Raw genomic sequence first — 56,255 nt, 5'->3', positions numbered from 1 at the left:
TAGCCAACGCGATCGACAAAAGGACGATCGTGCGGGAACGCGTGGCCGAGAATATAGCTGACCAGCACGCTTACCCCGAGCGCCATCGCGACTTTGATCACCAGCTGGCGCTGCGCCTTGACCTGGCTGCGGGGCCCCCACAGCCAGAGAATGGCTGCCAGCGCAGGCACGATGCTGATAAGGTCTTTCGCCAGAAAGGTGGCAAAATCAATCATCCACTCTGGCGAGGCCGGGGTGGCGTTGATCAGATAAAACAGCTGATAATTCAGATTCTCTAGCATAGCGTTATCACTCTTTTGCAAACCGGGTGGAAACCAGCCCGTAGACCGCCACCTGGGAAAACCAGACCCACCACCCGGCCCACAGGTTGTGAGAGAAAAAATGTGCCCCGCGCATCACCTGGCCGAAGCCCATCGCCAGGCCCAGAACCGCGCCAAGGACCACAAAGCTCCAGGCGAGACGCGGACGCTCGCGCCAGAAGGCAAAAAACAGCCCCATCACCATAAAGCCGCTGGAGGAATGACCTCCGGGGAAACAGCGCCCCGGGCCGCTGTCTGCCGGGACGGCGCTGAACAGGGGGTAAGACACGGCCTTACCGCCATATTCCACCAGATCCCACGGGCAGCTGTGGTGGCTGATGCTTTTCAGCACGCCGACCACCAGCGCGCCAAGCCCCATCAGCAGCGCAGCGGTGACCAGCCTTGCGTTACGTTTGTAAGCGCCGTAAAGCAGCGCCACGGCGCCTAAGGCGATCGCAATGTACTTCGCCAGACGATGGTTCAGCAGATCCAGCAGGTGGTCTTTCTGCAGCGGGAAAGTCTGCGTCGCCGCGTCATACCAAAAGCCGGTGATCCATCTGTCGAGCGCTTCATCGCGCGAAAGCCACGTAAACGCCACGGCAAGGGCTAACAGCGCTAAAAGCTGATAACCATAAAAGCGGGGCGGTAAGCGGTAAAGTCGTTTTGTCTTATTTGTCTGTAAGTTAGACAATTCTGAGCGGCGGGAGGTGAGTGCCATAATATGAGGTCGTTGACGAATAATCGGGCTATCATAAATCTGTCAACTTAAGGAAACCTTAAACGAAGACGATATGTGCTTTATTTCTGTTTATCCTCGATAAATCACTATCTCGGGCAGCGGCATTTCATTACACTCGTCGCGATTTTGTCATTATAAAGAGATTGCATGTTAAACCGTTCTACTTCTGGTTCACGTCTAGGTCGTCAGGCGTTGCTTTTCCCCCTGTGTCTGGTGCTCTACGAATTCTCTACCTATATCGGCAACGATATGATCCAGCCCGGTATGCTGGCCGTTGTGGAGCAGTACAACGCGGGAATTGAGTGGGTGCCGACCTCCATGACCGCCTACCTGGCCGGCGGCATGTTTTTACAGTGGCTGTTAGGCCCGCTGTCGGATCGTATTGGCCGCCGCCCGGTAATGCTGACGGGCGTGGTGTGGTTTATCGTCACCTGCCTCGCCACGCTGCTGGCGCAAAACATTGAACAATTTACCCTGCTGCGCTTCCTGCAGGGGGTGAGCCTGTGCTTTATCGGCGCCGTGGGGTATGCCGCCATTCAGGAGTCGTTTGAAGAGGCGGTGTGCATCAAAATTACCGCGCTGATGGCGAACGTGGCGCTGATCGCCCCCTTGCTCGGGCCGCTGGTGGGCGCCGCGTGGGTGCACGTTGCGCCGTGGGAAGGGATGTTTGTGCTGTTTGCCGTTCTCGCCGCCATCGCGTTCTTCGGCCTGCACCGGGCGATGCCGGAAACGGCTACCCGTCTGGGTGAAAAACTCTCGCTCAAAGAGCTGGGCCGGGATTACAAAGCAGTGCTGAAAAACGGCCGCTTTGTGGCGGGCGCGCTGGCGACCGGGTTCGTTAGCCTGCCGCTGCTGGCGTGGATCGCGCAGTCGCCGGTTATTATCATCAGCGGCGAACAGCTCAGCAGCTACGAGTACGGCCTGCTGCAGGTGCCGATCTTTGGCGCGCTGATAATCGGTAACCTGGTGCTGGCCCGTCTGACGTCTCGCCGCACCGTGCGTTCCCTGATTATCATGGGCGGCTGGCCGATTGCGGCAGGGCTGATTCTGGCGGCGGTAGCGACCGTCGCTTCATCCCACGCCTACCTGTGGATGACGGCGGGGCTGAGCATTTATGCCTTCGGGATTGGCGTGGCGAACGCGGGCCTGGTGCGCCTGACCCTGTTTGCGAGCGAGATGAGCAAAGGTACGGTCTCCGCGGCGATGGGCATGCTGCAGATGCTGATTTTTACCGTCGGTATCGAGGTGAGCAAGCACGCTTACGCGCTGGGCGGCAACGGTCTGTTCAGCCTGTTTAACCTCGCCAACGGCGCGCTGTGGGTTGGCCTGATGGTGGTGTTCCTGAAGGACAAACGCGTCGGAAACGCCCTGCAACCATAATCTTTTTTCCCTCTCCCCTTTGGGGAGAGGGTTAGGGTGAGGTCACCAGACGTTATCAATTAAACGGCGCCTCTCCCTCCAGCACCTTATCAATCACGTTTAAAACGCCTTCCTCGTTATTGTTCGGCGCTTCAAAGCGCGCCTCCGCCTTAATATGTGGCCTGGCATTCGCCATCGCAAAGCTGAACCCGGACTGACGCAGCATCTCCAGGTCGTTGCCGCTGTCGCCAAAGGCCACCACCTCGCTGTCTTCGATGCCCCAGCGCGCTTGCAGTATCCGCAGGCCGTTGGCTTTATGCACGCCGGGGATAATCAGGTCAATGCTGCCGTGACCGGTGGTGACGGGCACCATAATGTCACTCAGCTTTTCATGCAGCAGCGCCTGAATGCGCGGAATTTCGTCATCGGAAACGTTGAGTCCGAACTTGAAGAAGATGTCGTTCAGGCTGTCGAAATCCTGCACCCTTTCGAGGCGGTGGTAATATTTTGACGCGATATCAATGAAGGCATCGTCATAGGCCTTAAGCGTGTAGGCGCTGCCTTTCCCGCAGGCGATAATTTCAATGCCGGGAACATCGTTTAAGACGGTGGCCACGGTGGTGAAATGCGCTTTTGTCAGCTCGCCGTTGAACACGTCTTCCCCGGCATCGACCACCCAACCGCCGTTTTCGGCGACGAACGCAATTTCATGCGCAATTTCCGGGAAGAAGGAGATCAGCTGGTAATACTGGTTGCCGCTGGCGACCACGAAGCGAATGCCTTGCTCCTTCATGCGCGCATACTGCGCCAGAAAGCGCGGGCGGTTATAGGTTTTGGCATCATTCAGGAATGTGCCATCCATGTCGACGGCGATCAGTTTAACGCTCATATCCCTTCTCCATTGACGTTTGTTCCGTTTCCGGCTTTGCCACCGCGCGCGCCACCAGCGCCGCGATGATAACCAACCCTAACACCACCAGCATGGCGCTGCGCAGCCCGTAGTGCTCGCCGAGGAAGCCGAGCAGCGGCGGCCCGACCAGGAAGGCGAGGTAGCCCGTGGTTGCCACCACGCTGACGCGGGTCGGGGCATCCGGACCGGTGTCGCTGGCGGCTGAAATGGTCAGCGGGAAGCCGAGCGACGCGCCCAGTCCCCAGAGGATCACCGAGACCCCGGCAATCCAGTCCACGTCGACAAAGACGATCATCGCAATGCCCAGGCCGCCGAGCAGGGCGCTGGCGCGCACCACCGCCACGCGGCTGTAGCGGTCGATAAACCAGCCGCCGGTGAAGCGACCCACGGTCATCCCCAGCGTAAACCCGGCGTAAATCAGCGAGCCGGAGGTCGGGCTAAAGCCGTGACCGTCCACCATCAGCAGCGGCAGCCAGTCGTTGGCGGAACCTTCCGCGAAGGCCATCGCCAGCACCACCACGCCGATGAGCATCAGTTGGAAATCGCGGTAGAAGGGCAGCCCTTTTTCCGTCGAATGCTGTTCTTCAGCGGAATTCTTGCCGGTGCCGTTCGGGATCGCCCGGATGCCGGTCAGGATCGGAATGATGCACACCAGCGCCGCCAGCAGGATATGCAGGTTCGCGCTCACGCCAGTGGCCGTCAGCGCCATTCCCACGCCCGCGCCGGCGAGGGTGCCGAGGCTGTAAAAGCCGTGCATCATGGGCAGCACGGTTTTGTTCATCTCGCGCTCGACCGCTGCCCCTTCAACGTTAATTGCCACCTCTGCCGAGCCGAAGCTGCCGCCAAATACCGTCAGCCCCAGGGCAAACAGCACCGGCGAGGCAAACCACAGCGCCACGCTCAGCACCACCATTCCGAAGACCGCGAAGCACATGGTGGTGCGGATCACCGCCCGCGTGCCAAAGCGCTTCACCAGCCACGCGGAGCAGAGAATGCCGCTCATGGAGCCTATCGACAGGCCGAACAGCACGATGCCCATCTCCGCGGTGGAGACGGACAAAATATCGCGAATGGCGGGCGTACGCGTGGCCCAGGAGGCCATCAGCAGACCGGGAATAAAGAAGAACATAAACAGCGCCCACATGCGGAGCTGCAGGGCTTTACGGGGAGAGGTCAGCGTCATCGGGGTAGCACCAGAAGTACAACAGTAGCGACAACACTAGCAAGTTTGTGTACATTTGTACACAAACCACGTGAGGAATTTATGAGCAGACCACCGAACGATCCGCATCGCCGGGAGAAGATCCTGCAGGCAACGCTGGACACCATTGCCGAACACGGGATTCACGCCGTTACGCACCGTAAAATCGCCACCTGCGCGGGCGTGCCGCTGGGGTCGATGACCTACTATTTCGACGGCATGGAGCCGCTGCTGGAGGAGGCCTTCACGTGGTTTACCCGGCAGATGTCGCAGCAGTACCGGGATTTCTTCGCGGGCGTCACCGGCCCGGAAATGGCGTGTGAATCCATCACCACGCTGATCCACAGCTCGCAGGTGACCACGCCGCACAACATGGCGCTGATGTATCAGCTCTACGCCTTTATGCACCGCAGCGCGGCGCTTAAAACGGTGATGCAGGATTGGATGAAGATGAGCCAGACCACGCTGGAGCAGTGGTTCGACCCGGTCACCACCCGCGCGCTGGATGCGTTCATCGAAGGGATGACGCTGCACTATGTGACTGACCGGGCACCGTTAACCCGCAAAGAGATTCGGGCGATGGTGGGGAGAATTGCGGGCGAGGAAAACCCTTAGGCATCACTCGCCCTGCCTGTTTTACCTGCGTTCGATTTTTTTCCCGCTGGCGTCCACGACGGCTTCGCCATCCTCTTTCGTAAACGCTCCTTTCTGCGCGTCCGGCAGGATGTCGAGGACGACTTCAGACGGGCGGCACAGGCGGGTGCCCAGCGGCGTCACCACAATCGGACGGTTAATCAGGATCGGGTATTGGAGCATGAAGTCGATAAGCTGGTCGTCGGTGAAATTATCTTCGGCCAGACCGAGCTGTTCATACGGCTCCACGTTTTTGCGCAGCAGATCCCGCACCGAAATGCCCATATCGGCAATCAGGGTGGTCAGCCTATCGCGCGACGGCGGGGTTTCCAGATAGAGGATAATCTCCGGCTCCGCGCCGCTGTTGCGGATCATCTCCAGCGTATTGCGCGAGGTGCCGCATGCCGGGTTGTGATAAATGGTGATGTGGCTCATATCAGTGGCTCATTACAGTGTGAAGGAGAGACGTAGCGCCAGTGCGGCGAGCGTCACAAACAGGACCGGCAGCGTCATGATGATGCCCGTCCGGAAATAGTAGCCCCAGGTTATCGTCATATTTTTCTGCGCCAGCACGTGGAGCCAGAGCAGGGTGGCGAGGCTGCCGATAGGCGTGATTTTCGGCCCCAGATCGCAGCCAATCACGTTGGCGTAAATCATCGCGTCCTTGATCAATCCTGTTGCCGTGCTGCCCTCGATGGAGAGCGCGCCAATCAGCACCGTGGGCATATTGTTCATTATGGATGACAGGAACGCGGTGATGAACCCGGTCCCCAGCGTGGTGGCCCACAGCCCGTGTCCAGCCAGGCTATTCAGCACGCCTGTGAGAGAGTCCGTCAGCCCGGCATTACGCAGGCCATATACCACCAGATACATACCCAGCGAGAAGATAACAATTTGCCACGGTGCGCCGCGCAGCACTTTTCCGGTGTTTATTGCATGTCCCCGCTTTGCGACAGCAAATAAAATCAGCGCGCCGACGGTCGCGATGGCGCTGACCGGAATGCCGAGAGGTTCAAGCACAAAGAAGCCGACGAGCAGAAGCAGCAGCACGACCCAGCCCGTTCTGAACGTCGGGAGATCGTGAATGGCCCGCGCAGGCTCCTGAAGTTTCGCCAGATCATATTCCGGGGGAATTTCCTTGCGGAAGAAGAGGTGCAGCATCACCAGCGTTGCGGCAATCGCGGCGATATCAACGGGGACCATCACCGAGGCGTATTCGCTGAACCCCAGCTTAAAGAAGTCTGCCGACACGATGTTGACCAGGTTCGACACAATCAGCGGCAGGCTGGCGGTATCGGCGATAAAGCCTGCCGCCATCACAAACGCCAGCGTGGCCTGCTTGCTGAACCCCAGCGCCAGCAGCATGGCGATGACGATAGGCGTCAGGATTAGCGCCGCGCCGTCATTGGCAAACAGCGCCGCCACGGCTGCGCCCAGCAGCACGATATACGTAAACAGCAACCGCCCGCGACCGTTTCCCCAGCGGGCGACGTGCAGTGCCGCCCACTCGAAAAAGCCGGACTCATCCAGCAGCAGGCTGATGATGATGACGGCGATAAAGGTTGCCGTGGCGTTCCAGACGATATTCCAGACCACCGGAATATCGTTAATGTGAATCACGCCGCTGACCAGCGCCAGCGCGGCGCCGATGGTCGCGCTCCAGCCGATACTGAGCCCCTTGGGCTGCCAGATGACCAGTACCAGCGTAAACAGAAAAATTGCCCCTGCCAGAAACATCGCTTACTCCGTTATATCTGTTTTTGTGAATGTGTTTTGTTTAGCACGAACCCGGAAGCCGGTTTTTCAGCTTCATGCGCGTCTCTTCCCGCAGGCAGTTCCAGCTGGTGTCGATAACGGTTGCCGCCCAGGCCGGCATGTTGGGAGAGAGGCGGTAATGGACCCATTTCCCCTCGCGACGGTCAATAACCAGCCCGGACTCGCGCAGCAGAGCCATATGGCGTGAGACCTTCGGCTGTGGTTCGTTAGTGGCGGAGCAGAGATCGCAGACGCACAGCTCACCGGCTTCGCGGAGCAGCATGACGATGGCGAGCCGCGTTTCGTCGGAGAGGGTTTTGAAGAGCTGGAGCGGGTGGAGCATTTTGTTATCCTGAACGTCTTTTCTTATATTTGATAAATCATATATGTTTATGGCTGGAGAGAGAAGAGGGAAAAAGAAACTGCCCTCCTTGCACAGTTTCTTTTTATCTTCATACTTCCAGCGCTCTTCTTTGCTCAGGCACAGCAGCGATCATTCCATGTGTCACGGTAAATGATATTCCCCTCCGTGTACTTCCAGGAGATTGCTTCGTAACGCAATTCGAGCGTTTCAAGATGAGTGCTGCTTATCCCATTAGGGGTCAGGAAGGGGGCCACTGTCGTGAATTTAACGTTTTCCATCACAATATTGAAATATTCGGCCTCGATCCCGGACTCCAGAATGCGGTACATCTTAATGATTCCCTTCTTCATCACTCGTCCTTCGCACACGGCGCGGTAAAGAAGCGGGGTAGTCTGATCAAATTCTTTAACTATCGTAATAGGGCGATGGACGCGAGTGCCGGTGCGTTTGCCCCAGCTTGGATCAACAGGAATAGTTACACCGTGGGAGAACGATTTAAGCTCGATGGAACCGGGACGCGTGGGCATCGTGCAGCTACCAATAATCGGGGAGCCGTTCTCGTCTTCAAGCCATAGGTGTGCGGGGGTAGACATGTAATTTCCTATTAGTAAGCGTGAAGTATTGTTAGTCCTCAATGCCATATCCAGTAAGCCAGTCCCAGTATGACCAGGTAAAACAGGAGGATGAATCCCTGGCTAACCTCAGGGAAGTAAACGTCAAGGACATAGCCGAAAATGAACGTGAGGATAATGGGGACATAGGTCCAGAAGAAAAACTGAGCCTGAGATTTAAGCCAGCGTCTCAGAAAGCTCATCAGTGTCTACCCATTAGCTTCAGGATCGAGTCCGCAGCACCATAAGGGCTTTGGCTATCAGTCCATTGTTGGGTTAGCACGCCCGCTCGCATAAACGCAGGCTCCACCAGGAAATACATCATCTCCAGCTCCCGCAGATACAACGCTTGATAGTAGGCGGGATGCATCACCTGCAGGCGGCGAGCGCTGTCAGCGGCCTTTTGCACAACCCCGTATATCCCCAGCCCACCAATAGCCGCGCCCGTTAATCCTGAAACGACCTTTAACCCTGAAGGTGGAAGGGTCACATAGAGGCAAACAGTTGATGCGACGCCTGCAGAGAATGAATACGAGGTTAGCGTACTGGTAAATATGCAAACGTTAGCGCGCATTAGAGCGTGCTGTATAGCTGCTAATTCTGCCGGGGAATAGTCTTTAACCAGACCCTCAACGTACGTGTTGATTAGGTCAAAGATGATGTTCCAGCGAGAAACGAGGTGGAATATGCCCTTTCGGAAACGAGCATCCTCCAGTTTTTGTCTGGTGCATACATCATAATATTCATCGGTAAAGCAGGAGGTGTAGTACAGCAGGCGTTGGGCACCGGCACCTATATTACTCAGGTGGCTCTTTACCTCTTCACCTAAAGCGCGTACTGCCCGATCCAGCTTCATTGCCAGTATCTTTTGGCTCTGAAGCTGGCGGATGATCTCTTCAGAATGGTACATGCTTGCTGGCCTCGCACTTCAGCTCAATCGAGCGATCTTCTGCAGCAGCCTCTAAAACCGGCGTTGCCATTACTGAATTTGAAAACTGCATTCCTATCCCCTCCATAGTGTGTTTCTATCCACGCCAGATTATTCTCGACACTTGTATGGAAGTTCAAAGCAGATCATGTTTACGACAAGCAGGATCTTTTTCAGATTATGACTTGGTATTTTTTAACCAGAACAAAATCTTGCGTGAGCAAAAAGTGAAACAGATGAAGTCGATATCGCTATGTAAGGGAAGGTGCTGGAATAAGCAATTGATTTAAAGAATGGTAATTTTCAGGCAACAAAAAACCCATCAACCTTGAACCAAAACGGCGGGGTTGATGGGCTCCACAAATTGGGGACATCAAAGAAAAGCAGTGGCACTAGTTATGACTGCCCCCTGCTAAAAAAGTTCTGCGCGTAACAAAAATTTTTTCATTACGCGCAAACTTAGGAGTTATCCGAGTCCAGGCCAGATGATGATGATCAGCGTACCCGCCAGCGTCAGCAGCACGTTGGCGATAGCGTAGGTTCCAGCATACCCCAGCGCCGGGATGTTGCTGCGCGCGGTATCGCTGATGATTTCCATCGCCGGGGCGCAGGTACGGGCCCCCATCATTGCCCCGAACAGCAGGGCGCGGTTCATGCGCAGCACGTAGGCGCCGAACAGGAAGCAGATCACCACCGGCACCAGGCTGACGATAAGGCCGGACACCAGCATCTGCCAGCCGACGGCGCCCAGGCTGTGGCCGATGCCGCTGCCCGCGCTTAGGCCAACGCCCGCCATAAACACCATCAGACCGAACTCTTTCACCATGTTCAGCGCGCCCTGCGGAATATAGCCGAAGGTCGGGTGGTTGGCTCGCAGGAAGCCCAGCATGATCCCGGCGAACAGCAGCCCGGCGGCGTTACCGATGCCGAAGCTAAAGTTGCTGAACTGGAAGGTGATCATCCCGATCATCAGGCCAACAATGAAGAAGGCGCAGAAGGCCAGCAGGTCGGTGACCTGGCTGTGAATGGAGATAAAGCCGATGCGGTCGGCAACGGTTTTTACGCGTCGCGCGTCGCCGCTGACCTGCAGAACGTCGCCTTTGTTGAGCACGACGTTGTCGTCGATAGGCATCTCAATCTGGCTGCGGATCACGCGGTTGAGGAAGCAGCCGTGGTCGGTAAGCTTCAGCTGCGCCAGACGGCGGCCAACGGCGTTGTGGTTTTTCACCACGATCTCTTCGGTGACGATGCGCATGTCGAGCAGGTCGCGGTCGAACACCTCTTTGCCGTTACGGAAGCTCGGGTCGAGACGGGCGTGGGCGTCCGGGTAACCCACCAGCGCGATGTCGTCGCCCATCTGCAGCACCGCGTCGCCGTCCGGGTTCGCCAGAATGCCGTTGCGGCGGATACGTTCGATGTAACAGCCCGTCTGGCGGTAAATCCCCAGCTCGCGAAGATTTTTGCCGTCTGCCCATGCCACCAGCTCCGGCCCGACGCGATAGGCGCGGATCACCGGAAGATAGACTTTACGTTTGGAATCGGTATCCAGGCCGCGCTCGCGCGCGATTTGCTGGGCGCTGGTCTGCAGATCCTGGTGCTGCAGTTTTGGCAGGTAGCGCGCGCCAACGATCAGGCTCACCAGACCAATCAGATAGGTCAGGGCGTAGCCCAAGCTCAGGTGGTCGAGGGCGGTAGAGAGCTGCGCGCCCGCCATGCCGGAATGGCGCAGGGTGTCACCGGCGCCCACGAGCACGGGAGTGGAGGTCATGGAGCCAGCCAGCATACCGGCCGTAAGCCCGATGTCCCAGCCAAACAGTTTGCCCAGCCCCAACGCGATCAGCAGCGCGCTGCCGACCATCACCAGCGCCAGCATCAGATAATTTTTGCCGTCGCGGAAGAAAATTGAAAAAAAGTTAGGTCCCGCTTCTACGCCAACGCAAAAAATAAACAGCATAAAACCTAAGTTCAGCGCGTCCGTGTTAATGCTGAAGTGCTGCTGGCCTAATAATAAGGAGACGACTAAAACGCCAATGGAATTACCGAGTTGAACCGAACCCAGGCGCAATTTACCCAGGCAAAGACCCAGCGCCAGTACCACAAATAATAACAGGATGTAATTCCCATTTAACAAGTCTGCGACGTTTATATTCACGGAGGCTAACTTCTTGTTTACCAGTAAGTTGTTGAATGAAAGGACTTTTTGGGCTACTGTTTTCTGGGTCAGGGAAAGGCGTTAACGCCCCCTGTTTCCTGCTTTATTCCCTAAAACATTAGCTGGCGTGTAGTTTAATCGCATTAGCTACTGACAGCTACTGATTATCGCATCACCCTGTGCGTACTTTGGCATGGATTGCCGCACTGCTTTATCTGACTGGGCGTCTACCCGACGAATGTGTATTTGATAGAGATAAGTCAGGAGGATAGTTTGAATATGAAACGAAACTGGGCGGGGGTGATCAGCTGTTTTTTGCTGTTCACGGTCGTGTGTATGTCGCTCGCATTTAATGTGAAAGGCGCGTTCAGGTCGTCCGGGCATCCCGAGCTGGGGTTGCTCTTCTTCACGCTGCCGGGTGCCGCTGCCAGTTTTCTCTCCCGTAAAGGGGAGGTGGTGAAACCGCTTCTCGGTGCCATACTCGCAGCGCCGCTGTGTCTGCTCATGATGCGCCTGATGTATATCTCAACGCGGAGTTTCTGGCAGGAGCTGGCGTGGCTGCTGAGCGCCGTGTTCTGGTGCGCGCTTGGCGCGCTCTGCTACCTGTTTGTGCGCAGCCTTGTTAAGCATCGACGGCAGCGCAAATAAAAACGCCCTCACGGTGAGGGCGTCTCTTCATTACTGCTCGGCAAACAGGCCCAGATGCTCTTTAGCGTAGGCCTCAAAGTCGGTGCAACCGCCGATGTGTTTCTGATCGAGGAAGATCTGCGGCACGGTTTCAACCGGCTTACCGACGGTTTTTTCAAGGTCGGCTTTGGTGATGCCTTCCGCGTGGATGTCCACATAGCGGAAGTTGAAGTCATCGCGCTCTTCGGTCAGTTTCTCAGCCAGCTCTTTCGCGCGCACACAGTAAGGGCATCCTGGACGACCAAAAATTACTGCAAACATTTCTCTCTCCTCAAAAAACAAGCCTGACGGCGAATAGCACGTATAGTGCCCCATAACCCGCCGTCATTAAAGAAGGTTTCGCCTGTCGTTATAATATCTATGAGCTATGTTTCGCCAATTACACCGCGCACATCATTGCCTATACTGGCTGCCATACGTATTAAGCAAGACAAAGAGAGACAAGATGACGCCAACCATAGACCTGCTCCAGTCCCACCGCTCTATTCGCCACTTTACCGATGAGCCGATTACCGAGGCGCAGCGCGAAGCGATTATTAACAGCGCAAGAGCCACCTCCAGCTCCAGCTTTCTGCAGTGCAGCTCGATTATCCGCATTACCGATAAAGCCATGCGTGAACAGCTGGTGACGCTCACCGGCGGGCAGAAGCATGTGGCTCAGGCAGCCGAGTTCTGGGTGTTCTGCGCCGACTTTAACCGCCACCTGCAGATCTGCCCTGAGGCCGAGCTGGGGCTGGCGGAACAGCTGCTGCTGGGCGTGGTGGATACCGCGCTGATGGCGCAAAACGCCTTTACGGCCGCGGAGTCGCTGGGGTTAGGCGGCGTCTATATCGGCGGACTACGTAACAACATTCAAAGCGTGACCGATCTGCTGAAGCTGCCAAAACACGTGCTACCGCTGTTTGGCCTGTGCCTCGGCTGGCCGGCGGACAACCCGGATCTGAAGCCGCGCATTCCTGCCGCGATGCTGGTGCACGAAAACCACTACCAGCCGGTCGATCAGAACGTCCTGAATCACTATGACGAAGAGCTGGCCAACTACTACATGACGCGCGGCAGCAATAACCGTCGCGACACCTGGACGGACCATATTCGCCGCACCATCATTAAAGAAAACCGCCCGTTTATTCTTGAGTATCTGCACAAGCAGGGCTGGGCAACGCGATAGTCCATTTAACCTGCGCCTGCCTGCGTATATGATATGCAGGCTTTTTCCATGTCTTCAGAGAGGTGCAGGGTGAAAATTGCCATATTGTCCCGGGACGGAACGCTCTATTCATGTAAGCGCCTGCGAGAAGCGGCGGCGAAACGCGGGCATCAGGTTGAGATCCTCGACCCGATGTCCTGCTATATGAACATCGACCCCGCCGCGTCGTCGATTCACTACAAAGGCCGCAAGCTGCCGCACTTCGATGCGGTGATCCCCCGCATCGGCTCCCAGATTACCTATTACGGCACCGCCGCGCTGCGCCAGTTCGAGATGCTGGGCAGCTACCCGCTCAACGAATCCGTCGCTATATCCCGCGCCCGCGACAAGCTGCGCTCGCTGCAGCTGCTCGCCCGTCAGGGAATCGATCTTCCCGTCACCGGCATTGCGCATTCCCCGGACGACACCAGCGATCTCATCGACATGGTGGGCGGCGCGCCTTTAGTGATTAAGCTGGTGGAAGGCACGCAGGGTATAGGCGTGGTGCTGGCGGAAACGCGCCAGGCGGCAGAAAGCGTGATTGACGCCTTTCGCGGCCTGAATGCGCACATTCTGGTGCAGGAGTACATTGAAGAGGCGAAAGGGCGCGACATTCGCTGCTTCGTGGTGGGTAACGAGGTCGTGGCGGCCATCGAGCGTCAGGCCAAAGAGGGCGATTTCCGCTCTAACCTTCACCGCGGCGGCGTAGCGCGGGTAGCCGATATTAGCGAACGCGAGCGGGAAATAGCCGTTAAAGCGGCGCAAACCCTGGGGCTGGACGTGGCGGGCGTGGACCTTCTGCGCGCGACGCGCGGGCCGCTGGTGATGGAGGTGAACGCCTCCCCGGGGCTGGAAGGCGTGGAAAAAACCACAGGGGTCGATATTGCAGGTAAAATGATCTCATGGATCGAGCGTCATGCCACGCCGGGCTACTGTCTTAAAACGGGCGGTTAAATGGATTACCGGGCGCTTTTTGAGTACCCTATGCGAAGTTTTTACTAAAGAGGCTGCACCGCGATGGATTTACAGGTCGTACCTACACTGGATACGTTACGTCAATGGCTTGATGATGCCGGGATCACGTTCTTCGAATGCGATTCCTGCCAGGCGCTGCATCTGCCTCATATGCAGAATTTCGACGGCATTTTCGATGCCAAAATCGATCTGATTAACGACGTGATCCTTTTCTCCGCGCTGGCCGAAGTGAAGCCTTCTGCGCTGCTGGCGCTGGCCTCCGACCTGTCGGCGATCAATGCCAGTTCTTTGACGGTGAAAGCATTTCTCGATATACAGGATGATAATCTGCCAAAACTGGTCGTTTGCCAGTCTTTATTCTCCGGGGCAGGGCTATCGTTCAAGCAGTTCGCCTGGTTTATGCGCTTGAGTGAAGAGCAAATTTCCATGGTTATGATGGAAGCCAATGCACATCATCTGCTGTACAGCGCGGAAGACGATGCAGAGAATAATGATGCATCTCCCAATTTTCTTCACTAAGCCTGTCTGACTTTTGCGCAGTCGCTGCCATAGCGGCTGCAGAAGGCCATTTTTTCTGCTGCTTTTAACCTTTCTTTAAAGAATATTTCACCTCCCTCAAGGCCATTTCGGCTTATCACGTAGACTTAACCTGCATAAAAAATTGATAAAAGGCGTTTTTTCGTCTGGGCTATAGCCGGAGACACGGGCTACAGTTATTCTTGCGATGCTTAAAAAAGCGAGCGGAAACTGCCGGGTAAAGAGGTTTCTTTTTATTTTGAGCAGAGCGACAAACTATGCATGATTTTTGCATATATCCAGATTGCACAGTTTAGCTCGTTTGTTAACGAGCTTTCAGAAGGAATAACACTATGATCGCCTTGAATAAAAAATGGTTATCGGGTCTGGTTGCGGGTGCTCTGATGGCCGTCTCTACCGGCACGCTCGCTGCGGAACAAAAAACGCTGCACGTTTACAACTGGTCTGACTATATTGCACCGGACACGGTCGCTAATTTTGAAAAAGAGACCGGCATTAAAGTGGTCTATGACGTTTTCGATTCCAACGAAGTGCTGGAAGGAAAGCTGATGGCGGGCAGCACCGGTTTTGACCTGGTGGTACCTTCCGCAAGCTTCCTGGAGCGTCAGCTGACGGCGGGCGTCTTCCAGCCGCTGGACAAGAGCAAGTTATCGAACTGGAAAAACCTCGACCCGGAAGTGCTGAAGCTGGTGGCGAAGCACGACCCTGACAACAAATACGCGATGCCTTACCTGTGGGCGACCACCGGTATCGGCTACAACGTGGATAAAGTCAAAGCCGCGCTGGGCCCGGACGTTAAGCTGGACAGCTGGGACGTGGTGCTGAAGCCGGAAAACCTTGAGAAGCTGAAAAGCTGCGGCGTCTCCTTCCTCGATGCGCCGGAAGAGATTTTCGCCACCGTGCTGAACTACCTGGGCAAAGACCCGAACAGCAATAAAGCCGATGATTACACCGGCCCGGCGACCGATCTGCTGCTGAAGCTGCGTCCAAACATTCGCTACTTCCACTCGTCCCAGTACATCAACGACCTGGCGAACGGTGACATCTGCGTGGCGATCGGCTGGGCAGGGGACGTGTGGCAGGCGGCGAACCGCGCGAAAGAGGCGAAAAACGGCGTGAACGTGTCTTACTTCATTCCGAAAGAGGGGGCGCTGGCCTTCTTTGACGTCTTCGCGATGCCTGCTGATGCGAAAAATAAAGAGGAAGCGTACCAGTTCCTTAACTACCTGATGCGTCCGGAAGTGATTGCCCATATCAGCGACCATGTCTACTACGCCAACGGTAACAAGGCCTCCTTGCCGCTGATTAGCGAAGAGATCCGTAATAATCCGGCTATCTATCCGCCGGCGGACGTGTTCGCCAAGCTGTTCACCCTGAAGGTTCAGGATCCAAAAATTGACCGCGTGCGTACCCGCGCGTGGACCAAGGTGAAAAGCGGGAAATAAGATACCGTGAGTCGTAGGCCGGGCAAGCGTTAGCGCCCCCGGCAACAGGCGCACCGTTCTGGTGCGCCTGCACCATGATTTGATCTCTACCGGAGAACACCCCGTGAATGACGCGATCCCCCGCCCGCAGGCGAAAGTCCGTAAAGCGCTGACCCCGCTTCTTGAAATTCGTAACCTCACCAAATCTTTCGATGGCCAGCATGCCGTGGACGACGTCAGCCTGACTATCTATAAAGGCGAAATATTCGCGCTACTGGGCGCATCGGGCTGCGGTAAATCGACCCTTCTGCGTATGCTGGCCGGTTTTGAACAGCCTACCGCCGGGCAGATCATGCTCGATGGCGTGGATCTCTCCAGCGTGCCGCCGTATCAGCGCCCGATTAACATGATGTTCCAGTCCTACGCGCTGTTTCCGCACATGACGGTGGAGCAGAACATTGCCTTTGGCCTGAAGCAGGACAAGCTGCCGAAAGCCGAAATCACCGCGCGCGTGGCTGAAATGCTGGGCCTGGTGCACATGCAGGAGTTTGCGAAGCGTAAGCCGCACCAGCTCTCCGGCGGCCAGCGTCAGCGCGTGGCGCTGGCCCGAAGCCTGGCGAAACGCCCGAAGCTGCTGCTGCTCGACGAGCCGATGGGCGCCCTGGACAAAAAGCTGCGCGACCGCATGCAGCTGGAAGTGGTGGATATCCTTGAGCGCGTGGGCGTGACCTGCGTGATGGTGACCCATGATCAAGAAGAGGCCATGACCATGGCCGGTCGTATCGCGATCATGAACCGCGGGAAGTTCGTGCAGATTGGCGAGCCGGAAGAGATTTACGAGCATCCGACCACCCGCTACAGCGCGGAGTTCATCGGATCGGTCAACGTCTTCGAAGGACTGCTGAAGGATCGTCAGGAGGATGGCCTGGTCATCGAATCACCGGGGCTGCAGCATCCGCTTAAGGTCGATCCTGACAGCTCGGTGGTGGATAACGTGCCGGTCTACGTGGCGCTGCGCCCGGAGAAGATCATGCTTTGTGACGATCCGCCTGCCGACGGCTACAACTTTGCCGTCGGGGAAGTGGTGCACATTGCCTATCTGGGCGATCTCTCCATCTATCACGTGCGCCTGAAAAGCGGACAGATGCTCAGCGCCCAGCTGCAGAACGAACATCGCTATCGCAAAGGACAGCCGACCTGGGGCGACGAAGTGCGCCTGTGCTGGGACGCGGACAGCTGCGTCGTGCTGACGGTATAAGGAGCGATCATGAGCACACTTGAACCTCCAGCCCGCGTCAAAAAACCGGGCGGCTTTGCCCACTGGCTGACGCGCCTTAAAATGAACCACGGCCGCAAGCTGGTGATCGCCATGCCGTACGTGTGGCTGATCCTGCTGTTCCTGCTGCCGTTTCTGATCGTCTTTAAGATCAGCCTGGCGGAGATGGCGCGCGCGATCCCGCCGTATACCGATCTGTGGGAGTGGGCCGACGGGCAGCTGACGCTGACCTTGAACCTGGGCAACTTCCTGCAGCTCACCGAGGATCCGCTCTATTTCGAAGCCTACCTACAGTCCCTGCAGGTGGCGGCGATCTCGACGCTCTGCTGTCTGGCGATGGGCTACCCGCTGGCGTGGGCCGTGGCGCACAGCAAGCCGTCGACGCGCAACATCCTGCTGCTGCTGGTGATTTTGCCGTCCTGGACCTCGTTCCTGATCCGCGTTTATGCCTGGATGGGGATCCTGAAGAACAACGGCGTGCTGAATAATTTTCTGATGTGGCTCGGGGTTATCGATCAGCCGCTGACCATCCTGCACACCAACCTCGCGGTCTATATCGGCATCGTGTACGCCTATCTGCCGTTTATGGTGCTGCCGATCTATACGGCCCTGACGCGGATTGACTACTCGCTGGTAGAAGCGTCGCTCGATCTCGGCGCGCGTCCGCTGAAGACCTTCTTCAGCGTGATTGTCCCGCTGACCAAAGGCGGCATTATCGCCGGGTCAATGCTGGTCTTTATTCCGGCGGTCGGGGAGTTTGTGATCCCGGAACTGCTCGGGGGGCCGGACAGCATCATGATTGGCCGCGTGCTGTGGCAGGAATTCTTCAATAACCGCGACTGGCCGGTGGCCTCGGCGGTGGCGATTATCATGCTCCTGCTGCTGATCGTCCCGATCATGTGGTTCCACAAGCATCAGCAGAAACAGATGGGAGATCGCGGATGAACAACTTACCGGTAGTGCGCTCCCCGTGGCGAATTCTGATCCTCATTATCGGCTTTACCTTCCTGTATGCGCCGATGCTGATGCTGGTGATCTACTCGTTCAACAGCTCTAAGCTGGTGACGGTATGGGCGGGCTGGTCGACGCGCTGGTACAGCGAGCTGTTCCACGACGACGCGATGATGAGCGCGGTGGGGCTGAGCCTGACCATTGCCGCGCTGGCGGCCACGATGGCCTGCGTTCTGGGCACCATCGCCGCGCTGGTGATGGTCCGCTTCGGGCGTTTTCGCGGGTCGAACGGGTTCGCCTTTATGATCACTGCCCCGCTGGTGATGCCGGACGTCATCACAGGCCTGTCGCTGCTGCTGCTGTTCGTGGCTCTGGCGCACGCCATCGGCTGGCCGGCGGATCGCGGTATGCTCACCATCTGGCTGGCGCACGTCACCTTCTGTACCGCGTACGTGGCGGTGGTGATCTCCTCGCGCCTGCGCGAGCTGGATCGCTCTATTGAAGAGGCGGCGATGGATCTCGGCGCCACGCCGCTGAAGGTCTTTTTCATCATTACCCTGCCGATGATTATGCCGGCGGTGATCTCCGGCTGGCTGCTGGCGTTCACGCTTTCGCTCGACGATCTGGTTATCGCCAGCTTTGTCTCCGGGCCGGGCGCAACGACGCTGCCGATGCTGGTCTTCTCCAGCGTGCGCATGGGGGTTAACCCGGAGATCAACGCCCTGGCCTCTATCATCCTCGGCGTGGTCGGAATTGTCGGATTTATCGCCTGGTATTTGATGGCGCGCGCGGAAAAACAGCGCGTGCGTGATATCCAGCGTGCAAGACGCGGCTGAAGCATTTAAAATTTCCAGTGATGTGCCGCGCGTGACGCGGCACTGTTTTTCAGGGAAGTAAAACATTGGGACTATTAAAAAAATCACGTCTTACGCACGCCCGTCCTAACGTTCCTGCGCTGGTTCAGGTGGCGGCGCTCGCCATTATTATGATCCGCTGCCTGGACGTGCTGATGATTCTGAATACCCTGGGCGCGCGCGGCATCGGGGAATTCATTCACCGCAGCGTGCAGACGTGGAATCTGACGCTGGTCTTTTTAAGCAGCCTGGTGCTGGTGTTTATTGAGATCTACTGCGCGTTTTCGCTGGTCAAAGGGCGCAACTGGGCGCGCTGGGTCTATCTGCTGACGCAGATTACCGCCGCCAGCTATCTGTGGGCCGCCTCGCTGGGCTACGGCTACCCGGAGCTGTTCAGCATTGCCGGAGGCTCAAAGCGCGAGATTTTCCATGCGCTGGTCATGCAGAAGTTGCCGGATATGCTGGTGCTTCTGCTGCTGTTTGCGCCAGCCTCCAGTCGGCGGTTCTTCCGCCTGCAATAATGTGTATAATCGCAGCCCTCGTGATTCTTAAGGTTTTCATATGCAGTGCGCACTCTATGACGCCGGACGCTGCCGCTCCTGTCAGTGGATAGAACAGCCGGTCTCTCAACAACTCACCGCCAAAATGGCCGACCTGCAACAGCTGCTGGCAGCGCGCGCGGTGGGCGAGTGGTGCGCACCCGTCAGCGGCCCTGAGCAGGGCTTTCGCAACAAAGCCAAAATGGTGGTCAGCGGCAGCGTTGAAAAACCGCTGCTGGGTATGCTGCACCGCGACGGCACGCCGGAAGACTTGACCGACTGCCCGCTCTATCCCGCCTCGTTTGAGCCGGTCTTTGCCGCACTGAAACCGTTTATCGCTCGCGCGGGGTTAACGCCTTACAGCGTCGCCCGCAGGCGCGGCGAGCTTAAGTACCTTCTGCTGACGGAAAGCCAGGAAGACGGCGGCATGATGCTGCGCTTCGTGCTGCGTTCGGAGACCAAGCTGGAGCAGCTGCGCGCGGCGCTGCCGTGGCTGCAGGAACAGCTTCCTCTGTTAAAGGTCATTACCGCAAACATTCAGCCGGTGCATATGGCGATCATGGAAGGGGAGAAAGAGATTTTCTTCACCGACCAGCACGCGCTGGCGGAGAGCTTCAACGGCGTGCCGCTGTGGATCCGCCCGCAAAGCTTCTTCCAGACCAACCCGACCGTGGCAAGCAGCCTGTACGCCACCGCCCGCGACTGGGTGCGCGCGTTAAACGTCCATCATATGTGGGATCTGTTCTGCGGCGTGGGCGGTTTTGGCCTGCACTGCGCCACGCCTGAGATGCAGCTCACCGGAATTGAGATCTCCGCCGAAGCGATTGCCTGCGCAAAGCAGTCCGCCGCTGAGCTGGGGTTAACCAATCTGCACTTCCAGGCGCTGGACTCCACGCAGTTCGCGACCGGGCAGGGCAACGTGCCGGAGCTGGTGCTGGTCAATCCGCCGCGTCGTGGCATCGGAAGCGCGCTGTGCAACTACCTGAGCCAGATGGCGCCGGAATACATCGTCTATTCAAGCTGTAACGCACAGACCATGGCGAAAGATATCGCTAATCTGCCTGGCTACCGCATTGAACGCGTTCAGCTTTTCGATATGTTCCCGCATACCGCGCATTATGAAGTGCTGACGCTGCTCGTGAAATCTTAAACAAAATGTGAACTCTGCCGGCCCATAAAATCAGGTAAGCTTACGTCATAAGAGATGAATAAAGGCTTACCCATGATGCAGATCCTGCTGGTGGAAGACGACCATGATATCGCGGCGCTTCTGCGGCTCAATTTAGAAGACGAAGGCTACGCCATCACCCACGAGCCCGACGGGGGCAACGCCCTGCAGCGCCTTGAAAAACAGTCGTGGGATGCGGTGATCCTCGACCTGATGCTGCCCAACGTTGACGGCCTGGAGATTTGCCGCCGCATTCGTCAGATGACTCGCTACCTGCCGGTGATCATCATCAGCGCCCGCAGCAGCGAAACCGACCGCATCACCGGGCTGGAAACCGGCGCCGATGATTATCTCGCCAAACCCTTTTCAGTGCAGGAACTGATTGCCCGCATCAAAGCGCTGTTCCGCCGCCAGCAGGCGATGGGTCAGGCGCAGGCTGACGGGCAAATTCAGGCCCACGGTCTGACGATCGATCCCCTGGCGCGCAGCGTGCTGCTTCACGGCCAGGTGGTGGATCTCACCCCGCGCGAATTCGAACTGCTGTACTTCTTCGCCCGCCATCCAGGCGAGGTGTTTTCCCGTCTGGCGCTGCTGGAGCAGGTGTGGGGCTATCAGCACGAAGGCTACGAGCACACCGTCAACACCCATATCAACCGCCTGCGCATCAAGATTGAGAAGGACGCCGCCGAGCCGGAGATTATTCGCACCGTCTGGGGCAAGGGCTATAAATTTGCGGAGCCAAACCATGATGCGCCGCTTTAGCCTGAGCCAGCGGCTAACGCTGCTGTTTGTCCTGCTGATGATGCTCTGCGCCACCGTCGCCTGCGCGGTGCAGCTCTACAGCAGCATGCAGTACGGCAACGCGATGGTGCAGCGGCTGTCGGGCGGCCTGGCGCAGCAGATCGTTCAGCGGGAACCGATTCTGGACGCGCAGGGCAGGGTCGACCGCAGTGCGCTGAAACCGCTGTTTGACCGGCTGATGACCTTCAACCCGAGCGTTGAGCTGTACGTTATCTCGCCGGACGGCGATATCCTGGCCGATGCCGCACCGCCGGGCCATATTCAGCGGCAAAAAATCGACCTGGCACCGGTTCAGACCTTCCTGAGCGGTACCGTCATACCGGTACTGGGCGACGACCCGCGCAGCCAAAATAAAAAAGTGTTCAGCGCCACGCCGCTGCGGCAGGACGGCGAGCTTAAGGGCTACCTGTACATTATTTTGCAGGGCGAGGAGTCGAACGCGCTGGCGGAAATGGCCTGGCATAAGGCGCTCTGGAGCACGGTGCTCTGGTCATTGCTGTGGGTCGCGCTGTTTGGCCTGCTGGCGGGACTGCTGGTCTGGTACTGGGTGACGCGTCCGGTTAAGCGCCTGACGGAAGAGGTCACCGGCCTGGAGCAGGACAGCATGAGCGCAATCAGGCTGCTGGCAGCCCAGGCACCGGACGCCGCGGCCAATGATGAAGTGGCCCTCCTGCGCAACAGTTTCATCGAGCTGGCGCGGAAAATCACCCGCCAGTGGGACCAGCTGGCCGACAGCGATCGCCAGCGCCGGGAGTTTATCGCCAATATTTCGCACGATCTTCGCACGCCGCTCACCTCGCTGCTGGGCTATCTCGAAACCCTGTCGCTCAAATCCGCCACCCTGACCCCGCAGGAGCACCAGCAGTACCTCGCCACCGCGCTGCGTCAGGGACAAAAGGTTCGTCATCTTTCCCAGCAGCTGTTCGAGCTGGCGCGCCTGGAGCACGGCGGCATTAAGCCGCAGCGCGAGCGTTTCGCGATGGCAGAGCTGATTTCCGACGTGGCGCAGAAGTTTGAGCTCACCGCCCGCACGCGCGAGGTGAATCTGCATATTGACGTGCCGGGCCCCCTGCCGCTGGTCAATGCCGATGTGTCGATGATCGAGCGCGTGGTGACCAACCTGCTGGATAACGCGATGCGCCACACGCCCATCGGCGGGGAAATTCGTCTGGCGGTCTGGCAGGAGAATGAACGGCTTCAGGTCGAAGTGGCAGACTCCGGAACGGGCGTGGATGCCTCGCTGCGCGACGATCTGTTCCAGCGGCCTTCGGCGCTGAATACCCAGGCTGCGCGTGAGAACCGCGGCGGGTTAGGGCTGTTAATCGTTAAGCGAATGCTGGAGCTGCACGGCGGCGGGATCGGGCTAATGGAGTCGGTGAGCGGGGCGCGGTTCAGGTTTTTTGTGCCGCTGTGAGAAATTGCCGGGTAGCGCTGCGCTTACCCGGCCTACAACTCCCCCCATAGGCCGGGTAAGGCACAGCCGTCACCCGGCAAAAACCATTACTGCGGGAACCACTGATCGCTGATTTTCTGGTACGTGCCGTCCGCTTTAATCGCCTTCAGCGCGCCGTTCAGTTTTTCCAGCAGGGCTTTGTTATCCGGACGTACCGCGATGCCGAGGCCTGTACCAAAGTACTGCGGGTCGGTCACTTTCTCGGTTGCCGTACCCAGCTGCGGGTTGGTTTTCAGCCACTCGTTCACCACGGCGGTATCGCCGAATACGCCATCGATACGGCCGTTTTTCAGGTCGATAATCGCGTTTTGGTAGCTGTCATAGGCCACGGTCTTCACTTCAGGATGCTTGTCCTGAAGGTATTTCTGGTGCGTGGTGCCGTTTTCCATCCCGATGCGTTTGCCTTTCAGCTCGTCAAAGGACTTATAAGCCCCTTTCTTCGCAATCACTACCGCCGAGTTGGCGTAGTACGGGTCGGTAAATGCCACCTGCTTGCTGCGCTCCGGCGTGATGTCCATCCCGGAGATCACCGCATCGTATTTCTTGAATTTCAGCGACGGGATCAGGCTGTCGAACGCGTGGTTGGTAAAGGTACAGTCGGCCTGCATCTGCTTGCACAGCGCTTTCGCCAGATCGATATCGAAACCGACGATCTGGTTGCTGGCGTCCAGGGATTCAAACGGCGGATAGGTGGCCGAAACGCCAAAATTGATTTTATCAGCGGCGGATGCGCCAGCGGCGAAGGTGGCGAGTAGTGCGGCCAGAACTAACTTTTTCATGGTAATGCTCCCGTCTGTCTATCTTGTCATTATGCGCCGTGTCTGCGGCATGGATGTACAATGCCAGTTAATGAATTTATATGCAATAAATATGAGTAAATATTATTTTGGGTATAAAAAAAAGCGGATAAGCCATCAGGTTATCCGCTCTGTTAATTACGTTTTATGCACTCTTGTGATTAATTTCTGCGCTCAAACGCTAACGCTTTACGCTCAATCAGGCGCATCATCAGCGTCAGCAGACCGTTCACCACCAGATAGACCACGCCTGCCGCGCCGAACACCATCACGTCATAGGTGCGCCCGTACAGCAGCTGCCCGTGACCCATCACCTCCATCAGGGTGATGGTGTAGGCCAGAGAGGTACTCTTGAACACCAGCACCACTTCGTTGGAGTAAGAGGAGAGCGCGCGCTTAAAGGCGTACGGCAGCAGGATCGCCAGCGTGTCTTTCTTGCTCATGCCCAGCGCCCCGCAGGACTGCCATTGTCCTTCCGGAATGGCGCGGATCGCCCCGTAAAACAGCTGGGTGGTATAGGCCGCGCTGTTCAGCGAAAGGGCAATCAGGGCGCACAGCCACGGCTCAGAGAGCAGGTGCCAGATAACCGGATACTCCTGCAGCGACGGGAACTGTCCTGGGCCGTAGTAAATCAGGAAGATCTGCACCAGCAGCGGCGTACCGGTAAACAGGGTGATATAGCCGCGCACGATCCACACCAGCACCGGCGTTTTCAGCGTCAGGATGATGGTGAAGATGAGCGCCAGGACCAGCGCCACGATAATGGACGCCACGGTCAGCGTCAGGCTGGTGTGCAGCCCTTTCATCAGCTCCGGAAAATATTCAAGCATCAGCCTGGTCTCCGTTCAAAGCGCGTCGCACGCAGGTCAATACGCTTGAGGATGTACTGACTGAGCAACGTGATCACCAGGTAGATAGCCGCCGCCACGATGTACCAGGTAAACGGCTCCTGAGTGCGGGTGGCGATACTTTTGGTTTGCAGCATCAAATCGTTCACGCTGATCAGGCTCACCAGCGCGGTATCTTTCAGCAATACCAGCCACTGGTTGCCCAGCCCCGGCAGGGCGTGGCGCCACATCTGCGGCATCACCAGACGGAAGAAGATAGCTGCTTTCGACATGCCCAGCACCTGGCCGGATTCCCACTGCCCTTGCGGTACCGCTTTCAGCGCGCCGCGCAGGGTTTGCGATGCGTACGCGGAGTAGAGCAGGGAGAGGGCAATCACGCCGCAGAGGAACGGGCTGACGTCAAAGTTTTCAATCTGCATCTGCACCGGGATCTGCGCAAAGCCAAGATTGATGGTGAAGCCGTCCGACAGCGTAAGCAGCAGCTGCGAGGAGCCGAAATAGATGAACAGGACCACCAGAATTTCCGGTAGCCCACGCAGCACGGTGACCAGCGCGGAGCCCGCCCAGGCGACGGGGAACCATTTTGCTGATTCCCACACCGCAAAGAACATCGCCAGCACCAGGCCGATAATCAATGCGCAAACGGCAAGGCCGACGGTCATCCCGGCGGCGCTTGCTAAAGGAAAAATTTCATTCATCAGGAATTACTTCTGGAACCATTTTTTGTAGATGGTTTCGTAGGTGCCGTCTTTCTTCACTTTTTCCAGCGCAGCGTTGAATTTCTGCTGCAGCTCGGTGTTGCCCTGACGAACGGCAATCCCCAGACCGGTACCGAAGTAGTCTTTATCGGTCACTTTGTCGCCCACTGGCGCCAGTTTGTCGTTGGCTTTCAGCCACTCGGTCACCACAGCGGTATCACCAAATACGCCGTCGATACGGCCATTCTGCAGATCCAGCTTCGCGTTCTGGTAGCTGTCGTACGGAACGGTGGTGATTTCCGGATGTTTATCCATGATGAATTTCTGGTGCGTGGTGCCGTTCTGCACGCCCACTTTTTTGCCTTTCAGCTGATCGACAGAGGTGAATTTACCTTTCTGACCAATGAACAGCGCGGAGTTGTCGTAGTAAGGGGTGGTGAACAGCACCTGCTTTTCGCGCTCAGGGGTGATGTCCATACCGGCCATGACGGCATCAATACGGCGGAACTTCAGGCTTGGGATCAGGCTGTCGAACGCCTGGTTGCTGAAGGTACAGGTTGCGTCGATCTCTTTACACAGGGCGTTTGCCAGGTCTACGTCGAAGCCAACAATTTTATTGTTCGCATCAATGGACTCAAACGGAGGGTAAGAGGCTTCCGTGGCGAAACGAATGGTCTGGGCTGCGGTAGCGGAAAGGGTAACGCCAGCAAGCAGCACGGCAAGTAATACTTTTTTCATTATATTTCCCCTGACACAATCAATGAGATAAATAGTTTTTGAAGGCATCGGTTTGCGGGTTCGCGAAGCAGCTCGCGTCACCTTGCTCGACGATATACCCGTTTTCCATGTAGACCACACGGCTGGCGGTTTTACGCGCCACTTCCACTTCGTGGGTAACGATGACCTGCGTGATATTGGTTTCCGCCAGCTCGCGAATAATGCTGACGATCTGGGCGGTGATTTCCGGGTCCAGCGCCGCGGTCGGTTCATCAAACAGCAGTACCGCGGGCTCCATCATCAGCGCGCGGGCAATCGCCACACGCTGCTGCTGACCCCCAGAGAGGTGCAGCGGATAGCGGTCGCTGTAGGGCTTAAGGCGCAGACGCTCCAGCAGCTTTTCGGCGCGCGCGATGGCCTGATCTTTACTTAACCCCAGCACGCGGCACGGGGCTTCAATCAGGTTTTGCAGCACCGTCAGGTGCGGCCAGAGATTGTATTGCTGGAAGACCATGCCGACGTTTTGACGCAGTTCGCGAATCGCTTTATCCGACGGGGTTTTCGCGAAATCAAAATGGTTACCGGCGATAGCCAGCGTACCGGAACGAGGCATTTCAAGCAGATTAAGGACGCGCAGAAGGGAGCTTTTGCCTGCACCGCTTGGGCCAAGTAAAACCAGCGTTTCGCCTTCCGGGCAGTTCAGCGTGATGTCAAACAGCGCCTGGTGTGCGCCGTAGAAGCAGTTAATGCCGTTTAGTTTAATACTCATCGGGGCAGTCTTTACTCATCCAGGCAATCTATAGCAATTGAGGCCGCAGATAGTACCGTTGACAGAATAGTTATGCAATATTTCTGCGTTAAAAGTTAAATATAACCCGCATTTCCTCTTAAACATAGCACAAAATAGCGAACGGCAAGGTCGGCGAGTATAAATGTCGGCATTCCGCATGAAATGCCGGACATTTTACGGGGGTAACATTTTTATCACTGATGATTTAGCGGTTCTCAATCGACTGGCGCAGCGTGCCGGCCGGGGCATGAACGCTGCCGCCGATATAGCGCACGTCGTCCACCGCCCAGCACTGGCCTTCACGGATCATCAGCACTTCATCCTGCCAGGTTTGGGTGCCCTGGGTCAGCTTCACGCGCAGCGGAATGTTCCGCGCATCGGTGTTCGGGATGGTTGACGCGCTGGCCACCTCGGCGCTGTCCGGCAGCGTGGCGCGGCTGGAGAACGGATCGGATTTCAGCAGGGCGTTATGCTGCGGATCGCGGGTGGCATCGTTGAGCAGTTTTGCCAGATTATCGCTCAGGTACGGGCGCAGGGCGGTCAGGTCATTTCCGCGATGCTGAATGCGGTAATCATAAAATTGTTGCGCCACGGCGTCCGGGCCGCCCTCTATACAAGGGCCGCTGCGGGTACCGATATCCTTAAAGGCTGGCGTGACCGTGGTGGTACAGGCGCTGAGCACCAGCGCGCAGGGCACCAAAAGCGTTAAAGCAGAGTAGCGCATGTTGATTTCCTTATTTATTAACTATCCTTTCAATCATAGCGTAACGAACCGATAATGCTGTTGCTAACGCATTGAACGCTAAAGAAGGAGAGAAAGTATGCAGTTTTCAACAACGCCAACCCTGGAAGGGCAACCTATTACCGAGTACTGCGGCGTGGTCACCGGCGAAGCGATTCTGGGCGCGAACATTTTCCGGGATTTCTTTGCCGGCATTCGTGACATCGTCGGTGGACGCTCCGGCGCGTACGAAAAAGAGCTGCGTAAAGCGCGCGAAATTGCGTTTAAGGAGCTGGGCGAGCAGGCAAAAGCGCTGGGCGCAGATGCCGTTGTAGGAATCGATATTGATTATGAAACCGTCGGCAAAGATTCGAGCATGCTGATGGTGAGCGTAAGCGGCACGGCGGTGAAAACCCGTCGATGAAGCGTTCGCTTTCAACGCTCCTGCTGGCGATGTTGCTGGCAGGATGCGCCCAGGAAAAAGGCATCGTTGATAAAGGTGCCTACGAGCTTGATACCCGCCATCAGGCGCAGGCGGCCTACCCGCGCATCAAGGTGCTGGTGATCCACTACACCGCCGACGACTTCGATACCTCGCTTGCGACCTTAACCGACAAAAACGTCAGCTCGCATTATCTGATCCCCGCGAAGCCGCCCACGCCGGACGGCAAGCCGCGAATCTGGCAGCTGGTGCCGGAGAGCGAGCTGGCCTGGCATGCGGGCATTAGCTTCTGGCGCGGCACTAACCGTATTAATGACACGTCTGTCGGCATTGAGCTGGAAAATCGCGGCTGGCAGAAAACGGCCGGGGTGAAACATTTTACGCCGTTCGAGCTTGCGCAGATTGCAGCGCTGGTGCCGCTCGCGAAAGACATCATTGCCCGCTATAGCATCAGGCCTGAAAACGTGGTGGCCCATTCGGACATTGCGCCACAGCGCAAGGACGATCCTGGCCCGCTGTTCCCTTGGCGGGAGCTGGCTCAGCAGGGGATAGGCGCATGGCCCGACCCCGCGCGCGTGGCTTTCTATATAAACGGACGGCCGCGCTTTCAGCAGGTAGATACCGCCGCGTTACTCGATTTACTCGCGCGCTACGGCTATGAGGTGCCGGTAAACAGCACCCCGGCGCAGCAGAAACGCATCATCATGGCATTCCAGATGCACTTCAGGCCTGACCTGTGGAACGGCATCGCCGATGTTGAAACGATGGCCATTGCCGAAGCGCTATTAGAAAAATACGGGCAGGGGTAATCCTTCGGAATACCCCCGAATGAGTAGTTTTTCCTGAAAACCCTTCAGATTAATCTTAAGTACAAACTCAATTCATTTTTAGTTAATTGACTTAAAATTATCCGCATTTAAGATAGACACATAGCTTGCTAACTAATGCAGCAGATAAATATATCGCATTCAGCTTTTATTTTTCTCCTTGAGAACTTCTTCAGCAAAATATTCTGAGGGTAAGGCTTTCTTTTGCCTTATTCCTGTAAATTAAAATTTCATATCTTAAATCGGGTATAACAATGTTAAGCATCTACGCAAAAAAATTACGTCCGCAACATGAAATGGAAGCCATTATTTCTGCCACCTCAGGTTTTGAAGAAAAAACCTTAAAGAAATGGCAAAAAATATCCACATCTGATTCGCAATATATTCATATTATCGTCAGCGGCGAAGTGGAATTCCGACGCGAATCCGACGAGCTGTGCATGTTCACGGTAACGGGCCAGTGCATCTTTGGTCTCTCGTCGATGTACTACAACGCAACCCATATGTACGGACTGGTTCGCGCCAACACCGTGGTGCGTTCAATCAAAAAAGAGGTCTTCGCGCAGCTGATGACCGACAACAATTTATGGCCTCAACTGACCAAAGTTCTCTCCTGGTACATCTGCATGCTGAGCAAACGCGACGATGTCCTGGTTGCCCGCAGCGCTTATTCTGTCGTACGTGAATTTTTGTACGAAATTAACGATCTGATTGTTCATCATCAGCGCGATATCAATATTTATGATTATATTCAGGAATACACCAACCTGGCGCGCAGTACCATTATTAAAATTCTCTCCGATCTGAAAAAAGGGGAGTACATTGTCGTCGAGAAGGGTCGACTCCTTAACCTGACAACATTGCCTGAAAAATATTAACTACTCCAGCCGGTCTCCTTTCTTACTCAAAGGAGGCCGGGAGTCTACTTTCTGTAATGCACCTTCCTGCGAATTAGCCTGCGTCTCGTCAACCGGCGGCGCGGGAATTTTTCCTTGCGAATAATCTTGCTCTTGTTCTTTTAATGCCTGCTTAAATAACTCGGTTATTGAGGCATCGTCACCGCCTGCGCTGGCGGGTACCGCATCGTGCGCTTCGGTTCCGGGTAAAGTATCCCGCGACGTATCGTGCGGCACGCCGCCGTCAGGTGCCTGCTGCCAGTCGGCATCATCGCTGTTGATGGGCAGATCCTGCATGGCCGGAACATCCGCGTGCACCGGCGCGGGTTTTGGATGCGGATGCGGGAAAGGCTTGCTTACATACACGTAGTGCATATCTGAAAGCTGCGTTTCGGGTTTCGCGACGCTCGCTTTAACCGGTTCCGGCGCCGGATGGCGCAGGTTCCAGTAAACGTGCGCGTACAGCCCTGCCATGACCATGGCGCACAGGCCCAACATCCATAAAAAGGTATTACCGCAAATTTTTCTCAGGCTTGGGACGCGGTATGAAAACCAGACCGCCTCCCCGGTGACGTAGCTGCGCTGAGCCGCAAGACAGATGGTAGACATTAGGAATGCTTCTCCTGCGTTTTGGCGTCTGGCGTGGCCTGGAGCAATACGCTCGGCGTGGTATGGGTTTCACGCATCAGCTGCATCAGCGTGTCTTCCCCCGGAATACCGTCCACGTGCAGATTCATTTTTTGCTGGAACTCGCGGGTGCGTTTCATCATCTCCGCCGTCCAGGTTTGTGAATGGGTTTCAGGCTCGGCAAGCGCCAGACTCAGCTGCTGATCCAGCCAGCCCAACTCTTTCGCATCGCTGGCGGCGCTGATGGCATCTTTACCTTCCGGCGTCAGGCGGTGCAGCTGGGTATAGTTTCCGGTCGCATGCTGGTTAAACCAGCGGCGGCTTACCTGCCAGGTGCGGTTGTTCATCAGCAGGTCGATAGAGGTATCCCCAACGCGTGCGACCACGGCGTAGTTAAGATGGTCACCGGTTTTAAGTTCACTGACCCACGGATAACCCTCTCGTGCCAGCGCATCCGGCGAGGCGTTGCCCTGTTTACACATCAGGTTCACCTTGGCGGCGTTTTGGCACAGAGCGTCATCCGCCGAGGCGTCATACCCCCACATCAGGTAAAGCTGATGCATCGCATCCGGCTGATTAACCATTTCTTTGTCGATAACCGGCACCGCGGGCGTCTCAACTTTTGGCGCCTGCTGTTTCCAGCTGACGGGCACCGGCAGCTGAACCGGAAGTTTTGCGGTGATCGAGGAGGTCAAATACCAGCCGCAGGCGGCGAACAGCACGGATGCGAACAGTCCCACGGTTGCCAGGCGCTTACCGTGTTTTTTCGCAGGAAGGATCTCTCCGGCCGCCAGGCGTAAATGACGCGGGCTGACCTGTAGCGCACGTTCGGTCCAGGCGGCCAGCATCGACAGGTGTGCCAGTTCATTCAGCTTGCTGATATTCCCCTTGGTCAGCGCGTGCATCTTGCGCACGCGCGCCGGGGTGAGCGGCGAGTTCTCGCACCCGTGCTCTTCACACTGCGCCTGGACATAGCTGAGAAATTCCCGGCAGGTCAGGGGGCGTAAGGTGTGGCGGGTATGTGCATATTCACGCAGTTCAGACTGCTGCATCAGAACGGCGTCCAGATCCGTCGTGCCCATCAGCACCACGGCCAGGCGAAACTCCAGCTCCTGGGCGCGTGCAAGCAGCATGCCCAGCACCTCGTGACAGCTCTCTTTCATGGCTTCGGCATGGTTAATCACCAGCACTTTCGCTTTGGCTTTCCCGCTCTGCCACTGCTGCAGCACGGCATCCACCGCCTGAATTCGGTTCTTGTTCTCTTTCGTTCCCGGGTTGAGCTTGTACAGCAGGCTACTGGCACTCAGTTTTGGAAACGCGTTGATGGCAAGCACGCCAGGCATAGCGGTTTTCAGCGCATGGCTGAACTGACCTGACAAACGGGCGTCGTCACAAAAGAGACCGCTCACGCCCGCCCGTTGGGTTTTCTCTTTCAGCAGGTTAAACACGTCCTGATGATAGGGCACCAGAAAATCCCCGGTTGAACGGGTAATCTCCCTGAACGGCGGGTTTTTAAAATGAAAGTGGCTCTGATACATAACGACTTACCGTCTCTGATTAGGAATAGCAACAGGACGAGAAAGTAAAGTAACGCTACAGGGTGGTCAATTTGCGCGCAGGGTAAAAATATCCACCGGGCCATGCCTAACATCTGGATTTTATACGGTCAATATTTTTCTTTATGAAAGTTAGCGGCAAAGTCAGTGGTCGCATTTACAGCAGCTAATTACTATTTTCTCACATATTGGCGCAGCACGACGCTGCTTATTTTCGCTTTGTTAAAGGCCAGATGAAAAATGAGGTTCTCATTTCTGTCACGGTGGATAACGCCCTGCATTATGTTTGCGCTGTTAATTTTTTGCGGCCAGCAAGGCTATCTGACGTTTAAAGATTATAAAAAAGTTACGAATAAGTTGGCTAAATCTGATGAACAGCCGCTGAAAAATCGCCGTGAAGAAAAAACATTCACCCTTTTCACGGCTGCGGTGCGTCAGGACAACTTACCGACTGCGACGAAAGCCCCGCTGGCAGCGGAGATAGAAGGTATCGTGCGCAGCGATGACGCCTGGCTTTCCTTCGCGGTGATCAAAACGCCGGGAGGTCAGAAGAGCTACCGTGAAGGTGAGCCGCTGACCGGTTTTAACGATGCCTTTATTCAGGAAATTAACAAAGACAATGTGGTGGTTAATTACGAAGGTGCTACGCAGGTACTGGCTTTAAATAAGCCTGACTATTTTAAGGGCGGCGTTGACAGCGGCCCGGTAACCAAATCGACGAAAGATGCGGGCGCGGAAAGCGTGCATCTGGATGATTATCTGGTGCTCAAACCGTTAATCGAAAAAGGCCAGCTGGAAGGCTACAACATCAATCCAAGGAATGCTTCCTCGTTCTATAGCCATTCCGGGCTACAAAAAGGCGACGTGGCAGTAGAAGTCAATTCTGTCGATATGACCGATGAAGCAAAGGCAAAAAGTATTATTGCCAGCTGGTCGAAGATGAAAGAAGCGGAGGTCGTCGTCAGACGTCACGCTCACCTTGAAAATATTCGGGTCAATGTTCTAAACAATTAACAAGTGTACAGACATGAAGAAATTTCCTTGGGCGTGCGTGGCGCTGACCGCATTGTCGTTATATTCCGGTTCGCTGCTTGCAGCCAACTTTAGCGCGAGCTTTAAAAATACCGATATCCGCGAGTTTATCGATACGGTAGGCCGCAATCTGAACAAAACTATTCTCGTCGACCCGTCCGTTCAGGGCACGGTGTCGGTCAGAACCTATAACGTGCTGACGGAAGATGAGTATTACCAGTTCTTCCTGAGCGTGCTGGATCTGTACGGTCTGTCGGTGATCCCGATGGACAACGGTATGGTGAAAGTGGTGCGCTCAAGCGTCGCCCGCACCGCGGGTGCACCGCTGGCCGACAGCAAAAACCCGGGCAAAGGCGATGAGATTATCACCCGCGTGGTGCGCATGGAAAATGTGCCGGTGCGCGAACTTGCCCCGCTGCTGCGTCAGCTGAACGATGCCAGCGGTATCGGTAACGTGGTCCACTTCGAACCGTCCAACGTGCTGCTGTTAACCGGTAAAGCCTCGGTGGTTAACCGCCTGGTAGACCTGGTGCAGCGCGTCGATAAAAACGGTATTCAGCGTCGCGAAATCGTGCCGTTGCGTTTTGCTTCCGCCAAAGATCTGTCGGATATGCTGAACAACCTCAGCAACGAGGAGCAGAAAGGGCAGAACGCGCCGCAGCTGGCCACCAAAGTGGTGGCCGATGACGAAACCAACAGCCTGGTGATCAGCGGCCCGGAAGACGCGCGCGCGCGTACCCGTTCCCTTATTCATCAGCTGGATCGTGAGCAGAACAACGAGGGGAACACCCGCGTCTTCTATCTCAAATATGCCAGCGCCACCAAAGTGGTTCCGGTCCTCACCGGGATTGGCGAGCAGCTGAAAGACAAGCCGGGCACCTCTAAAGCGAAAACCGCGAGCGCCTCAACGGATCTGAATATTACCGCCGACGAGTCAACCAACTCCCTGGTGATCACCGCTCAGCCTAACGTGATGAACTCCCTGGAGAAGGTGATCGACAAGCTGGATATTCGTCGTCCGCAGGTGCTGGTGGAAGCGATCATTGCTGAGGTGCAGGACGGTAACGGCCTGGATCTTGGCGTGCAGTGGACCGGCAAGCACGGCGGCGTGCAGTTCGGCTCCACCGGTCTGCCAATCAGCCAGATTAAAAACGGTACCATGAAAGGGGCGAGCTTCACCGGCCTGGCGACCGGCTTCTTTAACGGTGATTTCGGCGCCCTGATGACCGCGCTCTCAACAGACGGTAAAAACGACATTCTCTCCACGCCAAGCGTGGTTACGCTGGATAACAAAGAAGCGTCGTTTAACGTCGGCCAGGACGTGCCGGTCCTTTCCGGTTCGCAGACCACCAGCGGCGACAACGTCTTTAACTCCGTTGAGCGTAAGACCGTCGGTACCAAGCTGAAAATTGTGCCGCAAATCAACGACGGCGACATGATCCACCTGAAGATTGAGCAGGAAGTGTCCAGCGTTGACAACAGCGCGACGGAAGACGCCAGCCTCGGCCCAACCTTTAACACCCGCACCATCAATAACGAAGTGATGGTGCACAGCGGCCAGACGGTGGTGCTTGGCGGCCTGATGGAAAACGTCACTAAGCAGTCGGTTTCGAAAGTGCCGCTGTTGGGAGATATCCCGCTGGTCGGGCAGCTGTTCCGCTACACCTCGCAGGATACGTCCAAACGCAACCTGATGGTGTTTATCCACACCACCGTCCTGCGCGACGACGAAAACTACAGCGCGGCGTCGAAAGAGAAATATGACCAGATCCGCGTTCGCCAGATGCAGCGCGTGGAGGAGAAAAAGCTCGGCATTCTTGAACCGGCGGATAACGCCATTCTGCCCGCGTTTCCTTCTGCCAGCACCAGCGCCGCGCCGGTGAAAACCAGCGCGACGCGCAATCCGTTTAAAGAGTAAGGCGGAGGGATAACCTGGACGAACTGAGTAAAACGCTGTGTAGCAGCAGCTACGCAAAAGATAACGGCGTGCTGTTCTACAACAATGACGTCTATATCCGTGATGACACCCCGGCATTTGCACTGCTGGAGGTGCGCCGGGTGCTGGGACGCGCGTTCGTCCCGGTCACCCTGACGCCGGAAGCCTTCGACGAGATGCTGGCCAAAATCTGGCAGCAGAGCAGCGGCGTGTCGCAGCAGCTGGTGGACGACATGGACGCGGACATCGACCTGATGGCGTTAACCGAGGAGATCCCGGATAACGAAGATCTGCTCGATAACGACGAAAACTCGCCGGTGATCCGCCTCATCAACGCCATTCTCGGCGAGGCGGTGAAGGACGGCGCGTCGGATATTCATATCGAAACCTTCGAGCGCACGCTGAGCATTCGCTTCCGCGTCGACGGCGTGCTGCGTCCCGTGCTGCAGCCCGCGCGCAAGCTCGCGCCGCTGCTGGTGTCGCGTATCAAGGTCATGTCAAAGCTGGACATCGCCGAGAAGCGGCTGCCGCAGGATGGCCGTATCTCCCTGCGCATTGGCCGCAAGGCAATTGACGTGCGCGTCTCGACCATTCCGTCCCAGTACGGCGAGCGCGTGGTCATGCGTCTGCTCGACAAAAGCAACCTGAAGCCCGACATCAACAAGCTGGGGCTGATTGATGAAGAGCTGGAGAAATTGAAAGGGCTGATTGACCGCCCGCACGGCATTATCCTGGTCACCGGGCCGACAGGCTCCGGTAAAAGTACCACCCTGTACGCCATTCTTTCGGCGCTGAACGGCCACGAGCGCAACATCCTCACCGTTGAAGACCCGATTGAATACGAGCTGGAAGGGGTGGGGCAGACGCAGGTTAACCCGCGCGTGGACATGACCTTTGCCCGCGGGCTGCGCGCCATTCTGCGTCAGGACCCGGACGTGGTGATGATCGGGGAAATTCGTGACGGTGAAACCGCGCAAATTGCGGTGCAGGCGTCGCTTACCGGTCACCTGGTCATGTCTACGCTGCACACCAACAGCGCCGCAGGGGCGATTACCCGCCTGCGGGATATGGGGCTGGAGTCCTTTTTAATCGGTTCATCGTTGCTCGGTGTCATTGCCCAGCGTCTGGTGCGTCGGCTGTGCACGCACTGCCGGACCACCAGTCCGCTGGACGCCAATGAAAAAGCGCTGTTCAGCTTTATGGAGGCGCCGCCAAAAGCAATCTACCGCGCGGTAGGCTGTGAACACTGCCGCCAGAGCGGCTACCAGGGCCGGGCCGGTATTCATGAGTTCCTGGTGGTGGACAGCACCATGCGCCGCGCCATTCATGAAGATAAAGACGAAATGTCCATCGAAACGCAGCTCTTTAAGCAGGCCTACAGCCTGCGTGAAAACGGGCTGCTGAAGGTGATTAGCGGCGTGACCTCTCTGGAAGAGGTGATGCGCGTCACCGCCGAGCGTGGGGGGGATGCGTAATGGCCTTCTACGCCTGGACGGCGACGGATGCCGCGGGGAAAACCCAGCGCGGCACGCTGCAGGCCGAGGGGCAAAAGCAGGTTCGCCAGATGTTGCGCGAGCAAAAGCTGATGCCCGTCAGCATCGCCGAAACCCGCGAGGCGGCGGCATCCGGCAAAGCGAAAACCGGGGCTAAGCTCTCGACGCCGGTGCTGTCGATGTTTACCCGCCAGCTCTCGACGCTGGTGAACGCCGCGCTGCCCCTGGAGAGCGCGCTGAAAGCGATTTCGAAGCAGACGGAAGACAAAAAGCTGGCGGCGATGGTCGTGGAAATTCGCGAGAAGGTGGTGGAAGGGCACACGCTGTTTGACGCCTTCAGCCAGTTCCCGCGCACCTTCGACAAGCTCTACTGCACCCTGGTGATGGCCGGTGAAAAGACCGGCCACCTGGGCGACGTGCTGGAGAAGCTGGCCGAGTACAACGAGCAGCGCCAGAAAATGAAAAGCAAGCTGACGCAGGCGATGGTCTACCCGATCACCCTGACGGTGGTGGCCATCGCGGTCATCAGCATCCTGCTGGTGGCGGTGGTGCCGCAGGTGATTGAGCAGTTCACCCACATGAAGCAGCAGCTGCCGATCACCACCCGCACGCTGATTGCGGTGAGCGATTTCCTGCAGGCGTACGGCATCTATATTGTGGGCATCCTGGGAGGCGGCTTTATCGGCTTTAAAACCTGGCTCAGGAACGCCAAAAACCGCTTTCGCTGGAACAGCTGGCTGGTGAACGGTTCGCCGATTAAAAAGCTGGTGTGCGCCATCAACAGCGCCCGCTATATCCGCACCCTGAGCATTTTGCAGGCCAGCAGCGTGCCGCTGCTGGAGGGGATGTACATCGCGATGGACGGTATCGAAAACCTCTACGCCCGGCAGGTGCTGGAGCAGGCGGCGGATACCGTGCGCCAGGGGGCATCCCTTTACGCGGCGCTTGAACAGGCGAAATTATTCCCGCCGACCATGCTGTATATGATTGCCTCCGGCGAAGAGAGCGGGGAATTAGGCAATTTAATGGACCGCGCGGCGGAAAACCAGGAATCGGCATTACAGCATCGCATTACATTAACGCTGTCGGTATTTGAACCGGCGCTGGTGGTATCCATGGCAACGATTGTTTTATTCATCGTACTGTCAATATTACAACCGCTTCTGCAACTTAATAATATGGTAGGTTAAATCATGGCTTTAAAACGTAAAAACCTGGCTCGCCAGGCGGGCTTCACCTTGCTCGAATTAATGGTGGTTATCGTTATTCTCGGCGTACTGGCGAGCATGGTGGTGCCGAACTTAATGGGCAATAAAGAGAAAGCGGACGAACAAAAAGCGACCAGCGATATTGTCGCCCTCGAAGGCTCGCTGGATATGTATAAGCTGGATAACCACCGCTACCCGACCACGGAGCAGGGCCTGCAGGCGCTGGTGACCAAGCCTGAAATCGCGCCAATCCCGAACGGCTACCGCGCGGACGGCTATATCCGCCGCCTGCCGCAGGACCCGTGGGGTGGGGATTATATTCTGGTCAGCCCGGGCGAACACGGCGCGGTGGACGTTTTCTCAGCCGGTCCGGACGGTGAAGCCAATACCGCTGACGATATTACGAACTGGTCTCTGGATAAGAAAGAGAAATAATGAATAAACAACGCGGCTTTACGTTGCTGGAAATTATTCTGGCGCTGGTGATATTTGCCAGCTGCGCCATGATGGTGGTGTCAACAATACCCTCGCGCAGCGGTGCGGATATATTTGGCCAGCAATTAAAAGCGCTCGTTGATTATGGTTCAGACCGTGCGGTGATGGACGGAAATATCGTCGGGCTGGTAATTACCACCGACAAATATCAGCTGGTGACGCTCGACGATAAAAACGGCGAACGTCGCTGGGTGCCGTTATCCGCAGGACGTATTACCACCAAAGGCGATTTCCCAGAGGAGATGCACGTGTCGCTCTCGCCGCAGCGCCTTGCCGCCACGGTAACCTCCGACCCGCAGGTCCTCTTTTTACCGGACGGTGAAATCAGCCGCTTCACGCTGACGCTGCAAAGCTACGACAAACAGCACCATTTCCGCGTGGTGTCGCAAGGCGCGGCCCCGGTATCGGTAGAAAACGATGGCTAACGGCAATAAAAAGCAAAAGGGGATGACGCTGCTGGAGGTGATGGTCGCGCTGACGATCTTCTCCACCGCCGCGCTGGCCCTGATGAACTCCGTCTCCCTGAACGTACGTTTCACCCACGGCCTGGCCGACACGCTGCAGGCCAGCTGGGTGGCGGAAAATCAGCAGGCGGAAGCGCAGCTCACGAAAACCGACTTCCCGGACGCCGAGGCGCAGGGGACGGAAATCATGGGCGGGCGCGGCTGGAACTGGCGCAAGCAGCGGGTAAAAACCGCCGACGGCGTCTGGGCGAACGCGATCCGCGTCTACGCGGAAGGCGACGACAGCCAGCCGGTTATTGCGCTTCACATCATTCCGCCGGGAGAGAGCAAGTGAAGAAAACGCGACGCCAGCGCGGCTTTACCCTGCTGGAGATCATGATTGCCCTGACCATCTTCGCGGTGATCAGCACGCTGGCCTGGCAAATTCTGGACGGCGCGATGCGCACCAGTTCGGCGACGGATGCCAGCGCCGCAAAGCTAAACCAGCTGCAGCGGGCCTGGAATCTGATGGAGCGCGATTTTTATCAGCTTCAGGCGCGCGCGCCGCGCAACGAGCCGGAGCTGTTTCGGCAGGAGGGCGATGCCCTTGAGCTGACCACCCTGAACGGGGTGAGCGGAACGGTCCAGCTGGAGCGCGTGCGCTGGCGGCTGGAAGAGGGGCGTCTGTACCGTGACGTCTGGCCGGTGATTGACGGCCCGGCGGACGTCAAACCCGATGAAGTGCCGATTGTCGGCGAGGTGAAATCCCTGCAGTGGCGTTTTTACCGGCAGGGCTGGCAGAAAAGCTGGAGCGACGCGGCGCATCTGCCGGACGGCGTGGAGCTGACGCTGACCATGGAAAACGGCGACACCTGGCGCTGGGTCTTCACGACGCCGGGCGATATGCCTGAAGCGGCTGCGCCCGCGCCCGCCGCTGCGCCAGAGGCCGCGCCTGCGCCGTCGCCAGCACCGGCACCGGAAGCAAAATCATGAGTGCATTACGTAAACAGAAAGGGGTCGCGCTGCTGGTGGTGCTGATCCTGCTGGTCATGATGTCAGCGCTGGCCGCCAAAATCAGCCAGCAGTTCTGCCGCAACCTGCAGAAAACCCATTACCAGGTAAGCCAGCAGCAGCTGCGCTGGGCGATGCAGGCACAGGAGAAGGTGGTGAAAGACCGCCTGCAGACCGACGCCAGCGGTGAAAACAAGGCCCTGAACCTTGACGGCGACTGGCACCAGCCGCTGGAAACCCGGGGCGAAGATTACACGGTGGTCAGCCAGGTGGAAGACGCGCAGGACTGCTTTAACGTCAACAACCTGCTGGCCGCAGAGAAAATACCGCAGGGGCAAAACGCGCCCGCCGTGCCGGAAAAACCGCGCAACGAGCAGATTGTTGAACAGATCCTGACGGAAAGCGGCATCAGCCACGCTGCGGCGGAAGAGGTGTATCAACAGCTGGTGGACTATCTCGATGGCGACGCGACAACCGCCAAAGACGGTGCAGAGAGCGATGCCTGGGCGGGCGTTATGCCCGCCCGCCAGCCCGCGAACCAGATGATGCGCACCATTGCTGAGATCAAACAGCTGCCCGCGTTCCCGGTAGCGGCATACCCGAAGGTGAGCAAGCTGCTCTGCGCGCTGCCGGACTCTGCCAGTAAGGTGGACGTGAATACCCTGGAGCCGGAGCAGGCCGCCTTACTGGCCGCCCTGTTCCCCGGAAAATTAACGGAAGATGACGCCGTTCGCCTGATTGATTCGCGTCCTGAAACCGGCTGGGAAAATATGGAAACCTTCAGCAAGGCGCTGGAGCAGACCTTCCCGCAGTTGAAAGACGATCTCCCGCAGGTGGCCGAGCTTCTCTCCATCAGCAGCCGGTATTTCCGCGTGAACTATACCGGCAATACCGATGAATTAACGCTTCGCGTGGTTAGCCAGCTTCAGGTCAATAACGAGGCCGGTGAGATCGTGACGTGGCAACGTCGTTACCGAATGATTGAATAAGAAAAGTAGATCGCTATGAAACAGGTACTTTTTGTTCGTCCCGATAACCGCGAGGGCGGGAAAATAATGGGCTGTGTCTCCGGCAGCCAGCAGGTTGAGACGCTGGAGAGCCTGGACGCGCTGGCGGACCATCCGCTGGCGGCCCGTGTTTGTCTGCTGCTGCCCGCCAGCAGCATGATCTTCCGCCATTTTACGCTGCCGAAGAAAGTCGCCTCTCAGGCGACGGCGTTCTCGTGGATGGCGGAAGAGACGCTGATTGGCGACGTGGATAATCTCCACTGGACTGTGCTGAACAAAAAAGGCGCCGAGGTGGATGCGGTGGCGATAGACGCCGACCTGCTGCGCGGGTGGTTAAGCCGCTGCCAGGAGGCGGGGCTAAAGGTGATCCAGGTGCTGCCGGATGCCTGGCTGCTCCCCGTGACGGCGGGCGGAAGTACCCTTGTTGCCGTGGATGACGGCTACTGGCTGCGCTTATCACCGCATGTCGCCAGCGAAATGGAGGCGAGCCTGCTGCCGCTTCTGATGCAGAAGGCCGGAGAGGGGGTAGTGTGCTGCTACGGCGAAGCGCCTGCTGGTGTGGCCGTCGACATCGCCCAGCCCTGGCAGCATCCGCTGGTGCTGATCCAGCCCCAGTGGCAGGCCTGTCGCGTCACGCTCCTGCACGGCGAGTTCAGCCCTAAAGCAGGTAACGGTAAAGCCTCGAAAGGCGTTAAAGGGGCGCTCGCCGCAGCGGGCCTGCTCTCTCTCGGCCTGTTGCTGGGCCCGCGCGTCACCATGGCCTGGATGCTGGTGCAGCAGGAAAATCAGCTTCAGCAGGAGATCCTGCAGGTTTACCAGCACCATTTCCCCAGCATGCGCCAGCAGACCAATATCAAATACCACTTTGGTCAAAATATGAAAAAGCAGAGCAAAGGGGTGTTTCTGCAGCTGGAAGATCTGGAAAAAGCCAGGCAGGCCGTGCCCGCGCTGGAGATCGCGCTGCTCGAATACGATGCTCAGCAAAATACGCTGACGCTGAGCGCCAGTTCGCAAAGCCAATCCGCGTTGCAGACGTTTGTAAACCAGGCGGGGGAGTATTTCGATTTCACCTTACAGCCTGTTTCGACCTCAGCTCCTTATACCGCCATGATCGCAGGGAAATATAAATGAAAGAGCGAATCACGCAGCTTAAGTCTCGTTACCAGAATTACAGCGCCAGGGAAAAAATCATTCTGAAAATATGTGCCGCCGCGATAGCGGGGGCGGTTATTTATTACGCGGGCATGATCCCGCTGGATAATATGATTCAGAACAGCAAGGCCACTCTGACCAGACAAAAAGAGACGCTGAACTGGATGCGCAGCGAAATAGATAAAAACCATCTTCAGGTCCAGATTGTCAAAACGGATAATCCACGCACGGTGGTAGAGAACAGCGCCCAGGAAATTCATCTCCCTCTGGCGGATGTGCGTCAGGATGGGCAAACCTTATCGTTCGTGGTCAGCCGCGTAAACGTCTACGAATTGAAAAACTGGCTGCGGGAAATAAACCAGACTTCCGGCGTCAGGCTGCAGAAAATGAACCTCACGCCGGTGGATCATCTCAGCGATGTGAAAGCGGAAGTCCAGCTCACCTGGAGCAAAAACGCATGAGTACGTTCGCGCTGATGCGGGACGTTTATCCGGTGGGGTTCCCGTTAATGAGTGCGATCTTAGGCGGCATTGTCGGAAGCTTTCTTGGGGTGGTTGCCGAACGCGTGCCGGGCATGGTCATGCAGGAAGAGGGGGGAGGTAATCTGCTCTTTCCGGCCTCGCATTGCCCGGCATGTCAGCACACGCTGGCCGCCTGGGAGAATATCCCGCTGGTCAGCTGGCTTGTATTACGCGGGCGCTGCCGCGAGTGCAAAACGGCTATCCCCCTGCGGCTATTTTTAATCGAGCTTTTTTCCGCACTGTTTTGCGGCATCACCGCCTGGTGGATGCCGGACATCCAGTCACTCTTTGCCGTGTGGCTGCTGGCCGCCTTTTTGCTGCCTCTGGCGATAATCGACTGGCGATATCAGCTCCTGCCGGATTGTCTGACGCAGCCGCTGCTGTGGGCAGGATTATTGTTCCATGCGTTTGACCACACGCTGCCGCTGCGCGATGCGCTGTTCGGTGCGGTAGCGGGCTACCTCTCCCTCTGGCTGCTCTACTGGGCATTTCGGTTGTTTACCGGACGGGAAGGGCTGGGATATGGCGATTTTAAGCTGCTGGCGGCCTTAGGCGCCTGGTGCGGCTGGCAGGCGCTGCCTTCGATTGAACTCGCGGCAGCGTTGAGCGGTATTGTGGGCTATTTCACCGTAAATAATTTAAATAAAAATAACCTCACTATTTCTTTCGGACCGTATCTCTCATTTGCTGGAATAGTGGTGTTTATTGGACAGCAGTTTGCTTTCATATTTTAAATATACGGGTCAAGTTTTTTTATAAATTTTTTTGACGGTGGAAGAGAAGGACGCCTCTTTGCGCTCAGTGTATCGTAAGAGATATAAGCTACACGGAATTTGGGCTTGTATCTTTTTATGGAGGAATACAACGCAGCAAAACGTTTTTTTATTGTCACGGTTTTCAGGTTGGTTAAATAAGCTTTACGCAAATAGACTCCATGCTCTCAAGGAAGACATGGATTATTACGTTACGTATAAATTTATCAGGAAATAAAAATGAAATTTATGAAGCCTAAATATCTGGCGCTCTTTATTGCGGCGGCAACCAGCTCCGCATTTGCAGCGGCGCCAGGCGCACCGACTCTCGGCTACGGCAACGACAAATTTGCCCTGGTTGAAGTGGATCAGAATGCTCAGGATTATAACAATCTGGTCAAAGTGCATAACGATGGCGTGGATGTCAAAGTGGAATGGAACGTCTGGAGCGGAGATGCACCGACTTCAGCTAAAGTTCTGCTGGACGGACAGACCGTGTGGACCGGTGCGGGCGGCGCGACGGGCTCTGCTACGTTCAAAGTGAAAAAAGGCGGACGCTATCAGGAGCAGGTAGAAGTGTGTAACGCCAGCGGCTGTGCGAAAAGCGCCAGCAAGCTGATTATCGTCGCTGATACCGACGGTAGCCACCTGCTGCCGCTGAATAAGCCTCTGCAGGAAAACAACAAAACCTTCGCGAAGCACACCGACAAGGTGGTTGCAGCCTACTTCCCTGAATGGGGCGTTTACGATCGTAACTTCACGGTAGATAAAATTCCTGCGGCCAACCTCAACCACATTCTGTACGGCTTTATTCCAATCTGTGGTGGCGACGGCATTAACGACGGCCTGAAAACCATTGAAGGCGGCAACAGCTTCCGCGTGCTGCAGAACGACTGTAAAGGCCGTCCTGACTTCACCGTGGCAATTCACGATCCATGGGCCGCGCTGCAAAAATCACAGGCAGGCGTCTCCAACTGGGACGACCCGTACAAAGGTAACTTTGGCCAGCTGATGGCGCTGAAAAAAGCGCATCCGGACCTGAAAGTGCTGCCATCCATCGGCGGCTGGACGCTCTCCGATCCGTTCTTCCACATGGGCGATCCGGCAATTCGCGCCCGCTTCGTCTCCTCTGTGAAAGAGTTCCTCCAGACCTGGAAATTCTTTGACGGTGTGGATATCGACTGGGAATTCCCTGGCGGCGGCGGTGTAACCGAAACCCTGGGCAATCCGCAGCAGGATAAAGCAACCTATACCGCGTTGATGCACGACCTGCGCACCATGCTGAACGAGCTGTCTGCTCAGACTGGCCGTACCTATGAACTGACCAGCGCCATCGGTGCAGGCCGCGATAAGATTGAAGACGTGGATTACACCACTGCTCAGCAGTACCTCGACCATATCTTCCTGATGAGCTACGACTTCTACGGCGGCTGGAGCAACACCGTTCTGGGTCACCAGGCTGCACTGCGTGCGCCAGCATGGCGTCCAGACACCGACTACACCACTGAAAATGGCGTTAACGCGCTGCTGTCACAGGGCGTACAGCCAGGCAAGATCGTGGTGGGTGCGGGCATGTATGGCCGCGGCTGGACCGGCGTGCATGGCTACACCGGCGACAATCCATTCACCGGTACCGCTACCGGGATGGTGAAAGGCACCTGGGAACCTGGCGTGGTTGACTATCGTCAGATCGTTAATGAGTACAAAGGCAAGCCAGGTTGGGAATATGGTTATGACGCGGACGCAGAAGCACCATATGTCTTCAATAAGTCTACCGGCGACCTGATCACCTATGAAGATGCACGCTCTACCGCCGCTAAAGGCAAGTACGTGCTGTCTAAAAACCTGGGTGGTCTCTTTGCCTGGTCCATCGACTCTGATACCGGCGACATCCTGAACGCGATGAACGAAAGCCTGCTGGGCGGTTCTACCCCGGTTGATCCGGTGGTCACCAACCACGCGCCAATCGCTTCCTCTGCGGATCAGAACGTCTCTGGCCCGGCAACCGTCACGCTTGATGGCTCTGCTTCCAGCGATCCGGATGGCGATGCGATTACCTACAAATGGACCCAGGTTTCTGGCCCATCTGTGACCATCACCAACAGCACCAAAGCGAAAGCGACCTTCAACATTCCGGCAGCGACCAGCGACCAGAGCATGACGTTCCGCCTGACGGTTACGGATGCAAAAGGCCTGAGCAACGCAATTGATGTGCAGGTTGTGAACAAAGCGCCGAAAGCGAACCAGGCTCCTGTTGTGAACGCAATGGAAGCGGTAACGCTGCAGGCAGGGGAAACCTATTCTCTGCATGCGCAGGCTGCGGATCCAGACGGTGATGCATTGACCTACGCCTGGAGCGTTCCAGCGGATATGCACGCCACCGGTACTGATACCGCGAATGTAAGCATCACTGCGCCAGACGTTGCCTCTACATCGACTTACACCCTGAGCGTGGTCGTAGGCGATGGTAAAACCAGCGTGCAGTCTAACGTGCAGGTTACCGTGAATCCGAAACCGGCTGACGTTACGCCACCGGCTGATGACGTAACTCCTCCGGCTGATGATGTGACGCCTCCATCTGATGATGTCACTCCACCGTCTGACGAAGGTTCTGCAACCGGTAGCTGCGACGCGCCTGTCGATGCTAACGCCAGCAAATATGCCGCGTGGGATGCCAGCAAAATCTACAACAATGGCGATACCGTAAGCTTCGACCATCTGGTGTGGAAAGCGAAGTACTGGACGCAGGGCAACCAGCCTGGCTTCGGTGTGGATGCCTGGGAGCTGGTCAGCGACGTGAAGATGAACTGGCGTTCTGACCTCGTCTACAACGGCGGCGAAACCACAACCTACCAGGGCAACGTTTACCGTGCCAAATGGTGGACCCGCGGTGATAACCCGGCCAACAGCGATGTATGGGTGAAAGAAGGTCCTTCAACAGACTGCAAATAATCTAGCCCGATAAACACTCACCATTCCCGCTGGGGATGGTGAGTGATTCAAACTTCATTTTACAGGATGTTGCTAAGGAGAAATCACTGACGCTTACAGCAGGTAAAAATGAAAAAGTTAATATTGTTGTTATTGATAATAAGCCAAAGCGCGCTGGCAAATTGTTGGGACAGAGCCGCGCACTATTATCATGTCGATCCCTATTTATTGTATGCCATTGCTAATGTTGAATCCGGTATGAATCCGTACGCGATTGGGAAAAATCATGACGGCACGCGTGATGTCGGGCTAATGCAAATTAACAGTACACATTTTACGGAACTGGAAAGCAGAGGCATTGACGAATATCGACTGATGACCGAGCCCTGTACGTCCATCATGGTCGGCGCCTCGATCCTTTCCGGGATGATCAAGGTGTATGGCTATAACTGGGAAGCGGTAGGCGCCTATAACGCCGGGTTAAAAAAAGAGAATTATCCGCAGCGAATGATGTATGCCCATAAGGTCTGGAAAAAATATCAGCAGTTGAAATTAGCGGCGCAATAGAAAGGTTTTTTATTTTTGAAGAATTCCCAAGGGTGTTCTTCGAAAAGTGAAAACAGCTGTCTGTGGTTTATTTATTAAAGGATTAATACATAAGCCGGGATTTAACTTTAACTTCAATTAACAGGAATACTGAAATGAATAAAAGGACGTTACTGAGTGTACTCGTTGCCGGCGCATGCGTAGCACCGTTTATGGCGCAGGCTGCCTCGCTGCAGGCGACCACCAGTGAACCATACACCATGAAAGCCAGCGATCTGGCGAAGAAAGAGAAGGAATTGACGGATTTCCCGCTGATGGCTTCGGTTAAAGAGACCATCAAGACGCTGGATAACGCCCAGGTAGAACTGATTGAACCAGGCCGCGCGGCAAACCCGGACAACGTGAAGCGCGTTGAAGGGATCGTGAAGGCCAGCGACTGGGAATATCTCTTCCCGCTGCGCGCTCAGGCATATACCTACAGCAACTTCCTGAAAGCGGTGGGTAAATTCCCGGCGCTGTGTAAGACCTACAACGACGGTCGCGACAGCGACGCGATCTGCCGCAAAGAGCTGGCAACCATGTTTGCGCACTTTGCTCAGGAAACCGGCGGCCACGAAAGCTGGCGTCCGGAAGCCGAATGGCGACAGGCGCTGGTTCACGTGCGTGAAATGGGCTGGAGCGAAGGCCAGAAGGGCGGCTATAACGGCGAATGTAACCCGGACGTGTGGCAGGGGCAGACCTGGCCGTGCGGTAAAGACAAAGACGGCGACTTCCTGAGCTACTTTGGCCGCGGTGCGAAGCAGTTGTCTTACAACTACAACTACGGTCCATTCTCTGAGGCGATGTACGGCGACGTGCGCACCCTGCTCGACAAACCTGAGCTGGTTGCGGACACCTGGCTGAACCTGGCGAGTGCGATCTTCTTCTTCGCCTACCCGCAGCCGCCAAAACCAAGCATGCTGCAGGTTATCGACGGCACGTGGCAGCCGAACGATCATGATAAAGCCAACGGTCTGGTCCCGGGCTTCGGCGTGACCACCCAGATCATCAACGGCGGCGTAGAGTGCGGCGGCCCGACTGAAATTGCCCAGTCTCAGAACCGCATCAAGTACTACAAAGAGTTCGCGAACTACCTGAAAGTGCCTGTTCCGGCCAACGAAGTGCTGGGCTGCGCCAACATGAAGCAGTTTGACGAAGGTGGTGCTGGTGCCCTGAAGATTTACTGGGAACAGGACTGGGGATGGAGCCCGGATACGCCGACGGGTTCAACCTATGCGTGCCAGCTGGTGGGTTATCAGACGCCGTTCAGCGCCTTTAAAGACGGTGACTACACCAAGTGCGTGCAGAAGTTCTACAACGTCAACATCGTAAACGATGACGGCTCTGCCGTAACGCCGGACGAAACCCCGATAACGCCAACGCCTTCAGAAGATGAAACGCCGGCACCGGCTCCAGCGCCGACGCCGGATGAAACCCCGGCTGAGCCTGTTGCGGTGAACCACGCGCCGGTTGCGCATATTGCGGGCCCAATCGGCGCCGTTGAAGCGGGCGCACAGGTTTCTCTGAGCGCGGAAGGTTCTACCGATGCGGACGGCAACAAGCTGACCTACACCTGGCGTTCTCAGGATGGCCAGACCGTGACCGGCGAAGACAAAGCGGTGGTAACCTTTACTGCACCAGAGTCTGCAGCGGCGCAGCAGATTGAAGTGAGCCTGACCGTCAGCGATGGCGAGCTGAGCAGCACCACTTCCTATCTGCTGAACGTGAAGGCGAAAGCATCAACGCCTTCCCAGGATGACGGTGCTTACCCGGCGTGGAGCGCGAACAGCAAGTACAACGCAGGTGATATCGTGAACAACCACGGTAAACTGTTCCAGTGCAAACCGTTCCCGTACAGCGGCTGGTGTAACAACGCCCCGGCATACTATGAACCAGGCGCAGGTCTGGCATGGGCTGATGCCTGGACGGCTCTGTAAAAGCGAAACGGCAACCGAAAGGTTGCCGTTTTAGTGTTTGCACCCTCTCCCGGTGGGAGAGGGCCGGGGTGAGGGCATCAGGCCGCACACTCTGTCTTTTGCCGGGTGGCGTTGCGCTTACCCGGCCTACATGAGGCTGGACGCTTACCGGTGCAACTTCCCGTGATCCCGCAGCCACGCCGCCGTGCGCACAATGCCTTCATCCAGCGTCACAATTGGCTTATATCCCAGTTCAGTCTCAGCGCGCGAAATATCCAGCGTAAAATCAAAGTTAAGCTTCGATACGCCGTAGTGCGTCAGCGCGGGCTCTTTGGCGGATTTACTGCCAAAACGCTCCATGCTGCGGGCGATCATGTCCAGCATCGGATAGGGCACGGAACGGATACGGCAGTTAATCTGCAGTTCATCAATCAGCCGCTGCACGATGCTGCGCAGCGTGCACGGTTCACCGTTGGTGATGTTATAGGCGCGGCCGGAGATCAGCTTATCGCAGTCCGGCTGGCTTGCCAGCCACATGGCGTGGACGGCATTTTCGTAATAGGTCATGTCCACCAGCGCATCGCCGCCGCGCGGCAGCAGCACGCTGCCGTAGTGGTGCATCATCTGCGCCAGACGCGGAATAAACACTTTGTCGTGCGGCCCGAACAGGCTCTGCGGGCGCAGGACGGTAAAGCGGGTATGCGGGTTTGACTGCGCCAGCAGGTCGATCACCTCTTCGCTGGCCGCCTTGCTGCGGGCAAACTCGCAGGCAAAGCGAGCAGGGCGGAAATCTTCCTGCACGTCGCGATGGTGGTGATAGTCGAAGTAGAGCGACGGGGAGGAGATATGGATAAAGTTACGCACGCCCCAGGCGACGGCCCATTCGCCCAGACGACGCGTGGCGCGCACGTTGGCGAGATCGAAGGCTTCCTGGGTTCCCCACGGGGAGGTAAAACTGGAGCAGTGCCACAGCGTGTCGATACCGGCGAGCATCACCTTCGCCTGCGAGGAGACCAGCTCCGTCAGGTCGGCATGGACGAACTCCGCGCCCATTTTTTGCAGCAGTTTACCCATCGCTTCGTTGCGACCGGTGGCCCTGACGCTGATGCCCTTGTTGCGCAGAAATTCGACCGCATTTCGGCCTAAGCCGCTGGTCGCCCCGGTAACCAGTACCTTCATATCAATCCACTGTGTTGAAAAGAATTTCGTGCGCATTCTTTCGTGAATTACGATGTGTTGCAATGGGAAAGGTGAAAGAAAGAGGGTTTTATTAACTTATTTTCGTCTTTTGTTCTGCCAGTTGCGCAATGCGTTTTGCCATTCCCCGGAAGATAAACAGATGGGCGGGGATCATAAACAGCCAGTAGAACAGACCCGGCATCCCGTGCGGGTGCCACCAGGCGCGAACGTCCAGCTCCCGGTGGTCGCCTTTGTCCTTGAGGGTAAAGCAGAGTCGCCCCAGCCCCGGTGCCTTCATGCCGAACAGCAGCGCCAGCTGTTTTTCCGGCTCGACGATGATCACCTTCCAGCTGTCGACCGCATCGCCTGGCTTAAGATACGGATGCGCCGGGCGACCTTTCGCCAGACGGTGACCGACCAGCAGGTCCAGTGCGCCGCGCGTTTGCCAGAGAATATTGCCGAAGAAATAGCGCTCTTTGCCGCCGATCTGGTTCACCACTTCCCACAGCGCGTGAAGGCTGGCAGAGGTTTTTACCGTGCAGCCCGCCTGCTTCGGGTAATAGCCGTACTCGGGGCGCCAGCGGGCAAAGGCCTGCGCGTCGTAGCCCCAGTCGCTGGAGTTCACCAGCTTCTCTTCTTCTTTCAGCGTATGGCGCACCGCGTCGTCAAAGCGGATCAATTCCTGGGGGATCAATGCGCGCAGTGCCCGATCGTCCGCCAGCAGATCGTGCTTTAGCCCCTGGATCAGCGCTTTCGCGGTCGTCGGGGGAACCGAGGTGATCACATTCAAAAACCACACCGAGATCCACCGGGTCGGGAAGGGGATGGGCACCAGCCAGCGTTTGCGGCCGCTCACCTGCATAAAATGTTCGAACTGCTCCTGATAGCTCAGCACTTCCGGGCCTGCCGCCTCCAGCACGCGGTGTTGCTCTGCCGGGCGATCCAGCAGGGCCACCAGATAGTGGAGAAGGTTCTCCAGCGCAATCGGCGTGGTGCGCGAGCGCACCCAGCGCGGCGGGGTCAGCACCGGCAGGTTGTAGACCATATCGCGCATCACTTCGAAAGCGGCGGAACCCGCGCCGACGATAATCCCGGCGCGCAGTTCGGTAACGGGAATATTCGCCCCGCGAAGCGTGTCGGCCGTCAGCTGGCGGGCGCGCAGATGGTCGGACTGCTCGTGTTCGGGTGCCTGAAGCGAGCTCAAAAAAATCACCTGCTTCACCGGGGTTTGCAGCAGGGCATCGCGGACGTTCATCGCCACCTGCCGCTCGTGGGCGATAAAATCCCCGCCTTCGCCCATGCTGTGAACCAGGTAGTAAAGCGTGTCGACCCCTTCCAGCAGCGCGGGAAGTTCCTTCGGCCAGTTGAGATCGACGTTGTGACAGGTCACGCCGGGCAAAGCGAGTTTTTGCAGACGCTCGGTGCTGCGTGCCGCTGCCCGCACCTGATGCCCCTGCTGGCTTAACGCAGTGGTGAGATGCTGACCAATATATCCGCTGGCGCCAAGCACCAGAATGCGTTGCGGCACGTGATGCTCCTTAGCGCTGTAAAAACGCCTGCCAGTGTTTCACCACGTCCGCCAGCTGTTCGCGGCTCACGTCGAGATGCATCACCAGGCGCACGACCGGGGAGGCGTTGATCAGCACGCCACGGGATTTCATAAATTCACCCAGCGCGGCGGCGTGCTCGTCGCCCACGCGCACGAACAGCATGTTGGTGTCGTGACGCATCACGTCCGCGCCGATCTCGCGCAGCTGCGTTGCCATCCACGCGGCGTTATCGTGATCGTCCTTAAGGCGCGCCACGTTGTTTTTTAACGCGTAAAGTCCCGCAGCCGCCAGAATGCCCGCCTGACGCATGCCGCCGCCGGTCATTTTACGCCAGCGGTTGGCGCGCTTGATGTAGTCCGCATTGCCGACCAGCAGAGAACCCACCGGCGTTCCCAGACCCTTAGACAGGCAAATGGTGAACGAGTCGCAATATTGCGTTATCTCTTTCAGCTCGCAGCCGTACTCCACGACGGCGTTGAAAATGCGCGCGCCGTCGACGTGCAGGCCGAGTTTACGCTCGCGGGTGAATTCCCACGCGGCCTTCAGGTATTCGCGCGGCAGCACTTTGCCGTTGTGGGTGTTTTCGAGGCTGAGCAGCCTGGTGCGGGCGAAGTGAATATCGTCAGCTTTGATTTTCGCCGCGACTTTATCCAGCGGCAGGGAGCCGTCCGGCGCGGCGTCAATCGGCTGCGGCTGGATGCTGCCAAGCACCGCCGCGCCGCCGGCTTCGTACAGGTAGTTATGCGCGCCCTGGCCGACGATATACTCTTCGCCGCGCTCGCAGTGGCTGAGCAGCGCCACCAGGTTCGCCTGCGTGCCGGTCGGCAGGAACAGCGCGGCCTCCTTGCCGCTCAGCTCTGCCGCATAGCGCTGCAGTTCGTTGACCGTCGGGTCATCGCCGTAGACGTCGTCCCCGACCGGGGCGGCCATCATCTCTTCGAGCATGGCGCGGCTCGGGCGGGTAACGGTATCACTACGCAAATCAATCATTTCACATCCCTTTATTTTAAGAGGTCATGCGAAATGTTTTACCTGAGCCAGTTGGTTTTTGCCAGTTCGATCACTTCGTCACCGCGCCCGCTGATGATGGCGCGCAGCATGTAGAGGCTAAAACCTTTAGCCTGTTCCAGCTTGATCTGCGGCGGGATGGCTAGCTCTTCTTTGGCGACGACCACGTCCACCAGTACCGGACCGTCGATGGAGAAGGCGCGCTGCAGGGCTTCATCCACCTCGGAGGCTTTTTCCACGCGAATACCGGTGATACCGCAGGCCTCGGCGATGCGGGCGAAGTTGGTGTCGTGCAGCTCGGTGCCGTCCGTGAGATAGCCTCCGGCCTTCATCTCCATCGCCACAAAGCCCAGCACGCTGTTGTTAAAGACCACGATTTTCAGCGGAAGCTTCATCTGAACCACCGACAGGAAATCCCCCATCAGCATGCTGAACCCGCCGTCGCCGCACATCGCCACGACCTGACGCTCCGGTGCCGTCGCTTTTGCCCCCAGCGCCTGCGGCATGGCGTTCGCCATCGAGCCGTGGTTGAACGAGCCGAGCAGGCGACGTCTGCCGTTCATCTTCAGATAGCGTGCCGCCCAGACGGTGGGCGTGCCGACGTCGCAGGTAAAAATGGCGTCGTCGTCCGCAAAATGGCTGATCTGCTGCGCCAGATACTGCGGGTGGATGGCTTTGTCGCTCGGTTTGGCGAGGTCGTCCAGCCCCTTGCGCGCGTCGCGGTAGTCGCTCAACGCCTTATCAAGGAACTTGCGATCGGTTTTCTCTTCAAGCAGCGGCAGCAGGGCGGCAAGGGTGGATTTGATATCGCCCACCAGCGCCATATCGACCTTGCTGTGCGCGCCGATGCTGGCCGGGTTGATATCAATCTGAATAATTTTGGCATCCGTCGGGTAGAACGCGCGATACGGGAACTGGGTGCCGAGCAGGACCAGCGTATCGGCGTTCATCATGGTGTGGAAGCCGCTGGAAAAACCAATCAGCCCGGTCATGCCTACATCAAAGGGGTTGTCGTACTCGACGTGCTCTTTGCCGCGCAGGGCGTGGACGATGGGCGCTTTGAGCCTGCCGGCGAACTCAAGTAGCTCTTTATGCGCGCCCGCGCAGCCGCTGCCGCACATCAGGGCGATATTGCTGGAGTAGCGCAGCAGCTGCGCCAGCTTTTTCAGCTCCTCTTCGGCTGGCGTTACCACCGGCTGCGGGGCGTGATACCAGTGGGTGCTGGCCCCTTCCGGCGCGGCCTTGAGCGCCACGTCGCCGGGGATGACGACCACGGAAACGCCACGGTTTAGTACGGCTTTGCGCATGGCGATCGCCAGCACCTGCGGGATCTGCTCCGGGGATGAAACCAGCTCACAGTAGTGGCTGCATTCACGGAACAGCTCCTGCGGATGCGTCTCCTGAAAATAGCCGCTGCCGATTTCGGAAGAGGGGATGTGGGCGGCAATCGCCAGCACCGGCACGTGGTTACGGTGGCAGTCGAACAGGCCGTTGATCAGATGCAAGTTGCCAGGCCCGCACGAGCCCGCACACACGGCCAGCTCTCCGGTTAGCTGCGCTTCGGCACCGGCGGCGAAGGCGGCGACCTCTTCATGGCGGGTTGGCATCCATTCGATGGTTTTCATCTTGTTCAGGCTGTCGCTGAGCCCGTTCAGGGAATCGCCGGTCACGCCCCAGATACGTTTTACGCCAGCCTGTTCAAGCGTTTTCGCTATATATGCAGCCACGGTTTGTTTCATGGTTGTCCGTCTCCTTTTTGTGATATCGCTTACAAGCTTAGAAGAAAGTCTCCGTATTGCCCGTCGAATCACTCCAGTTAAAGGGTGCTTTTCAGGCACAGTTAAGCGTTATGCTGGTGGGAAAAGGGTTGCCGGAATTTATCGCCTGAGAGGGAGAGCGGCGAAGGGGTGGTTGAGCTATTGTAGGTCGGGGTAAACGCAGAGCCAGCCAAAAAAAAGCCCGGTGGCGCTAGCGCTTACCGGGCCTACGATCGAACGTTTATCGCTTATGCGAGGACCAAATCCCCCTGCGGATGACACGAGCATGCCAGCACGTAACCCTCTGCAATTTCCGCGTCGGTCAGCGTCATGGTGCTGGTGACGGTGTACTCCCCGGAAACCACCTTCGTTTTACAGCAGCCGCACACGCCCGCACGGCAGGCCGCCACTACCGGCACCTTGTTGCTTTCCAGCGCCTCCAGCAGCGTGGTGCCCACGCGGCCAAAGAAGGTCTGTGCGGGCTGCAGTTTGGTGAACTGAATCCCGCTGGTTGCCGCTTCCGCCACCGGCGTAAAGAACTGCTCTTTGAAGAAGCGGGTCACGCCAAGCGCTTTAACTTCTTTCTCCACGATATCCATGTACGGCGCCGGGCCGCAGGTCATCACGGTACGGTTCGCAATGTCCGGCACGCTTTCCAGCAGCTCGCGGCTCAGGCGCCCCGCGACAAAACCGTGCGTCGCGTTGTGCTCGGCCACCAGCGTCACCGGATAGTTGCGCCATTCTTCGGCAAAAATCACATTTTCCGGGGAACGAACGCTGAAAATCACCTGCACGTCGGCCTGCGGGCGGTTCTTCGCCAGCCAGCGGCGCATCGACATGATCGGCGTTACGCCACAGCCCGCCGCCAGCAGCAGGAATTTATCGTCTGCCTTGTCGTCACAGGTGAAATCACCCTGCGCGTCGGACAGCCAGATGTAATCCCCGCGCTTCACGTCACGGGTCAGCCACTGCGAGCCTGCGCCGTCATCAATGCGGCGGATAGTGAGCGTAATGTACTCGCTCACGCCCGGCGTGGAGGAGATCGTGTAGGCGCGCAGCGTGTCCGCCGAGTTGCGAACGCTGACCAGCGCATACTGGCCCGCACGGTACGGATAGTAGTCGTGGCAGAGCAGCGACAGCGTCCACACATCCGGCGTCTCCTGATGGATGTGATGAACCTGCATCCGCCACGGACATTGTGAGGTTGGCATGGTCATTAATCGCTCCTTATGCGCTCAGCAGCTGCTTCATATCATCTTCAACGTTGGTGACTGAACGCAGGCCGAATTTCTCGTTCAGTACCGCCAGCAGGTCCGGCGTCAGGAAGCCTGGCGCGGTCGGGCCGGTCACGATGTTGGTCACGCCGAGCGAGAGCAGGGTAAGCAGGATAACAATCGCCTTCTGCTCAAACCAGGAGAGCACCAGGGACAGCGGCAGGTCGTTGACGCCGCAGCCGAGTTTTTCCGCCAGCGTGACCGCCAGAATGATGGCCGAGTAAGCATCGTTACACTGGCCCGCATCGATCAGGCGCGGCAGGCCTTCAATGTTGCCGAAGTCCAGCTTGTTGAAACGGTATTTACCGCACGCCAGGGTCAGGATCAGGCAGTCTTCCGGCACGCTGGTGGCGAAATCGGTGAAGTAGTTACGCTCGCCGCGCGCGCCGTCGCATCCGCCAACCAGGAAGATGTGGCGCAGCTTTTCACGGCTGACGAGATCGATCAGCGAATCTGCGGCGCCCAGCAGGGTCTCGCGACCGAAGCCGACGGTGATCAGGTGCGGAATTTCGCTGTACGGGAAGCCCGCCATCTGCTGCGCCTGCGCAATGACCGGACCGAAATCGTCGCCTTCAAGGTGGCTCACGCCCGGCCAGCCGACGATGCTGCGGGTCCAGATGCGGTCGTCATACGCGCCCACGGTAGGGTCGATGATGCAGTTAGAGGTCATCACGATAGGGCCAGGGAAACGGGCAAACTCCACCTGCTGGTTCTGCCAGCCGCTGCCGTAGTTACCGATCAGATGTTTAAATTTACGCAGCTCAGGGTAGCCGTGCGCCGGCAGCATTTCGCCGTGGGTATAGACGTTAACGCCGGTGCCTTCGGTCTGCTTCAGCAGGTTGTAGAGATCTTTCAGGTCATGGCCCGAAATCAGGATGCACTTGCCTTCGGTCGCTTTCACGTTGACCTGCGTTGGCGTCGGGTGGCCGTAGGTGCTGGTTTCACCGGCATCCAGAATGCTCATCACTTTGAAGTTCATCTGGCCGATTTCCATGGAGCACTCAAGCAGGGCGTTCATATCGGCAGGCCAGGTACCCAGCCACGCCATGATTTTGTGGTACTGGGCGTAGATGTCGTTATCGTACTGGCCAAGAACGTGCGCGTGCTCCATATAGGCCGCAGCGCCTTTCAGGCCGTACAGGCACAGCAGGCGCAGGCCGAGGATGTTCTCGCCAATCGCCGCTTTGTCTTTATTCGGGGTGAATTCTGCCGCCTGACGCTGCAGGTCGCCCAGATCGTCGCTCACCAGCTGAAGCTCTGACATAGGATTGTCCACATGAGCGT

At 57.1% G+C, this 56,255-nt stretch carries 57 protein-coding genes (2 of these 57 running past the window's edge); 32 read left to right on the top strand and 25 right to left on the bottom strand.

Annotation, left to right across the window (positions count from 1 at the left end; all coding sequences use genetic code 11):
* Together ybjG and OSH03_RS05145 are read right to left on the bottom strand one after the other, a co-directional pair.
* On the bottom strand, positions 1-281 hold the 5' portion of the coding sequence (ybjG, locus tag OSH03_RS05150) for an undecaprenyl-diphosphate phosphatase (RefSeq protein WP_151412793.1). It extends 328 nt beyond the left edge of the window; 281 of the gene's 609 nt are visible here — the first part of the coding sequence; it begins with the start codon at positions 279-281; its stop codon lies beyond the left edge, outside the window.
* Between the two features lie 7 nt (positions 282-288).
* Positions 289-1,017, bottom strand: a complete 729-nt coding sequence (locus OSH03_RS05145) for a phosphatase PAP2 family protein (protein ID WP_266178451.1) — start codon at positions 1,015-1,017, stop codon at positions 289-291.
* A 168-nt stretch (positions 1,018-1,185) separates the two neighbouring features.
* Between OSH03_RS05145 and OSH03_RS05140 the strand changes: the two genes are divergently transcribed.
* The gene (locus tag OSH03_RS05140) at positions 1,186-2,418 is read left to right on the top strand and encodes an MFS transporter (protein WP_151412795.1); all 1,233 of its coding nucleotides are present in this window, start codon (positions 1,186-1,188) and stop codon (positions 2,416-2,418) included.
* A gap of 55 nt (positions 2,419-2,473) precedes the next feature.
* On the opposite strand, the gene OSH03_RS05135 is transcribed toward OSH03_RS05140, so the two are convergent.
* Positions 2,474-3,286 carry a Cof-type HAD-IIB family hydrolase gene (locus OSH03_RS05135; protein WP_266178450.1) on the bottom strand — a complete coding sequence of 271 codons (813 nt, stop codon included), beginning with the start codon at positions 3,284-3,286 and terminating at the stop codon, positions 2,474-2,476.
* Positions 3,276-4,490, bottom strand: a complete 1,215-nt coding sequence (locus tag OSH03_RS05130) for an MFS transporter (protein ID WP_266178449.1) — start codon at positions 4,488-4,490, stop codon at positions 3,276-3,278. The genes OSH03_RS05135 and OSH03_RS05130 overlap by 11 nt, the downstream gene beginning before the upstream one ends.
* 81 nt (positions 4,491-4,571) lie before the next feature.
* On the opposite strand from OSH03_RS05130, the gene OSH03_RS05125 reads away from it, so the two are divergent.
* A complete protein-coding gene (locus OSH03_RS05125; RefSeq protein ID WP_266178448.1) occupies positions 4,572-5,123 on the top strand; it encodes a TetR/AcrR family transcriptional regulator in 552 nt (183 codons plus the stop codon).
* A gap of 21 nt (positions 5,124-5,144) precedes the next feature.
* Here OSH03_RS05125 and arsC read toward each other — a convergent pair whose 3' ends face one another.
* The 6 genes from arsC to OSH03_RS05095 form a co-directional block, all read right to left on the bottom strand.
* Positions 5,145-5,576 carry a glutaredoxin-dependent arsenate reductase gene (gene arsC / locus OSH03_RS05120; protein ID WP_266178447.1) on the bottom strand — a complete coding sequence of 144 codons (432 nt, stop codon included), beginning with the start codon at positions 5,574-5,576 and terminating at the stop codon, positions 5,145-5,147.
* 12 nt (positions 5,577-5,588) lie between these two features.
* Positions 5,589-6,878, bottom strand: coding sequence for an arsenic transporter (locus OSH03_RS05115; RefSeq protein ID WP_266178446.1), 1,290 nt, complete (start codon positions 6,876-6,878; stop codon positions 5,589-5,591).
* Positions 6,879-6,918: 40 nt separating this feature from the next.
* On the bottom strand, positions 6,919-7,239 hold the full coding sequence (locus OSH03_RS05110) for a metalloregulator ArsR/SmtB family transcription factor (RefSeq protein WP_266178445.1): 321 nt from the start codon (positions 7,237-7,239) through the stop codon (positions 6,919-6,921).
* 134 nt (positions 7,240-7,373) lie between these two features.
* Positions 7,374-7,853, bottom strand: coding sequence for an Hcp family type VI secretion system effector (locus tag OSH03_RS05105; protein ID WP_266178444.1), 480 nt, complete (start codon positions 7,851-7,853; stop codon positions 7,374-7,376).
* 220 nt (positions 7,854-8,073) lie between these two features.
* Positions 8,074-8,781: a hypothetical protein gene (locus OSH03_RS05100; RefSeq protein ID WP_266178443.1), complete on the bottom strand. Its 708-nt coding sequence runs from the start codon at positions 8,779-8,781 to the stop codon at positions 8,074-8,076.
* A gap of 484 nt (positions 8,782-9,265) precedes the next feature.
* On the bottom strand, positions 9,266-10,951 hold the full coding sequence (locus OSH03_RS05095) for an aspartate:alanine antiporter (RefSeq protein WP_014169303.1): 1,686 nt from the start codon (positions 10,949-10,951) through the stop codon (positions 9,266-9,268).
* Positions 10,952-11,230: 279 nt separating this feature from the next.
* On the opposite strand from OSH03_RS05095, the gene OSH03_RS05090 reads away from it, so the two are divergent.
* On the top strand, positions 11,231-11,599 hold the full coding sequence (locus OSH03_RS05090; RefSeq protein WP_266178442.1) for an inner membrane protein YbjM: 369 nt from the start codon (positions 11,231-11,233) through the stop codon (positions 11,597-11,599).
* A gap of 30 nt (positions 11,600-11,629) precedes the next feature.
* Here the strand turns inward: OSH03_RS05090 and OSH03_RS05085 are convergent, their stop codons facing one another.
* Complete coding sequence (locus OSH03_RS05085; protein WP_028012502.1) at positions 11,630-11,899, bottom strand: GrxA family glutaredoxin; 270 nt, start codon at positions 11,897-11,899, stop codon at positions 11,630-11,632.
* A 184-nt stretch (positions 11,900-12,083) separates the two neighbouring features.
* Between OSH03_RS05085 and nfsA the strand changes: the two genes are divergently transcribed.
* The 11 genes from nfsA (at position 12,084) to OSH03_RS05030 (ending at position 22,763) form a co-directional block, all read left to right on the top strand.
* Positions 12,084-12,806, top strand: a complete 723-nt coding sequence (nfsA, locus tag OSH03_RS05080; RefSeq protein ID WP_266178441.1) for a nitroreductase NfsA — start codon at positions 12,084-12,086, stop codon at positions 12,804-12,806.
* Positions 12,807-12,875: 69 nt separating this feature from the next.
* Positions 12,876-13,778 (top strand): 30S ribosomal protein S6--L-glutamate ligase, encoded by a 903-nt coding sequence (rimK, locus tag OSH03_RS05075; RefSeq protein WP_028012504.1) that lies wholly within the window; start codon positions 12,876-12,878, stop codon positions 13,776-13,778.
* Between the two features lie 63 nt (positions 13,779-13,841).
* Positions 13,842-14,318, top strand: coding sequence for a YbjN domain-containing protein (locus OSH03_RS05070; RefSeq protein ID WP_003858385.1), 477 nt, complete (start codon positions 13,842-13,844; stop codon positions 14,316-14,318).
* 350 nt (positions 14,319-14,668) lie between these two features.
* Positions 14,669-15,781: a spermidine/putrescine ABC transporter substrate-binding protein PotF gene (potF, locus tag OSH03_RS05065; RefSeq protein WP_266178439.1), complete on the top strand. Its 1,113-nt coding sequence runs from the start codon at positions 14,669-14,671 to the stop codon at positions 15,779-15,781.
* A gap of 103 nt (positions 15,782-15,884) precedes the next feature.
* Positions 15,885-17,018: a putrescine ABC transporter ATP-binding subunit PotG gene (gene potG, locus OSH03_RS05060; protein ID WP_061098750.1), complete on the top strand. Its 1,134-nt coding sequence runs from the start codon at positions 15,885-15,887 to the stop codon at positions 17,016-17,018.
* A 9-nt stretch (positions 17,019-17,027) separates the two neighbouring features.
* Entirely contained in the window at positions 17,028-17,981 is a 954-nt protein-coding gene (potH, locus tag OSH03_RS05055; protein WP_061098749.1) for a putrescine ABC transporter permease PotH, read from the top strand.
* Entirely contained in the window at positions 17,978-18,823 is an 846-nt protein-coding gene (gene potI / locus OSH03_RS05050; RefSeq protein WP_061098748.1) for a putrescine ABC transporter permease PotI, read from the top strand. Before potH ends, potI begins: the two co-directional genes overlap by 4 nt.
* Before the next feature lie 65 nt (positions 18,824-18,888).
* On the top strand, positions 18,889-19,362 hold the full coding sequence (locus OSH03_RS05045; RefSeq protein ID WP_061098747.1) for a YbjO family protein: 474 nt from the start codon (positions 18,889-18,891) through the stop codon (positions 19,360-19,362).
* 40 nt (positions 19,363-19,402) lie between these two features.
* Complete coding sequence (gene rlmC / locus OSH03_RS05040) at positions 19,403-20,530, top strand: 23S rRNA (uracil(747)-C(5))-methyltransferase RlmC (RefSeq protein WP_266178438.1); 1,128 nt, start codon at positions 19,403-19,405, stop codon at positions 20,528-20,530.
* Positions 20,531-20,602: 72 nt separating this feature from the next.
* Entirely contained in the window at positions 20,603-21,310 is a 708-nt protein-coding gene (locus OSH03_RS05035; protein WP_266178437.1) for a response regulator transcription factor, read from the top strand.
* Positions 21,294-22,763, top strand: a complete 1,470-nt coding sequence (locus tag OSH03_RS05030) for a sensor histidine kinase (protein ID WP_266178436.1) — start codon at positions 21,294-21,296, stop codon at positions 22,761-22,763. The genes OSH03_RS05035 and OSH03_RS05030 overlap by 17 nt, the downstream gene beginning before the upstream one ends.
* 86 nt (positions 22,764-22,849) lie before the next feature.
* Here OSH03_RS05030 and artJ read toward each other — a convergent pair whose 3' ends face one another.
* From artJ to OSH03_RS05000, 6 genes are all read right to left on the bottom strand, one after another.
* Entirely contained in the window at positions 22,850-23,581 is a 732-nt protein-coding gene (artJ, locus tag OSH03_RS05025) for an arginine ABC transporter substrate-binding protein ArtJ (RefSeq protein ID WP_028019301.1), read from the bottom strand.
* A 179-nt stretch (positions 23,582-23,760) separates the two neighbouring features.
* Entirely contained in the window at positions 23,761-24,429 is a 669-nt protein-coding gene (gene artM, locus OSH03_RS05020) for an arginine ABC transporter permease ArtM (RefSeq protein ID WP_061098744.1), read from the bottom strand.
* Complete coding sequence (gene artQ, locus OSH03_RS05015) at positions 24,429-25,145, bottom strand: arginine ABC transporter permease ArtQ (RefSeq protein ID WP_266178435.1); 717 nt, start codon at positions 25,143-25,145, stop codon at positions 24,429-24,431. Before artQ ends, artM begins: the two co-directional genes overlap by 1 nt.
* A gap of 6 nt (positions 25,146-25,151) precedes the next feature.
* Positions 25,152-25,883 carry an arginine ABC transporter substrate-binding protein ArtI gene (gene artI, locus OSH03_RS05010; RefSeq protein WP_008500032.1) on the bottom strand — a complete coding sequence of 244 codons (732 nt, stop codon included), beginning with the start codon at positions 25,881-25,883 and terminating at the stop codon, positions 25,152-25,154.
* A 19-nt stretch (positions 25,884-25,902) separates the two neighbouring features.
* Positions 25,903-26,631: an arginine ABC transporter ATP-binding protein ArtP gene (gene artP, locus OSH03_RS05005; RefSeq protein WP_008500030.1), complete on the bottom strand. Its 729-nt coding sequence runs from the start codon at positions 26,629-26,631 to the stop codon at positions 25,903-25,905.
* Between the two features lie 226 nt (positions 26,632-26,857).
* On the bottom strand, positions 26,858-27,376 hold the full coding sequence (locus OSH03_RS05000; protein ID WP_061098742.1) for a lipoprotein: 519 nt from the start codon (positions 27,374-27,376) through the stop codon (positions 26,858-26,860).
* Between the two features lie 97 nt (positions 27,377-27,473).
* Here OSH03_RS05000 and OSH03_RS04995 point away from each other — a divergent pair, with 97 nt between their 5' ends.
* The 3 genes from OSH03_RS04995 to OSH03_RS04985 all read left to right on the top strand — a co-directional run bounded on the left by OSH03_RS04995 (position 27,474) and on the right by OSH03_RS04985 (position 29,520).
* The gene (locus tag OSH03_RS04995) at positions 27,474-27,797 is read left to right on the top strand and encodes a heavy metal-binding domain-containing protein (protein WP_151412805.1); all 324 of its coding nucleotides are present in this window, start codon (positions 27,474-27,476) and stop codon (positions 27,795-27,797) included.
* Positions 27,794-28,624, top strand: a complete 831-nt coding sequence (locus tag OSH03_RS04990) for an N-acetylmuramoyl-L-alanine amidase (RefSeq protein WP_266178434.1) — start codon at positions 27,794-27,796, stop codon at positions 28,622-28,624. The genes OSH03_RS04995 and OSH03_RS04990 overlap by 4 nt, the downstream gene beginning before the upstream one ends.
* 272 nt (positions 28,625-28,896) lie before the next feature.
* Complete coding sequence (locus OSH03_RS04985; protein ID WP_061098739.1) at positions 28,897-29,520, top strand: helix-turn-helix domain-containing protein; 624 nt, start codon at positions 28,897-28,899, stop codon at positions 29,518-29,520.
* Here OSH03_RS04985 and OSH03_RS04980 read toward each other — a convergent pair whose 3' ends face one another.
* Both OSH03_RS04980 and OSH03_RS04975 read right to left on the bottom strand, forming a co-directional pair.
* On the bottom strand, positions 29,521-30,147 hold the full coding sequence (locus OSH03_RS04980; RefSeq protein ID WP_266178433.1) for a hypothetical protein: 627 nt from the start codon (positions 30,145-30,147) through the stop codon (positions 29,521-29,523).
* Positions 30,147-31,703, bottom strand: coding sequence for an ExeA family protein (locus tag OSH03_RS04975; protein WP_266178432.1), 1,557 nt, complete (start codon positions 31,701-31,703; stop codon positions 30,147-30,149). The genes OSH03_RS04980 and OSH03_RS04975 overlap by 1 nt, the downstream gene beginning before the upstream one ends.
* A 300-nt stretch (positions 31,704-32,003) precedes the next feature.
* On the opposite strand from OSH03_RS04975, the gene gspC reads away from it, so the two are divergent.
* From gspC to OSH03_RS04900, 15 genes are all read left to right on the top strand, one after another.
* Entirely contained in the window at positions 32,004-32,735 is a 732-nt protein-coding gene (gene gspC, locus OSH03_RS04970; RefSeq protein WP_266178431.1) for a type II secretion system protein GspC, read from the top strand.
* 13 nt (positions 32,736-32,748) lie between these two features.
* A complete protein-coding gene (gene gspD / locus OSH03_RS04965; RefSeq protein ID WP_061098735.1) occupies positions 32,749-34,671 on the top strand; it encodes a type II secretion system secretin GspD in 1,923 nt (640 codons plus the stop codon).
* 14 nt (positions 34,672-34,685) lie between these two features.
* A complete protein-coding gene (gene gspE / locus OSH03_RS04960) occupies positions 34,686-36,164 on the top strand; it encodes a type II secretion system ATPase GspE (RefSeq protein WP_266178642.1) in 1,479 nt (492 codons plus the stop codon).
* Complete coding sequence (gene gspF / locus OSH03_RS04955; RefSeq protein ID WP_061098734.1) at positions 36,164-37,372, top strand: type II secretion system inner membrane protein GspF; 1,209 nt, start codon at positions 36,164-36,166, stop codon at positions 37,370-37,372. The genes gspE and gspF overlap by 1 nt, the downstream gene beginning before the upstream one ends.
* Positions 37,373-37,375: 3 nt before the next feature.
* A complete protein-coding gene (gene gspG, locus OSH03_RS04950) occupies positions 37,376-37,825 on the top strand; it encodes a type II secretion system major pseudopilin GspG (protein WP_006809430.1) in 450 nt (149 codons plus the stop codon).
* Positions 37,825-38,310, top strand: a complete 486-nt coding sequence (gene gspH / locus OSH03_RS04945) for a type II secretion system minor pseudopilin GspH (RefSeq protein ID WP_266178430.1) — start codon at positions 37,825-37,827, stop codon at positions 38,308-38,310. The genes gspG and gspH overlap by 1 nt, the downstream gene beginning before the upstream one ends.
* Positions 38,303-38,683: a type II secretion system minor pseudopilin GspI gene (gene gspI / locus OSH03_RS04940; protein ID WP_266178429.1), complete on the top strand. Its 381-nt coding sequence runs from the start codon at positions 38,303-38,305 to the stop codon at positions 38,681-38,683. Before gspH ends, gspI begins: the two co-directional genes overlap by 8 nt.
* A complete protein-coding gene (gspJ, locus tag OSH03_RS04935) occupies positions 38,680-39,321 on the top strand; it encodes a type II secretion system minor pseudopilin GspJ (protein WP_266178428.1) in 642 nt (213 codons plus the stop codon). The genes gspI and gspJ overlap by 4 nt, the downstream gene beginning before the upstream one ends.
* Positions 39,318-40,328, top strand: a complete 1,011-nt coding sequence (gspK, locus tag OSH03_RS04930; RefSeq protein WP_266178427.1) for a type II secretion system minor pseudopilin GspK — start codon at positions 39,318-39,320, stop codon at positions 40,326-40,328. The genes gspJ and gspK overlap by 4 nt, the downstream gene beginning before the upstream one ends.
* A 15-nt stretch (positions 40,329-40,343) precedes the next feature.
* Entirely contained in the window at positions 40,344-41,477 is a 1,134-nt protein-coding gene (gene gspL / locus OSH03_RS04925) for a type II secretion system protein GspL (protein WP_266178426.1), read from the top strand.
* A complete protein-coding gene (gspM, locus tag OSH03_RS04920) occupies positions 41,474-41,959 on the top strand; it encodes a type II secretion system protein GspM (RefSeq protein WP_151412811.1) in 486 nt (161 codons plus the stop codon). The genes gspL and gspM overlap by 4 nt, the downstream gene beginning before the upstream one ends.
* Positions 41,956-42,753, top strand: a complete 798-nt coding sequence (locus tag OSH03_RS04915; RefSeq protein ID WP_266178425.1) for a prepilin peptidase — start codon at positions 41,956-41,958, stop codon at positions 42,751-42,753. The genes gspM and OSH03_RS04915 overlap by 4 nt, the downstream gene beginning before the upstream one ends.
* 258 nt (positions 42,754-43,011) lie before the next feature.
* Positions 43,012-45,723 (top strand): glycosyl hydrolase family 18 protein, encoded by a 2,712-nt coding sequence (locus tag OSH03_RS04910; protein ID WP_266178424.1) that lies wholly within the window; start codon positions 43,012-43,014, stop codon positions 45,721-45,723.
* 108 nt (positions 45,724-45,831) lie between these two features.
* Positions 45,832-46,269 carry a type III secretion system invasion protein IagB gene (gene iagB, locus OSH03_RS04905; protein WP_151412813.1) on the top strand — a complete coding sequence of 146 codons (438 nt, stop codon included), beginning with the start codon at positions 45,832-45,834 and terminating at the stop codon, positions 46,267-46,269.
* 134 nt (positions 46,270-46,403) lie between these two features.
* Complete coding sequence (locus OSH03_RS04900) at positions 46,404-48,224, top strand: glycoside hydrolase family 19 protein (protein WP_266178423.1); 1,821 nt, start codon at positions 46,404-46,406, stop codon at positions 48,222-48,224.
* Between the two features lie 144 nt (positions 48,225-48,368).
* Here the strand turns inward: OSH03_RS04900 and OSH03_RS04895 are convergent, their stop codons facing one another.
* From OSH03_RS04895 to hcp, 6 genes are all read right to left on the bottom strand, one after another.
* Positions 48,369-49,382 (bottom strand): NAD-dependent epimerase/dehydratase family protein, encoded by a 1,014-nt coding sequence (locus OSH03_RS04895; RefSeq protein ID WP_080328163.1) that lies wholly within the window; start codon positions 49,380-49,382, stop codon positions 48,369-48,371.
* Positions 49,383-49,473: 91 nt separating this feature from the next.
* Positions 49,474-50,910 carry an SDR family oxidoreductase gene (locus OSH03_RS04890; protein ID WP_266178422.1) on the bottom strand — a complete coding sequence of 479 codons (1,437 nt, stop codon included), beginning with the start codon at positions 50,908-50,910 and terminating at the stop codon, positions 49,474-49,476.
* A 10-nt stretch (positions 50,911-50,920) separates the two neighbouring features.
* Entirely contained in the window at positions 50,921-51,922 is a 1,002-nt protein-coding gene (ltaE, locus tag OSH03_RS04885) for a low-specificity L-threonine aldolase (protein ID WP_266178421.1), read from the bottom strand.
* A 38-nt stretch (positions 51,923-51,960) separates the two neighbouring features.
* On the bottom strand, positions 51,961-53,679 hold the full coding sequence (gene poxB / locus OSH03_RS04880) for a ubiquinone-dependent pyruvate dehydrogenase (RefSeq protein ID WP_266178420.1): 1,719 nt from the start codon (positions 53,677-53,679) through the stop codon (positions 51,961-51,963).
* Positions 53,680-53,945: 266 nt separating this feature from the next.
* On the bottom strand, positions 53,946-54,914 hold the full coding sequence (gene hcr / locus OSH03_RS04875) for an NADH oxidoreductase (protein ID WP_266178419.1): 969 nt from the start codon (positions 54,912-54,914) through the stop codon (positions 53,946-53,948).
* A gap of 10 nt (positions 54,915-54,924) precedes the next feature.
* Positions 54,925-56,255, bottom strand: partial view of a hydroxylamine reductase gene (gene hcp / locus OSH03_RS04870; RefSeq protein WP_061098719.1) — the 3' portion only. The gene runs 322 nt beyond the window's last position; 1,331 of the gene's 1,653 nt are visible here — the last part of the coding sequence; its start codon lies off the right edge, out of view; its stop codon occupies positions 54,925-54,927.

This window comes from Enterobacter nematophilus (genome assembly GCF_026344075.1).
Classification (GTDB): Bacteria; Pseudomonadota; Gammaproteobacteria; order Enterobacterales; family Enterobacteriaceae; genus Enterobacter; species Enterobacter nematophilus.
The sequence above is the reverse complement of the archived record's forward strand: the minus strand, read 5'-3'. Positions and strand labels throughout refer to the sequence as shown.

Bases quoted from the DNA above. Each gene is read 5' to 3' on its own strand.
- OSH03_RS04910 (WP_266178424.1), top strand. From the start codon at position 43,012: ATGAAATTTATGAAGCCTAAATATCTGGCGCTCTTTATTGCGGCGGCA.
- OSH03_RS05130 (WP_266178449.1), bottom strand. From the start codon at position 4,490: ATGACGCTGACCTCTCCCCGTAAAGCCCTGCAGCTCCGCATGTGGGCG.
- OSH03_RS04975 (WP_266178432.1), bottom strand. From the start codon at position 31,703: ATGTATCAGAGCCACTTTCATTTTAAAAACCCGCCGTTCAGGGAGATT.
- artQ (WP_266178435.1), bottom strand. From the start codon at position 25,145: ATGAATGAAATTTTTCCTTTAGCAAGCGCCGCCGGGATGACCGTCGGC.
- iagB (WP_151412813.1), top strand. From the start codon at position 45,832: ATGAAAAAGTTAATATTGTTGTTATTGATAATAAGCCAAAGCGCGCTG.
- potH (WP_061098749.1), top strand. From the start codon at position 17,028: ATGAGCACACTTGAACCTCCAGCCCGCGTCAAAAAACCGGGCGGCTTT.
- OSH03_RS05115 (WP_266178446.1), bottom strand. From the start codon at position 6,878: ATGTTTCTGGCAGGGGCAATTTTTCTGTTTACGCTGGTACTGGTCATC.
- potF (WP_266178439.1), top strand. From the start codon at position 14,669: ATGATCGCCTTGAATAAAAAATGGTTATCGGGTCTGGTTGCGGGTGCT.
- OSH03_RS04915 (WP_266178425.1), top strand. From the start codon at position 41,956: ATGAGTACGTTCGCGCTGATGCGGGACGTTTATCCGGTGGGGTTCCCG.
- OSH03_RS05070 (WP_003858385.1), top strand. From the start codon at position 13,842: ATGGATTTACAGGTCGTACCTACACTGGATACGTTACGTCAATGGCTT.
- OSH03_RS05000 (WP_061098742.1), bottom strand. From the start codon at position 27,376: ATGCGCTACTCTGCTTTAACGCTTTTGGTGCCCTGCGCGCTGGTGCTC.
- OSH03_RS05110 (WP_266178445.1), bottom strand. From the start codon at position 7,239: ATGCTCCACCCGCTCCAGCTCTTCAAAACCCTCTCCGACGAAACGCGG.
- artJ (WP_028019301.1), bottom strand. From the start codon at position 23,581: ATGAAAAAGTTAGTTCTGGCCGCACTACTCGCCACCTTCGCCGCTGGC.
- OSH03_RS04990 (WP_266178434.1), top strand. From the start codon at position 27,794: ATGAAGCGTTCGCTTTCAACGCTCCTGCTGGCGATGTTGCTGGCAGGA.
- OSH03_RS05090 (WP_266178442.1), top strand. From the start codon at position 11,231: ATGAAACGAAACTGGGCGGGGGTGATCAGCTGTTTTTTGCTGTTCACG.
- OSH03_RS05145 (WP_266178451.1), bottom strand. From the start codon at position 1,017: ATGGCACTCACCTCCCGCCGCTCAGAATTGTCTAACTTACAGACAAAT.
- artI (WP_008500032.1), bottom strand. From the start codon at position 25,883: ATGAAAAAAGTATTACTTGCCGTGCTGCTTGCTGGCGTTACCCTTTCC.
- OSH03_RS04995 (WP_151412805.1), top strand. From the start codon at position 27,474: ATGCAGTTTTCAACAACGCCAACCCTGGAAGGGCAACCTATTACCGAG.
- OSH03_RS05140 (WP_151412795.1), top strand. From the start codon at position 1,186: ATGTTAAACCGTTCTACTTCTGGTTCACGTCTAGGTCGTCAGGCGTTG.
- poxB (WP_266178420.1), bottom strand. From the start codon at position 53,679: ATGAAACAAACCGTGGCTGCATATATAGCGAAAACGCTTGAACAGGCT.
- gspL (WP_266178426.1), top strand. From the start codon at position 40,344: ATGAAACAGGTACTTTTTGTTCGTCCCGATAACCGCGAGGGCGGGAAA.
- gspD (WP_061098735.1), top strand. From the start codon at position 32,749: ATGAAGAAATTTCCTTGGGCGTGCGTGGCGCTGACCGCATTGTCGTTA.
- potI (WP_061098748.1), top strand. From the start codon at position 17,978: ATGAACAACTTACCGGTAGTGCGCTCCCCGTGGCGAATTCTGATCCTC.
- OSH03_RS04900 (WP_266178423.1), top strand. From the start codon at position 46,404: ATGAATAAAAGGACGTTACTGAGTGTACTCGTTGCCGGCGCATGCGTA.
- OSH03_RS05085 (WP_028012502.1), bottom strand. From the start codon at position 11,899: ATGTTTGCAGTAATTTTTGGTCGTCCAGGATGCCCTTACTGTGTGCGC.
- gspI (WP_266178429.1), top strand. From the start codon at position 38,303: ATGGCTAACGGCAATAAAAAGCAAAAGGGGATGACGCTGCTGGAGGTG.
- gspF (WP_061098734.1), top strand. From the start codon at position 36,164: ATGGCCTTCTACGCCTGGACGGCGACGGATGCCGCGGGGAAAACCCAG.
- ltaE (WP_266178421.1), bottom strand. From the start codon at position 51,922: ATGATTGATTTGCGTAGTGATACCGTTACCCGCCCGAGCCGCGCCATG.
- gspC (WP_266178431.1), top strand. From the start codon at position 32,004: ATGTTTGCGCTGTTAATTTTTTGCGGCCAGCAAGGCTATCTGACGTTT.
- OSH03_RS05135 (WP_266178450.1), bottom strand. From the start codon at position 3,286: ATGAGCGTTAAACTGATCGCCGTCGACATGGATGGCACATTCCTGAAT.
- arsC (WP_266178447.1), bottom strand. From the start codon at position 5,576: ATGAGCCACATCACCATTTATCACAACCCGGCATGCGGCACCTCGCGC.
- artP (WP_008500030.1), bottom strand. From the start codon at position 26,631: ATGAGTATTAAACTAAACGGCATTAACTGCTTCTACGGCGCACACCAG.
- OSH03_RS05030 (WP_266178436.1), top strand. From the start codon at position 21,294: ATGATGCGCCGCTTTAGCCTGAGCCAGCGGCTAACGCTGCTGTTTGTC.
- OSH03_RS05100 (WP_266178443.1), bottom strand. From the start codon at position 8,781: ATGTACCATTCTGAAGAGATCATCCGCCAGCTTCAGAGCCAAAAGATA.
- OSH03_RS04980 (WP_266178433.1), bottom strand. From the start codon at position 30,147: ATGTCTACCATCTGTCTTGCGGCTCAGCGCAGCTACGTCACCGGGGAG.
- OSH03_RS05035 (WP_266178437.1), top strand. From the start codon at position 20,603: ATGATGCAGATCCTGCTGGTGGAAGACGACCATGATATCGCGGCGCTT.
- artM (WP_061098744.1), bottom strand. From the start codon at position 24,429: ATGCTTGAATATTTTCCGGAGCTGATGAAAGGGCTGCACACCAGCCTG.
- gspM (WP_151412811.1), top strand. From the start codon at position 41,474: ATGAAAGAGCGAATCACGCAGCTTAAGTCTCGTTACCAGAATTACAGC.
- OSH03_RS05105 (WP_266178444.1), bottom strand. From the start codon at position 7,853: ATGTCTACCCCCGCACACCTATGGCTTGAAGACGAGAACGGCTCCCCG.
- rlmC (WP_266178438.1), top strand. From the start codon at position 19,403: ATGCAGTGCGCACTCTATGACGCCGGACGCTGCCGCTCCTGTCAGTGG.
- OSH03_RS04895 (WP_080328163.1), bottom strand. From the start codon at position 49,382: ATGAAGGTACTGGTTACCGGGGCGACCAGCGGCTTAGGCCGAAATGCG.
- OSH03_RS04985 (WP_061098739.1), top strand. From the start codon at position 28,897: ATGTTAAGCATCTACGCAAAAAAATTACGTCCGCAACATGAAATGGAA.
- gspH (WP_266178430.1), top strand. From the start codon at position 37,825: ATGAATAAACAACGCGGCTTTACGTTGCTGGAAATTATTCTGGCGCTG.
- nfsA (WP_266178441.1), top strand. From the start codon at position 12,084: ATGACGCCAACCATAGACCTGCTCCAGTCCCACCGCTCTATTCGCCAC.
- gspG (WP_006809430.1), top strand. From the start codon at position 37,376: ATGGCTTTAAAACGTAAAAACCTGGCTCGCCAGGCGGGCTTCACCTTG.
- gspK (WP_266178427.1), top strand. From the start codon at position 39,318: ATGAGTGCATTACGTAAACAGAAAGGGGTCGCGCTGCTGGTGGTGCTG.
- OSH03_RS05125 (WP_266178448.1), top strand. From the start codon at position 4,572: ATGAGCAGACCACCGAACGATCCGCATCGCCGGGAGAAGATCCTGCAG.
- hcr (WP_266178419.1), bottom strand. From the start codon at position 54,914: ATGACCATGCCAACCTCACAATGTCCGTGGCGGATGCAGGTTCATCAC.